Origin of the sequence: Nocardia macrotermitis (genome assembly GCF_009604405.1) — a bacterium.
GTDB lineage: Bacteria > Actinomycetota > Actinomycetes > Mycobacteriales > Mycobacteriaceae > Nocardia > Nocardia macrotermitis.
Window position 1 is genome coordinate 399,816 of the sequence record NZ_WEGK01000003.1, and the last position, 57,186, is coordinate 457,001.

Sequence of the window (57,186 nt, forward strand, 5' to 3'; positions counted from 1 at the left end):
CCTGTACACCCTGCAGCGTGATCCGCACCGCAGCGAGGGCAATGCCATCGGCAGCACCAAAGGTGATGCGATGCAGGAGAATCCGATCGAATTCCTGTACGAGAAGTTCTCCGCGTACATCGAGGACCGGCGGCGCGAACCGCGCGGGGACGTGCTGTCCAGCATGGCCGAGGCGCCCTTCGCCGACGGGTCGCAACCGCCGGTGCGCGATGTGGTCGCGGTCGCGGCGAATCTGTTCTCGGCGGGTCAGGAGACCACGGTCCGGCTGCTCAGCTCGGCGCTGCGGGTGATCGCCGAACAGCCCGAGGTGCAGCGGCTGCTGCGCGAGGATCATTCGCGGATCGGCAATTTCCTCGAGGAGGTGTTGCGCACCGAGAGCCCGGTGAAGGGCGATTTCCGGCTCTCCAAGGTGCCGGTCACCGTGGGCGGGGTGGATCTGCCCGCCGGGACCACGCTGATGGTCGTCAACGGTGGCGCGAATCGGGATCCGCGCAAGTTCGAGGATCCCTCGACCTTCGATCCGCAGCGATCCAATGCGCGCCAGCATATTTCGTTCGGGCGCGGCATCCACACCTGCCCGGGCGCGCCACTGGCTCGCGCGGAGTCGCGGGTGGCGATCGAGCGACTTCTCGACCGCACCAGCGATATTCGCATCGACGAGCGGGTGCACGGGCCCGCCGAGGCGCGCGTCTACAAGTATGTGCCGACGTTCGTGCTGCGCGGTCTGACCGAACTGCATCTGGAGTTCGATCCGGTGGAGAGTGAGGCGAAGTGAAGGTTTCGATCGATTCGGATCGTTGTCGTGGGCACGGAATCTGTCTGGGGATCTGCCCGGAGGTGTTCGAGCTGAGCGACGACGGGTACGCCGAGGCGGAGCCCGATGTGCCCGCGCAGTACGAGGGTGCGGTGCGTGAGGCCGCGTCGGCCTGTCCCGAGCAGGCAATTGTCGTGAGCTGAGCGGTGTTTCGGGCAGGCCGTCGTGGTGAGCCGGTCGCCGTCGTGCGCCGACTGTCGTTTCGATCGGAGGGAGCGCGCGATGCGTGAGACCGGTACATCGTCGGATTCCGGTGCGGCCGAGGGGGATCGGCCGCCCGGTGCGGCGCAGCTGACGCCCGGATGGCATGCCGAGCGGACGCCGGATCGGCCCGCGATCGTGCTGGCCACCAGTGGCGAGGTGGTGACGTACGCGCAGCTCGAGGAGCGGTCGGTGCGGTTCGCGCGGGCCTTGCGTGCCCGTGGGCTGAAGGTCGGCGACCACATCGCGATCCTGCTGGAGAACAATCGGGAGTTTCTCGAGATTGCTTGGGCCGCACAGCGTTCCGGGCTGTACTACACCGCGGTGAATCGGCATCTGACCGCCGGTGAGGTGCGGTACATCCTGGACGACTGCGGTGCGGTGGCCTTGGTGACGAGTGAGTCGCTGGCCGAGGTGGTCGCCGGGCTGGAGCTGGCGCGGGTGCCGATCCGGGTGTGTGCGGCCGGGCGGATCGAGGGATTCGAGGTTTACGCGGAGGTGCTGGCCGGGTCGTCGGCCGAGCCGCTGGGGGAGTGGGAGTGCGAGGGGCGGGAGATGCTCTACTCCTCGGGAACGACCGGGCGGCCCAAGGGAATTCGCAAACCGCTTCCGGCCACCCCGCTGGGTGATCCGTCCGCCGCGCCGGTGCAGATCGCGCGCGGGCTATTGGTGAGCGGCGCGCGGGAGGACGCGGTGTACCTCTCGCCCGCGCCGCTGTATCACGGTGCGCCGCTGGTGTTCTCGATGTCGTGGCAGCGGATGGGCGCGATCGTCATCGTGATGGAGCGCTTCGATCCGCGGCTGTATCTGGAACTGGTGCAACGGTATCGGGTCACCCACACCCAGGTGGTGCCGACGATGTTCGTGCGGATGCTGCGGCTGCCGCGCGAGGAACGCGAGCGCTACGACATCTCCAGCCTCGTCGACGTGGTGCATTCGGCCGCGCCCTGCCCGGTGCCGGTCAAACGGCAGATGCTGGACTGGTGGGGGCCGATCATCAGCGAATACTATTCGGGCACAGAGGATGTGGGGAACACCTACATCTCCGCGCGGGAGTGGCTGACGCATCCCGGTTCGGTGGGCAGGCCCGCGCAGGAGTGTCACATCGTCGGCGAGGACGGTGTGGAGCTGCCCATCGGACAGGTCGGCGTGGTCTACTTCGCCGGTGGCCGCCAGTTCGAATACCACCACGATGCGGCCAAGACGGCGTCGGTCACGCACGAGAAGGGGTGGCGCACGCTCGGCGATATGGGTTACCTCGACGAGGACGGCTACCTGTACCTGACCGATCGCCAAGCGCACATGATCATCTCCGGCGGGGTCAATATCTACCCGCAAGAGGCCGAGAACATCCTCGCCTCCCACCCCGCCATCGCGGATGTCGCTGTGATCGGCGTTCCCGACGAGGAAATGGGCGAATCCGTGAAAGCCGTTGTGCAACTGGTCGACACGACCGCTGCCACCGCCGAACTGGCCGTCGACTTGATTGCCTACTGCCGTGCCGAACTGGCCGCGTACAAATGCCCCCGCACGATCGATTTCGTCACCGACCTACCCCGCGACCCCAGTGGGAAACTGTACAAACGCCAACTGCGCCAGCGTTATTGGGAAGGCCACGACAACCTCGTGCGCTGAGTCCGGCCGCTGCCTGGTGTGCTCGGGCCGTCCACGGTCCGGTTCCCTGCCCGACGAGTCTCGAGTGGTGGTTGCCTGTTCACGCTCGGAGCCGAGACCGATCGTCGGGAACGATTGCGGCGAGCGTGATCCAGGGCCCGTCGACAATCCGGATACGCTCTTCGGCCGCCCGCGAGTGGACGTCCGATCGCGGCATCGTGGTCAGTGCATCGTCGTATCAGGTTCGGCCGCAGCAGAATCGGCATGCACCTGGCTGCGACCGCGTTCGATGACAGCTGCGCGCCGGGCGGCGATATCGCTGGTCCCCGGACGCCACGTCTCGGCGAGGATTCCTTCCAGCAGATGCGCCTCGGTGAGAGTGGCGGTGTCGGCGAGACGCTTGTAATGGGCAAGCAGAGTTCGTACCGCGAGAGGATCGTTACCCGCGATATCGCGCGCGAGACCGTGTGCGACGGTCAGCAGATCATCATGCGGCACAACATGATTCACCAGTCCGAGCCGCAACGCTTCCGGGGCGGTGAGGAAGTTGCCGGTCAACGACAGCTCGATGGCCTTGCGTGTGCCGACCGTGGCGGCGAGCAGCACCGTGATCCCGCCGCCGGGCATGACGCCGACGCGGGCATGGGTGTCGGCGAAGCGGGCGCGGTCCGAGGCGATCAGGAAGGTGCATTGCAGGGCCAGTTCCAGACCCCCGGTGACGGCCGCGCCGTTGATCGCGCCGATGACGGGTTTGGCGATCGCGGGCAGGAATCGGAACAGGCCGTTGGCATCCCGTCCGGGCCCCTCGCCGGGCGGACGCAGCGGCGGCATGGCTCCGCTGGCGGCCTCGGTGAGGTCGACACCCGCGCAGAAGGCGGGATCCGTGCCGGTCAGCACGATGACGTCGATTCCGGGATCCTCGTCGGCGGCGGTGACCGCGTCCCACAGCGCGTCCATCAGGGCGCGGCTCAACGCATTACGCGCGTCGGGTCGATTCAGTGTGAGTGTCGCGACGCGATCCGACGTCTCGACGCGGACCAGAGCCTCGGTCATAGGACACCTCCGAACCGTCGGGGCGACTGTCGCCCACCTGCCGATCGATCGCAATGCTGGTCGATTGCGACACCGACATGAATATATCGTTCTTATAATAAGAGAATATAGTTTCCAGCAGTGATCGGGCCGGTCGATAGTTCCGGACAACCCCGATCAGCCCGAGCGCCAGGACATTTCGCGATGAAGGTAGACGCCACCATAGCCGGACTCGACGTAGCCTCCACCCGGGCACGCGACCTCGAGGCCGACGGCTTCGACGGACTCTGGGCCGGAGAACTGAACCAGGACCCCTTCCTGGCCCTCGCCGTCGCCGCCGAAGCCACCGAACGCATCAACCTCGGCACCTCGATAGCGGTGGCCTTCGCCCGCTCGCCCATGACCCTCGCCTACACCGCCGACGACCTGCAACGCCACTCCCGCGGCCGCCTCACCCTCGGCCTCGGCTCGCAGGTCCGCGCCCACATCGAGCGCCGATTCGCCATGCCGTGGGCCCGCCCCGCCCCGCAACTGCGCGAATACGTCCTGGCCCTGCGCGCGATCTGGTCCCGCTGGCACCAGGGCACCCCACTGGCCTTCGAGGGCGAGTTCTACCGCCACACCCTCATGCCACCGGATTTCGTTCCCCCACAACACGATTACGGCCCACCCCCGATCCTGCTGGCCGGTGTGGGCGAGGCGATGACCCGCGTGGCCGGTGAGGTCGCCGACGGCTTCCTGTGCCACGGCTTCACCACCACCCGCTGGCTCCGCGAACGCACCCTCCCCGCCCTCCGCGAGGGCCGCGCCCGCGCCGGTGTCACGATGGACGGATTCGACCTGGTAGCAACACCTTTCGTCGTCACCGGCACACAAGCACAGATCGACACCGCGATCCCCACCCTGCGCCAACGCATCGCCTTCTACGCTTCCACCCCCGCCTACCGAGGCATCTTCGAACTCCACGACTGGTCCGACACCCGCGAACAACTCACCGCCCTGTCCAAAGCGAACCGCTGGCCCGAGATGCCCGCCCTGATCACCGACGACATGCTCGAAGCCTTCGCGATCATCGCCCCACCCGACACCCTCCCCACCCACATCGCAAACCGCTTCGGCGGCATACTCACCCGCCTCTCCCTGACCCTCCCCCCGACCCTCGACAGAGACGAGGCAGCCGACCTCGCCCGCCGAATCCGCGACCACTGCCAGACCCGCGAAGCGATTTCCACAAACCCCCGAACCTGAATTCCCCGGCGTTTCGAATTGGGCCGGTCGGTATCGTTCCCGTGAATTCCTGATTCGACAGCAAGCTGGCACAAGTCGTCACGGACCAACTACTGCGCGAGGACTGCAATGGCGACCTGTTGAGTGGTGCTGGCGTTGCTCGCCAACAATTTTCGGGACGGTTGGACCGGTCTTTCCGCGCGGCGACCTCGAGCCCCTGATGCATGCGCACGGTGAAGATCTGATGTTCGGATGGTCCGCGACGTGCCCAGATGACCCGGCCATCCCACAGCTCGATTTCTCCGGCGATTTCCTCCGGCAGCTTCTCCAGCTCTTCCCAGGTCATGTATTCCGGGAGGGCGGGGCGAATGGACATGGTCCCATGATACTGAGAACGCGCAGTCCGTTCGCTCAGTGTTCGGGGGGAGTGCCGAGGTCAGGGAGTCGGGGGTAGGAGCCGGGGTCGGTGCGGCGGCCCTGGCGGGTGCCGTTGTCGATGGTGTTCATGAGGTCTCGGGCCTGTTCGGCGGTGCGGGTCGGGCGGGCGGGGGGTGTGTCGGGTTGCGGGGTGTCGGAGAGTTCGGGGGCGAGGCTGGCCTGGCGGCGGCGTTTGGGTAGGGAGGGTTTGGTGGGGGTCTGCCGTGCGGGGGTGGGTGATGGGCCGGTCATGCGGGGGGTGGCGGCGACGGGGATCGCGTTCGGGGCCGGCGGGGGTGCGATGCGGTGGGGTGCGTTCTCGTCGGTGATGGGTTCGATGCTGACGCAGGAGTTCGGGACCAGTACGATGGCGCGGATGCCGCCGTAATCGGATTCGGCGAGGCGGACGGTGATGCCGTGGCGGGCGCCGAGCAGTGCGACCACGAACAGGCCGAGGCGGGAGTCCGCCGACAGCGTGGCGACCGCGAAATCCGGTGGGCGGGTGAGCATGTCGTTGGCGCGCTGCAACTCCTCCGCGCCCATGCCCATACCCTGATCGGTGACCTCGACGGCCACGCCGCGCCCGACCACCGCGCCGGTGAGATCCACGCGGGATTCCGGCGGTGAGAACGAGGTGGCGTTGTCGACCAGTTCGGCCAGCAGGTGGATCAGATCGCCGACCACGTTGCCCAGGATGTACGCCTGCGGCATGCGCCCGTTGTGCACCCGGGCGTAGTCCTGGGTCTCGCCGACGGCGCTGCGGACGAGTTCCATGAGCGGCACCGGTTTACGCCACTGCCGACCGGGCCGCCCGCCGCCCAGGATGAGCAGGTTCTCGGCGTTGCGGCGTTCGCGGGTGGCGAGGTGATCGAGCCGGAAATACACGTCCAGGATGGCCGGATTCTCCTCGCCGCGTTCGGCCTCGTCGAGGATCTCCAACTGCCGGTGCACCACGAGCTGACTGCGGTGCGCGATATTGAGGAAGACCGCCCGCACGCCCTCGCGGGTGCGTGACTCGGTCACCGCGGCATCCACCGCGGCGGTGTGCGCCTGATTGAAAGCCTGTGCCACAGCGCCGATCTCGTCACGCCCGAAGTCCAGCCGGGCGGCGCGCTCCGCGGCCGGGACGTCCTCACCCGCACCGAGCCGGCGCATCGTTTCCGGCAGCGCGACCTGCGCCAGGGCCAGGGTTTCGGTGCGCAGCCGCTGCAATCGGCCGATGATCCGGTTGGCCAGCAGCAGCGAGAGCAGGAAGCCCAGCACCGCCAAACCTGCCGTGCCGATGCCGACGACCAGCGAGTTGTGCGCGCGGCGGGTGCCCGAATCGGCGGATTGCCGCTGCGCGGTCGCATTGTGATCCACCCACAGCTGCAACATCTGGTTCTCGACGGTGCCGGCGGTGCGCCGCCAATCGGCCAGATTCATCGGCAGCGCAGTGGAATTGCCGTTGCGTCCGGTCGCCGCCGGATGCAGGATGGCGTCCTCCATCTCGCTGAGCTGCCGCCAGTCCGGGGCGGCGACCAGGTCGGCGATCCGCTTCTCGGTCGCCGGATCGGTCTCCACGTATCCGGCCTGCACCTTGGCCAATTGTGTGTGGTACCAACCGACTTGGTTGCGGTACTCGGTCAGCAGCGTCGGCGGCATCCCCGAGGCGGTCCCGGCCAGCGCGGTCAGCGAGATGGACCGGGCCATGGCCTCCACCACGCCGAGCAGATCCGCGGCGTGGGTGAGCTGGATGGCCGAGGCGATATCGGGCGCGGACTGCTCGATCGTGTAGGTGCCCTGATCGACGCCGTCGAGCAGGCGGCTGTAGAAGGTGTAGACGTCCGCGATCGGCGCGGTGCCGGTGTCGATTCCCTTGCGCAACAAGGGAAGTTGTTTGCGGAGGGTGTCGAATCCCTGGAGCGTCCCGCTCACCGAGGTGCCCTGGGTCTCGGCGAACTGCACCTCCACCGGGATGATGCCCTCGAGCGCGCTGTCGAAGGCGGCGCGGGCCTCGGGCAGGGCCTCGGGTTCGATCCGCTGCCCGGCCAGCTTCCACAGCGACAGCAGCCGCTCCTGTTCGGCGGCGACGACGAGGTTGCGGGCCGGAATTTCGTTGGTGCGCAGGTCTTCCGCGAAGTTCTGGGCCTGGTTCCCGGTGATCACCAGGTAGACCGCACCGGTGATGCCGATGGCGAGCAGAACGAGACTGGGGACGAGTGCGACGGCGAGGATCTTGCTGCGGATCCCCGCGAATCTGGCGGGTAGCACGGAGCCAATATAACGGAAAGGCATAGAAATTAATCAGCTCTCATGCAGAGAATTCGCAGCTAACCGCCGGAATTGCCATCGACCCCGGCGTCGATGGCCGCGGCGAGCGGCCCCAGATCCGCATTCAGCTCCGCGGCCAGCTGCCGGGCCACCGACACATCCTTGCGGAGGAATTCGCCGACCGATTCGGCGAACGCTGCCACCGAGCCCTTACCCGCGACGCTGTTCAGCGCTCGCCCGGAGCTGCTGGCATGCGGCAGGGCCGACAGCAGCGCGGCTTCGGTGACGCCGAGTTGTGTTGCCAGCCGGACGGATTCGGCCACCAGGCCGATCTGCGCGGCGAACAGCACGTTGTTGACGAGTTTGACCCGCTGCCCCGAACCGAGCGGGCCCAGGTGCAGGATCGGATCACCGTAGGCGGCCAGCGCGGGCCGGACCCGCTCCAGTGCCGCGGCGTCCCCGCCGCCGAACAGCGTCAACTGCCCGGCGGCGATATCGTGCGGACCGCCGCTGACCGGCACGTCCAGCACCTCGATCTCACGCGAATTCGCCACCGCGGCAATGGCTTCCACGGTCGCCGGACTGCCGGTGGTGTGCACGACCAGCACCGAGCCGGGTGGCATGGTCTCCAGCAGCGGCGTGTCCAGACAGACCGCCCGCACCTGCTCGTCGGTGAACACGCAGACGAGCACCGCCTCGGCGTCGGTCCCGGTGGCCGCGGCGAAGGGCACCGCCCGCACACCCGATTCGCCCAGGGCCTTACGGGTTTCGGCATTGCGACCCAGCGCGCTGACCTGATGTCCGGCCGATACCAGCCGCTGGATCATGGGTAGTCCCATCCGGCCCGCACCGACGAATCCGATTCGCATCGCGTCTTTCCTGTCGCGTATTTCCCTGTCCGGCCGTCGAATTCAGCGCGGCTTGCGCATCATCGCGAGCGTCGCGTCGGCCGCGGTGAGCACGATGCCGGGCTCGGCGGCGGCGGTCGAGGCGAGTTCCGCGATCAGGCTCACATCCTTGTGTAGCAAACCGGCCGCGTGCACCGCGAGCTGCTCGAGGGTGTGACCGCCGGTGACCCGGCTCAGCGCGAAACTGTTCGCGGTGCCGTGCGTGATCACCTCACCGAGGCGAGCCGCGTCGACCCCGAGCGCGTTGCCGAGTTCCAGGGCGCTCTGGGAGGTGGCCAGATTGGCGGTGAACAGCAGGTTGTTCAGCAGTTTGGTGGTCTGCCCGGAGCCGACGTCGCCCAGGTGCACGATCGGGTCGCCGTAGCTGGCGAAGACCGGGCGGGCCCGCTCGACCGCCTCGGCCGCACCGCCGACCATTACCAGCAGCCGCCGCGCCTCCGCGGCCATGCCGCCGCCGCTGACCGGCGCGTCGATGAGCGAGATACCCTGCGCGGCAGCCTTTTCCGCCAACTCGCGGCAGGTGTCGGGGTGGATGGTGCTGTGGATGGCGATGATACCGCCGGGCCGCATCCCCGCCAGCACGCCCTGCTCGCTCTCGAGCACCTGCCGCACGTCGTCGTCGCCGACGACACACAGGCACACCAGATCACTGGCCGCGGCCAGTTCCGCCGGGGTGGCCGCGGTCTTCGCGGCGGTGTCCGCGTACGGCTCGAGCGACGCCGGACGACGTGCCCACAGCGTCGTGGCGAAACCCTCCTCGGCGATCCGGCGGGCCATCGGTCCGCCCTGACTGCCCAGTCCGATGAATCCGACCCGCATACCTGCCTCCATATCGAAAGATGTTCCCGCGCACCGTATTCGGCGGCACGCGGTGCTGCTGTCCAGGTCTACGGCGCGGGTGCGGGCTGCGGCCGGTAGAACGTGGCCAGCAGTCCACCGGTCGCGACGACACCGAGGATCAGCGCGATACCGCCGCCCGTCCAACCGGTGACGGTGATACCGGCCGCGTGATCCACCGACAACCAGCCGGGTCCGAGGATACCCAATGCGAGGGCCACCACACCCAGCACCAGAACGTATTCATAGCCCTCTTTGAAGACGAAGAACCCGTTGTTGCGATGCGCCAGCAGCCCGGCGACGAGCATCACCGAGATCACCGCGGCGGCCGCGAAGGAGGTGAGCAGCCCGAGAATCAGCAGCGCTCCGGCGGCGATCTCGGTCAGCACACTGAGCCAGGCTTGCAGTACAGGCTGCCGCAGCCCGAGGCCGCCGAACCATCCGGCGGTTCCGGCGATCTTCCCGCCACCGATCCAGTGGTTGACGCCGTGCGCGATCATGGTGCCGCCCAATACGACTCGCACCAGCAGTAACGCGACATCGGTCACGTGCATGAAAACTCCTCGGAAACAATCGGCCGATCAGGTGTCGCTACGCAACAGCAACGCCCCACCGGGGGTGAGGCCGCCACTGGAGACGACCGCGACGTGGGCGTCGGTGACCTGCCGGGCACCGCCCTCGCCGCGCAACTGCACGATAGCCTCGTGTAGCAGTCCCATGCCATGGGTACGGCCGTGCGACAGTTGACCGCCGTGGGTATTGAGTGGCAGTAATCCGTCCCGGGCGATGTTCTTACCACCGTCCAGGAAGTCCTTGGCCTCACCGATTCCGCAGAAGCCGAGCGACTCGAGCCAGGACAGACAGTTGAAGCTGAACCCGTCGTAGAGTTCGGCCACATCGACGTCGGTGGGACGCAACTCGGTGCGGGTCCACAGATGCGCGGCGGGGCCCAGTGACTGCGGTTCGTGGGTCAGCGTGCTCTGATCCCAGTCGATGCGCTCGATGATCTGCGTGCCGACCGCCTCCACGAACACCGGGGTGACGGGCAGATCCCGCGCGGCGTCGACGGCCGAGACGACGACCGCGACCGCACCGTCGCACGGCACGTCGCAGTCGTACAGGCCGAACGGTGTGGTGATGGTCCGCGCGCCGAGGTAGTCCTCCATCGTCATCGGATCCCGGTACACCGCACTGGGATTCAGCTCGGCGTTGGCCCGCTGATTCAGCGCGATCCAGCCGAGCGTCTCGCGCGTGGTGCCGTACCGGTGGAAGTGCCGCTGCGCGTTCTGCGCGAGCGTGTGCGCCGCCGACGACGCGCCGAACGGCAGCTGCCAACTCGTGGTGCGCCCGCCGCCGGAAGAAGGCACCTTGCCCGTGCGCATCCGCTCGTTGAACGTCGCCTCCCACACGGTCCGGAAACACAGCACGTGCCGGGCCAGCCCGCTCGCGACCGCCAGCATCGCCGCGATCACCGAACCGCCGGGCCCGAACGTCTCCATACCGCCGTTGTGCCAGGTCGGCCGCAGTCCCAGCGCCGCTTCCAGGGCGGTGACCCCGCCCTCGGCGAACCCGCCGAGATTGCCGCCGCCGGGATAGGTTGACAGTCCGTCGATATCGGCCATGGTCAGGCCCGCGTCGGCGACGGCCTGCTCACAGGCATCGATGGTCAGTTCGAGCGGTGGCCGCATGAGCCGCCGCCCGATCTGCGACATGCCGATTCCGGTGAGCGCGACCTTGTCCTCGAACTTCTCGGTGCGCACCATGGGCCGCACGTATTCGCCGAAACGTGCCGGATCGATCTCGTCCGGCGGCAGCGGGGCGGGCTCGGGCTGCTGCGTGACGGGCCGGAACACCGGCAGCCACACATTGCCGTCGGCGAGGAAGGTGACCTGCACCCGCATGCCCAGCACCAGCGACGCGGGATCGGCGTCGATGATGTTGGTGGTCAAGCGAACTCGCGGGTCGTCCTCGAGCGCCACCTGCGCGATGACGTACGGCGCGGCCATCCCCGGCACGCTGAATCGCTCGTTGATCGTGAAGCCCGCGAGCGTCCCGAAGCCGGACACCACCCGCACGCCCAGCTCCCGACTCCGGCAGTAGCGGCAGACCGGTTGCGGCGGATGGATCAGTGCCGCACAGGATTCGCACTCCTGTATCCGCAGGTTGCCGTCTTCCCCGGAGGTCCAGAAGAATTCGTTCTCCAGGGTGAGCAACGGTAGCGGTCGTCCCGATTCCTCGGCCATCTCGCCTCCTTACGTGTGTCGTGCTGCCTTGCCGCGGTGGTGGTTTCGCTATTTGCGCGCCGTGACCGGTGCGGCGAGCCGCTGGTCGTCGCAGATCCGTTGCAGCGCTTGCAGAGTCTCGTCCAGACCCGCGCCCAGGCGCGGTCCCGGGGTGAAGGTCGCGGGCAGATGCCGCATGCCCTGGATGACGCCGATGGTGTCGTAGTGCACGGTGCCCTCGGGATCGCACCGGAAGTCCGGCATCCGGTCCAGCACCGCGAGCAGCATCCGCTTGAACACCATGCGCGCCACGTTCGATCCGATGCAGCGGTGCACGCCGAGCCCGAAACTGTAGTGGCGGTTACCTCTTCGCTCGAGGTCGACCTCGTTCGGATTCTCGAACACCCGCGGATCGCGGTTGGCCATGGCCCAGGACAACCACAGCCGCTCGCCCTCGGCGAACCGCCGGCCCGCGATCTCGCAGTCCTCGGCGATGGTGCGGCCGTCCCCGGGGGCCGGGGTGAAGTAGCGCAGGAATTCCTCGGTCGCCGAGTCGAGCATGAGATCCCGTTCGCGACTGAGCAATTCGCGCTGCTCGGGGTGCTCCGACAACCACTCCAGCGCGTGGGCGGTGAGCGCGGTGGTGGTGTCGAAGCCGCCGCCGATGATCAGCGCGAGCATGCCGATGGCGTCCATATCGGAGATCGGCTCGCCCAGCAGGGTGGAGCGGGCCACCGCGTCGATCAGGCCGGGACGCGGATGCTGTTTGATCTCCAGGTAATTGGTGAACAGATCCATGCCCATGGCCTGGTTCATCTCGCCGACCCGCTTGTTGTCCGGGGAGTCGGGCGGAGTGTAGACCGAGGCGTGCGCGGGCTCGTTGTAGATGGTCCAGTTGTCCAGCGGGATGCCCATCATCGCCAGGGTGAGCACCGCGGGCACGATATTGGCCAGCTCGTCGACGAAATCGATCCGGCCCGATTCGATCCGCTCGTCGATGCTGGCGCGAATCACCTCGTCCGCCAACGGAATCCAGCGTTGCACGGCGGCGGGGGACAGGTAGGGGTTGAGCGCGGCGCGCAGTTCCTTCTGCTCGGGCGGGTCCATCTCGAGGATGCCCGAGCGCCGCCGATCCTCGCCGCGATCGGGCGTCGGGATGGTGATCCCCTGGTACCCGCGGCGCACCCCTTCGGGGTCGTGATCGTTGGAAGTGTAAGGGCAGCGGGCCAATTCGAAGACCTCGCGGTTACCGGCGGCGACCCAGTGCCCGCCGTAGGTCTCGGTCCAGGCGACCGGGCAGGACTCCTGCATCTGCGCGGTGATCGCGGTGAACTGTTCGCGGTACTGCGGGGTGTGCCGGTCGAAATGGAATACCGGCCGTCTGCGCTCGGCGGCGTCGTCCACGCTCATGGCGGGTTCCTACTCGGTGATCGCGATCGCGCGTTCGGGGCAGGAGCGCACGGCTTCGCGCACATTCTCCTCCTGATCGGCCGGCACGTCCTCGCTCACCGGCGAGGAGTGACCGTCGATCTCGCTGAGCTCGAACATCTTCGGCGCGATCATCGAGCAGAGTGTGTGCCCCTGGCAGCGATCGGAGTCGACTTGAACCTTCACGATATTTCTTCCCTTCGAATTTGCTGGTCGGACGACTCGGGACGGCTACCGGTGCGCACGCTCAGGTGTTGCGTCCGCCGTTGACGCCGAGGATCTGACCGGTGATGTAACCGGCGTCCTCGGAGATCAGGAACGAGCAGGCCGCGGCGATGTCGGCGGGGGTGCCGACGCGGCGCACGGGGGTGCGCTGGATGTGTTCCTCGACGGTGCCGCCGAGCAGGCCCTTGCCCTCGGAGCGGCGCAGCATGGGGGTGTCGATGAAGCCGGGCGGCACGGCGTTGACCGTGATGCCGTGCGGACCCAGTTCCAGCGCAAGGGATTTGGTGAGTCCGTTGAGGCCGGACTTGGCCGCGACGTAGGCGGACATGAACGGCTGGCCGGAGTGGGTGCTCGAGGAGGAGATGTTGACCACGCGCCCCCACTCGGCGGACATCATGTCCGGCAGCACGGCCTGCACCATGTGGAACACACCGTGCAGGTTGACGTCGATGATCTGCTTCCACTCCTCGAAGCTGAGGTTCTGGAACCGCCGGTACTTCTCCATACCCGCCGCGTTCACCAGCACCGTCACCGGGCCGAGCTTGGCGCGGACGTCGGTCAGGGCGGCGGCGATCTGTTCGGGATCGCTGACGTCGGCCCGATAGGCGAAGTCGTCGTCGGCGGACGGGTTCAGGTCGAGGGTGGCGACGTGCAGGCCGTCGGCGCGCAGGCGCTCGGCGATACCGAGACCGATACCGGACGCGCCGCCGGTCACTACGGCGGTTTTCACGAAAGAATCTCCCTTCCGAATGTTGAGAACGGTACTCTCGCGCGGAACGGGTGCGCAAGGTTTCCGCAGCGGATGAGCCGGGCGGTGGCCGGGCGTTCCGGGCTGGAGTGTTTGCCGGGTCACTGATTGTTGCTACAGTCCGCTACGAAAGAATGTATCATTCTCCATTAAAGAGAATGCAATTTTCACGCGCAGTTGGGAGACGCGATGTCAGCGCAACTACAGGAGGCGGGCGTCACACGACGGCTGCTCATCGACGGGCAGTTGGTCGAGACCGAGCGCACGCTCGCCTCACTGAATCCCGCGACCGGGCAGGTGTACGGGTACGCGCCCGAGGCCGGTATCGCCGAGACCGATGCGGCCGTGGCCGCGGCCCGGCGCGCGTTCGACACCACCAGCTGGGCCACCGATCACGCGTTCCGGGCGCACTGCCTCGATCAGCTCTACACGGCGTTGCGGGACAACGTCGAAGAGCTGCGCGCGCTCACCATCGCCGAGGTCGGTGCGACGTACACGCTCACCCAGGGCAATCAGCTGGAGATCCCGTTCGAGATCGTCCGGTACTACGCGGATCTGCTGCCCAAGTACTCCTTCCGCGAGGATCTCGCCGACGTCGAGTTCCGCGGCCGCCCGCACCGGCGCTGGGTGGAGAAGGAGGCCGCGGGCGTGGTCTCGGCCATCGCGGCCTACAACTACCCGCATCAGCTCGCACTGGCCAAGCTCGCGCCCTCGCTGGCGGCCGGCTGCACGGTCGTGCTCAAGGGCGGTCCCGACACCCCGCTCGCGACGCTCGCGCTCGGCGAGATCATCGCCCAGCACACCGACATCCCCGCAGGTGTGGTGAATGTGCTTGCCTCCTCGGATGTTTCGGTGGGCGAGCGGATGACCACGCACCCGGACGTCGACGTGGTCACCTTCACCGGTTCCACGCCCGTCGGGCGCACGATCATGGCCGCCGCGGCCGGCACCCTCAAGCGGGTGTTCCTCGAACTCGGCGGGAAATCGGCGATGGTGTTGCTGGACGACGCGGACTACAACTCCAGCGCCATGTTCGCGGCGTTCAGCATCGTCAGCCACGCCGGTCAGGGCTGTGCGCTGACCTCGCGGCTGCTGGTGCAGCGCAAGGATCACGACGCGGTGGTGGAGCAGGTCGCGAACTTCCTGGGCATGGTCAAGTACGGCGACCCGGCCGACCCGAAAACCTATATGGGACCGCTGATCAGCGAACGTCAGCGCGAGAAGGTCGACGGTCTGGTGCAGCGTGCGGTGGCGGCCGGGGCCAAGCTGGTCACCGGCGGCGAGAAGGTCGATCCGGGCTACTTCTACAAGCCCACGCTGCTGGCCGGGGTCGATCCCGACAGCGAGATCGCGCAGGAGGAGGTCTTCGGGCCGGTCCTGGCGGTGATCCCGTACGAGGACGACGACGACGCGGTGCGCATCGCCAACAACTCGATCTACGGGCTGTCCGGCGGCGTGTTCAGCGCCTCGGAGGAGCGGGCGCTGGCGGTGGCGCGGCGTATCCGCACCGGAACCATGAGCATCAACGGCGGCAACTACTTCGCCGCGGACGCGCCGTTCGGCGGGTTCAAGCAGTCCGGCATCGGGCGTGAGATGGGAGTCGCCGGTATGGAGGAGTTTCTGGAGTCCAAGACGATCGCGGCCGCGTCGTGAGCGGGCCTCTCGAAGGGATTCGCGTTCTCGAGGTCGCGATGTACGGCTTCGTGCCCTCGGCGGGCGCGGTGCTGTCCGACTGGGGCGCGGATGTGATCAAGGTCGAGCACGCGGTGACCGGTGATCCGCAGCGCGGGCTGCGGCAGATCGGGCACTTCAAGGTCGAGGGCGACCCGAATCCCAATGTGGAGCATGCCAATCGGGGTAAGCGCAGCATCGGGGTGGACATGTCGGTGCCCGAGGGGCGCGAGGTGATCCACGAACTGGCCAAGACCGCCGATGTGTTCCTGACCAGCTTCCTGCCGCAGCACCGCCGCAAGTTCGGCATCGACGTGGAGGACATCCGCGCGGTGAATCCGAAGATCGTCTACGCGCGCGGCAGCGGCCTGGGTCCGCGCGGCGCCGAGGCGGACAAGGGCGGGTACGACATGACCGCCTACTGGTGCCGTGGCAGCGTCGCGGCCACCATCACCCCGCCCGATGTGGACGGGCTGATCGGCCCGCCCGGACCGGCGTTCGGGGACACCATCTCCGGGACGAATCTGGCCGGTGGGATCGCGGCGGCGCTGTTCAAGCGCGAGCGCACGGGGGAAACCTCGGTGGTGGACGTGTCGCTGCTCAGCAGTGGGCTGTGGTCGATGGGACACACCATCGCGCTTTCGGCGCACGTCGGTGAGCCGTTGCAGGCCGGGCCGACCGGGGCGCACGGATCGCCGTCGAATCCGCTCTCGGGGCTGTACGCCACCAAGGACGGGCGGTATCTGTCGCTGGTGATGTTGCAGCCGGGCAAGTTCTGGGCCGACGTGTGCCGCCACATCGACCGGCCGGAGCTGATCGAGGATCCGCGGTTCGCCGACGCGGCGTCGATCGCGGCGAATACCCCTGCGGCCGTGGAGATTCTGCGCGAGGTGATCGGCACGCGCACGCTCGCGGAGTGGACCGAGCGCTTCGGCACCCTCTCGGGCCCGTGGGCGCCGGTGCAGGACGCGTTGCAGGTGCTCGCCGATCCGCAGGTGCGGGCCAACGAGTACGTCCGCGAAGCCGGTGCGCTGCAACTGGTTTCGAGCCCGGTGCAGTTCGACCTGACCCCGCCGCAGTTGCGGCCCGGCCCGGAGTTCGCCGCGCAGACCGACGAGGTGTTGCAAGATCTGGGCCTGGACTGGGATCGCATCATCGAGCTGAAGTCCGCGGGCGCGGTCACGTAATCGCTGGAGTACCAATGCCGTTCATCGCATCGCTGGGGACGTACCTGCCGTGCTGGGGCGCGCCGCGCCACCGGGTGCCCGGCTCGGACGAGGACGCGGTCACCCTCGCCGTGGAGGCCGGGCGCGCGGCCCTGTACGACGCAGGTCCGGTGGAACGGGTCGTGGTGGTCAGCCGGGATCTGCCGCTCGTGGGCAGCAGCAACGCCGCGGTGTTGCTGGCGGGGCTCGGCCTGGATCCGGAACTGGAGGTGATCGAGCGGCTCGGCGGCGCGCCCGCCACGCTCGACGCCCTCAGTTCCGCGCGGTCGCGCACGCTGATCATCGGCGTGGATCTGGATCCGGCCGGTGCGGCGGCGGTATTGGTCTCCGATCACGGTTTGCAGATCCGCATCGCCGCCCGGGTGGCGCGAAGTCTGCCGGTGCGCACCCGCAATGCGATCGGCACGGTGCACGACTACGGCGATCCCCGGCTGCTGCACGAACGCGGCCTGGTGGCCTCGCTGGCCGCGGCCTGGCTGGACACCCCCGCAGCGGTGGCCGGGGTCGGTGACAAACAGGCCGCTGACCTGTGCCGGTCGATCCCGCCCTCGCTGCCCGCACTCGGGGCGAGTGCGAGCCTGTTCGCGTTGGCGGCCATGGTCGATTGGGGCACAACGGGTTTGCTGGTCGGGGTGGAGCAGGCCGGGTTGTCGGGGATCACGGTCGTCGGTGGTCACGCCGCGGTGCACCGCCGCGAACCCGCCGCCCGCGACCTGCCGCCGAGCGATCTGGTGCCCGGATCGGAGATCCCCATCTCGCTGGCCGCCTACGAGCGCGCGTTCGAGGCCAAGGTGCGCTGGGAGGCCGGGAAGCATTCCGGCAGTGAAGAATTGGACTTTCCGCCGCGTTATCGAGTGGGGGAGGACGGCTCGCTCTCGACCGAGTACACCCTCGTCCCGCTGCCGCGCACTGGCACGGTCTACACCGAATGCACTGTGGCCGTTCCGGTTCCGGGCCTGCCCACGCCCTACACGCTGGTCATCGTGGAACTCGACGACGTCGGCGTGCGAGCGTTGGCGAAGGTCACCGGCACCGATCCGGGGACTGTGGCAATCGGCGATCGCGGGCGAATGGTATTGCGGCGGGTGGCGGTTCGCTCCGGTGTGCCCGACTACGGCTACGCGTTCGACCCGCAAGATCCGACATGATCCGCTTGGATTGTCTTGTGCGGGGCGATGTTCCGTGTCACTCGGTCCAGGGGTGCTGGCCGGGGAGTCCGATTGTGTCGGATAGTTCTGCGGTGCACAGTAGTTCGGCCCGGTGTATCCGATTGCGGCCAGGTAGTCGATCGGTGAAGTGCGACGTGAGCCGCTTGGATTGTATTGTGCGGGGCGATGTTCCGTGTCACTCGGTCCAGGGGTGCTGGCCGTGGGGTCCGATTGTGTCGGATAGTTCTGCGGTGCACAGTAGTTCGGCCCGGTGTATCCGATTGCGGCCAGGTAGTCGATCGGTGAAGTGCGACGTGAGCCGCTTGGATTGCCTTGTGCGGGATGATGTTCCGTGTCAATCGGTCCTGAGGTGCCGCCGTGCGGCGCAGGAGCGGGCTGTGTTCGTGTCGGGCAGCAAGGTGTGCGGTGCGATAGGCATTGTGCGGGCATCGGCGGAGAGGAAGTAGATATGCGGCGCGTGGCTATCGTGGGCGCTGGGATGACGCCCTTCGCCGAGCATTTCGCTTTGGGGATAAAGGATCTCGTGCCGATGGCGTTCGCGGAGTGTCTGGCCGGGGTGGATCGGGGGATGGCCAAGACCGATGTGCAGGCTGCCTGGTTCGGTGCGATGGGTAATACCGATGGCTTTCCGGCCGGGATCGTCGCCGATGCGCTGGGGATGCCGGATCTGCCGGTGACCCGGGTCGAGAACTCCTGTGCCACCGGGAATGACGCCGTGCGCAACGCGCTGTTCGGGATCGCCTCGGGCGCATGCGATGTGGCGCTGGTGGTCGGAGCGGACAAGCTGCGGGAGACCGCGCAGAAGGACATGCTGTGGGAGTGGGAGGCGATGGCCCGCGACATGGCGTGGGACTATCCGCTGGGATTGATCGCGCCCGCCGGATTCGCGCTGCACGTCTCGCGGTATCTGCACGAATCTCCGGCCACCCGTGAGCATCTGGCCATGGTGGCGGTGAAGAATCATCGGCACGGCGCGCGTAATCCCAAGGCGCGCTTGCAATTCGAGATCACCCTCGAACAGGCGCTGACGGCCCCGGCGGTGGCCGGCCCGTTCGGGGTGTACGACTGCGCGCCGCAGAGCGACGGCGCCGCCGCGCTGCTGCTGGCCGCCGAGGACGTGGTGGACCGCTACACCTCGCGGCCGGTGTGGATCCGCGGCGTCGGGCTGGGGCTGGATTCGGTGATGCACCAGCACAAACGGGATATGACGACGTTCCCCGCGACGGTGCGCGCGGCCCGCGCGGCATTCGGCATGGCCGGGCTGTCCCCGCGCGACGTCGACGTCGCCGAGGTGCACGACTTCTTCACCGGCATCGAGCTGATCAGCTACGAGGATCTCGGCTTCGCCGAACGCTTCGAGGGCTACAAACTGCTGGAAACCGGCGCGACCAGCGTCGGCGGCGCACTCCCGGTGAACCCCAGCGGCGGCCTCAAGACCAAGGGCCACCCGCCCGGCGCGACCGGCGTCGCCCAGTGCGTCGAACTGTTCGAACAACTGCGCGGCGAGGCCGCCAACCAGGTCGAAGGCGCGCGAATCGGCTTGGCGCACAACCTCGGCGGGCCCACGGCTGTCTCGGCGGTGACCCTCCTGGAGGGCCCCGGAGCCTGACCCGCCCACCGGCCCCGGACCTGCGCTGGTCACGGCTGCTCTCGCGCTTCGATTTCCATTGCACCGCACGAACTCTTGCGCCGATCGGCTGCGGCAGCGTGGCAGTACATCGCCCCGGACGCGGCAGTACGTCGCCCGGTACGTGGCTGACTGTCGCCCCGAGTGCGGCTGGGCGTTGCCCCAGCTGCGGTTGAGCGTTGCCCTGGATGTGGCTGGGCGTCGCATGGTACGCGGCTGAGCGTGCCCCGAGTGCGGTTGAGCGTTGCTGCGGGTGCTGCTGAGTGTCGCTGCGGGTGCGGTTGAGCGTTGCTGCGGGTGCGGTTGAGTGTCGCTGCGGGTGCGGCTGAGTGTCGCCCCCGCACGCCGTCGGGTATGCCGGGCGCGACCCGATGTAAGCACAGACGGCCGACGCGTTTCATTATGCTGTGAACGCGGAATGACGTGCGAGCTGCGAGGAGGGCCGGATGGGCGAGGCGGGTGTGCCGGTGCGTCGGGGGGCCGGGCGGCCGACTCGTGAGCAGGCGGCGGCGCGGCACGAGGAGCTGCTGGAGACGGCGTTGGATCTGTTCCTGGAGAACGGGTTCGACGTGACGACCGTGGAGATGATCGCGTCGCGGGTGAACATGACCAAGCGGACCATCTACGCGCGGTATCCGGAGAAGTCCGCGCTGTTCCTGGCGGCGGTGCATCGCGCGGTGGACGGTCAGATCGTGCCGCCCGAGGTGCTCGAGCAGCTGGACACCGGCGATCTGAAGCAGACGCTGGAAGCGGTCGCGCGGCTGCGGATCGATCAGGTGATGACGCCCAATGGCCTACGGCTGCAACGGATCATCAACACCGAGGGCTACCGGTTCCCGGAGATCTTCGTGGCCAACTACGAGCGCAGCGCCGGACCGGTGATCGATTTCGTGGCCGGGGTGCTCGATCGCGCGATCGACGCCGGGACGATCGCGCCGATCGACACCGATCAGGCCGCGCGCGCGTTCATGAGCATGGTGGTGGGCGGGCAGGTGCGCAGTATCGTCGCGGGCCGCCCGCCCAGCGCCGCGCAGCTCGAGGAGCGGGTGGAATTCACCGTGCGCCTGCTGCTGGACGGGTTGCGCCCGCGCTGAACGTCGCGTTCGGAAACGCTGGGCTCAGATCGGCTCCCAGACCGTCATCGTGAGGTGTTCGGGATCGCCCAGGGTGCTGGCCGACATGCGGCCGTCCTTCAGCCGCGCCCCGATCTCCTTGCGCACGGTGTTGATATCGCCGTCGATCTCGTAGATGGCGAGGAATTCCACGGGCTGCCCCTCGCGGGCCACCAGCCGATGGCGCGTGCAGCCGCTCACGCCGTCGATGGCGAGCATCTCCGGGACGTGGACGGTGGAGTACCAGGTGTTGTACTCCTCGTCCTTACCCGCGATGGCGCGGGAGTTCACCAACATCTTCATCGAAGCCTCCGTTCGTGCGACCGTGCGGCGACGGTCTTGTCTCGGTGACGAAACATCATTATCGTATTTAGAGAATCACATTTCCACCAGTGTCGCCGGGCCGGCAGGTGCGGGGAAGGAGACGCGTCATGGCACGTCCGCACGGGAGGATGAACTCGGGGGAGCATCGGCGGGTGGCGCTGGTGACGGGCGCGGCGCGGGGCATCGGCGCGGCCACGGTGCTGGAACTGGCCGATCGCGGCTGGTCGGTGCTGGCAGTCGATATCGCGAGCGACGATCCGGCGCTGCCGTATCCGATGGGCAGCAAGAGCGAACTGGTCGCGGTGGCGACCGAGGCGAGCAGCCGGGTCAGCCGGGTGGGCGCGGTCCGGCCGTTCGTCGCCGATGTGCGCGATCCGGAGGCATTGCGCGCGGCGGTGGCCGAGGCGGTCGACACCTGGGGTGGATTGGACGCGGCGATCGCGGTCGCCGGCGTCATCGCGGGCGGAGATCCGTTGTGGGAGATGCCGATCGAGCGCGAACGCGCCGTCATGGACGTCTGCCTCGGCGGTGTGATGAACCTGGCCCGCGCCGCGATCCCCGCACTGCTGGCCCGCCCCGAACCCCGCACCGGCCGCTTCCTGGCCGTGGCCTCGGCCGCCGCCACCAAGGGCCTGCCCCTGCTGTCGGCGTACTGCGCCGCGAAAGCCGGTGTGACAGGGCTGATCCGGGCGCTGGGCGCGGAACTCGGCGGCACCGGCGTCAGCGCCAACGCCGTCAGCCCGGGATCCACCGACACCGAGGTCCTCGCCGAAACCGCCCGCATCTACCACCTCCCCGACGCAGTCCGCTTCGGCGGCCAGCAACCGATAGGCCGACTCCTCGCCCCCGCCGAAATCGCTTCCGTCCTAGCGTTTCTTGCCGGTCCCGACAGCAGTGCGATGACTGGTGCGGTCGTCCCGGTAGACGGTGGTCTGGCATTGTGAATCGATGTCGCGGTGAGGATTGGTGCTGACTTGTCCGGTAGGTGTCAATGCGTGTGCAGTGATCGGCGGTCCGGCGTTGTCGTTCGGTGCCGCGATGAGTGAGTGGCATCTGAATGCCGGCCGATCTCGGCAGCGGCGTGATGCGAGTTTCGTCGAATGTCATTCTGGTGCAGTGGATATCGTGATAATTACCAGCGGGGTGAGAACCGGCGCGGTGATCCGGTGTCGTGTGAGAGAAGTGGTGTCCTGATGGTCGAATGGTTCCTGTTCCTGCCGCAGATCCGTATGGGCACAACGGATATCGTCGAACGGGCTCAGGTCGCCGAGGCGGCCGGGTTCGACGGGATCGCGTTCATCGATCATCTGCTCGCGCCCGGGGCCGAACAGCAGCCGCTGTGGGAGGCGATGACGATCGCGACCTGGGTGGCGGCGCGGACCGAGCGGTTGAAGGTCGGGCATCTGGTGCTGTGCGATGCGTTCCGGCAGGCGGCGGTGCTGGCCAAGCAGGCGGTGACGTTGCAGGAGGCGTCGGGGGGTCGGTTCGAACTGGGGTTGGGGGCCGGATCGGTGCCGGGGGAGTTGACCGGGTTCGACATCACCCTGGACAAAGCGGCGGCGCGGCGCGAACGGCTCGGGCGCACACTCGAACTGCTGCACGGGTATTGGGGTGAGGCCGACGGAACGTTTCAGCCGCCGCGACCGAGTACGCCGATCCCGATCGTCATCGGCGGTTCCAGCGCTCCGGTGCTGAATCTGGTGCGGCGACACGCGACGTGGTGGAATCTGCCTGTCTCACACCTGGATCGGCTGGAATCGCTGAAATCCGAGGTCGGTGCGGCGCGAATCTCGGTGCAGCAGATGGTCGGATTCGTCGGCCGGGACGCCGATGCCGAGCAGGTGCGGGCGCAGAGTGAGCGCCGATTCGGTTATCTCGGTGCGGGTCTCGTCGTCGGCGACGCGGCACAGCTCACCGAGCACTTCACGGAACTGACCGAACGCGGAGTCGAACGGTTCTACGTATGGTTCGCCGATTTCGCCGCGCCACAGACACTTACCGAATTCGGCGAGACGGTCATCGCAACTGGTCCTTGACCACCTTGCCGGTGGCATTCATCGGCAACGACGTCCGGAACTCCACCGACCGCGGCACCTTGAACCCGGCCATCCGCTCCCGGCTCCAGCCCAGCAATTCCTCTTGCGTCACATCGCCTTTCGACACCACGAACGCCTTGCCGACCTGCCCCAGCCGCTCATCGGCCACCCCGATCACCGCGACCTGCGCCACGGCCGGATGCTCGAGCAGGAACCCCTCGATCTCGGCCGGATAGGCGTTGAACCCGCCGACGATGAACATGTCCTTCTTGCGCCCGACGATCCGCAGCCGCCCGTCCGCGTCGAGTTCGCCCAGATCCCCGGTGTGCAACCAGCCCTCGTCGTCGATCGCGGCGGCCGTGGCCTCGGGATCGTCGAGATAGCCCTGCATGACCGAATATCCGCGCACCAGCACCTCGCCGTCGTCACCGAGGCCCACCTCGATGCCGTCGCAGGCCGTGCCCGCGGTGGTGGCGATCTGCTCGAAGGTGTCACCCGGCCGCGAGGCGGTGGCGGTCCCGGCCTCGGTCAGCCCGTATCCGGTCATGATCGAACGGAACGGCAGCTCCTCCCGCATGCGCCGGATCAGCTCGACCGGAATATCGGCCGCCCCGGTCACCGCCGCGCGCAGCGAGGACAGATCGTGCCCGCTGCCCCGAGCCTCCAGCAGTGAGTGATAGAGCGTCGGCGGTCCGGGCAGCATCGTCACCCGTTCGCGCTCGATGAGATCCAGCACCGCGGGCATATCCAGCACCCGCACCGGCAGCATGGTCGCGCCGCGAATGAGCGAGGCGACCAGTCCGGCCTTGTAGCCGAAGGTGTGGAAGAACGGATTGACCAGCAGGTACCGGTCGCCCTCGCGAAGATCGGCCAGATCACACCATTCGGCGTACAGCCGCAGCGTCTGACGATGATTCATCATGACGCCCTTGGGTTTTCCGGTCGTGCCGGACGTGTAGATCACATCCGCCACATCGGTGCCCAGCATCTCGGCCGCGAAAGGTTCTCCGCTGGAAAGGAATTCCGAGGCCAGATCGATCACCGGCACGTCGGCGGTGTACTCCCGGCCCAGGAATCCCTGCTCCGCCAATACCATTCGCGCGCCGCTGCGGCGGATCACATCGTCGGCCTCGGCGGCGGTGAAGCGGGTGTTCACCGGCACCAGCACCGCGCCCGCGCTCAACACGCCGAAGGCCGCGACGATCCACTGTGCCGAATTGGGAGCCCAGATCGCGACGCGCTCACCCTTCGCGATCCCCGCCGCCGCGAACGCGCCCGCGGCACGGCGCACCCGATCGGCCAGCTCCGCGAAACTCCAGCGGATCGGCCCGTCCACGACCGCTTCGGCCGATCCGAAGCGGTCGCCCGCACTCGACACCAGTTGCGCAAGGGTGTCGTACTCAGCACTCACCACTCGATACTCTCCGCTGATCGGGCGCAGCAGCGTGCGCTCCGGGTTCACGCTCCGACGTGCCGGATCACGGTGCTACCAACGATGTTTCGTGGTCGCACCGCGTCCGCGGCAACTCATACACCCAGCAGTCGAGCCAGGTTGCCACCCATGATCTTGGCCTGATCCGCCTCGGGCAGGTGGCCGAGCATATCGGCGAAATGGGTCGGCTCGGCCAGGCCCTCGGGGTGCGGGTAGTCCGAACCGAACAGCACCCGGTCCACGCCGATCAGATCGATCAGGTCGGTGACGCCCTCCTCGTAGAAGGGGCTCACGTGGATGCTCTTCTTGATCGCGGCGACCGGATCCTGCATGCCGAAGCCCTCGGGGGCCTTCTTGTACACGTCGGCAAGGGTTTCCAGCAGCGGCTTGAGCCACGCCGAACCGTTCTCGATGACGGCGATCTTCAGATCGGGGTGCCGGAACAGCGCGCCGTGGCACACCCACGAGGCCACGGTGTCCTGCACCGGCCGCCACTCGTTGACCATCCGGAAGGTATTGGTCACGAACGGCAGCATCTCGGAGTTGTTGCCCTCCCATTCGGCGTCGTAGCGGGAGTAGCCACTGTCCGAGGAGTGCATCGCGACCAGGATGTCGTGCTCGACCACGCGCTTCCAGAACGGGTCGAACTCCGGCAGCGCGAACGAGCGCGGGCCCTCGAGGCCGGGCACTGGCGCGGGACGCACCAGAATCACCTTGGCGCCGTTGGCGACCACCCAGTCGAGTTCCTCGATGGCCTGGTCCACGAACGGCAGCGTGATCACCGGCGTGGTGAAGATGCGGTCCTCGTAGTTGAACTTCCAGACGTCCAGCAGCCACTCGTTGAGCGCGTGCACGACCGCGACGATCAGCTTCGGATCATCGCGCATCCGCTCCTCGACCAGGCTGGCCAGCGTCGGGAACATCAGCGACCGCTGCACCCCGAGCTCGTCCATCAGCGCCAGGCGCGCCGCGGGCTCCCGGAACGCCGGGATCGCCTTCATCGACTTGCCGAAGATCTCGCGGCGGCTCTTGCCCTCGGGGTTGCCGTTCTTGAAGTACTCCTCCATCGCGCCGGGCCGCGCGACCACCTCGAAGGTGGGGTTGGGAATGTACTCGCTGATCTGACCGCGTACGGCAATCTTGGTGCGCCCGTTGACATTCACGTACTGGATCGCGCTCTTGTACCGATCGGGCAGGTACTTGGTCAGCGAATCTTCGGTTTCGTAGAGATGGTTGTCCGCGTCGAACAGCGGGTACGGCAAGGTCCGCACTGGCATGAGATCCTCCTTCGCTTGTTAGGAGAATATTATTCTCATAAGCGATGCATGGCAATCGCTTGGTCGAGCCGGTGCGGTGTGAACTGGGGTTCAGTCGACCCCGACAGCCACTTCCTGCGCGGCGGGCGCCGGGGTCGCGGTGCGGGGTTTGCGTCCGGGAGCCCACGCGCCCAGCGCCACCGCGACCACCAGCGTCGCCGCGCCGAGAACGGTTGTGGCCTGGTGCAATCCGTGCACGAAGGCGGCCTCCGCGGCGTCGGCGAGCGGTTGCGCCTGCGGGCCGATCCGTGCGGTGACCTCGAGCGCGCCCGCGAGCGAGCCGGACACCGGGCCGCGCAACTGCTCCGGAATGAGCGGAATCACACTCGAGATCCGGTTGCTGTAGCCCGCGGCCAGAATGCTGCCCGCCAGCGCGATGCCGATCGCCGCGCCCACCTCGCGGGCCGCGTCGTTCACCGCCGCGGCCACGCCGTGCTTGTCCGGCGGCGCGTCGTTGACGATGGCCGCGGTCGCCGGCGCCGCCGACAGTCCGAGTCCGGTGCTCATGATCAGCAGCGGCCACAGCAGATCCACGAAGGTGCTGTGCTGATCCAGATGTCCGAGGGTGAGCAGCCCGACGCCGACGATCGCCAGGCCGCTGGCGGTCGGCAGTCGCAGCCCGAAACGTTCGGCGAGCCAAGGCGAGATCAGCGCCAGCCCCACCATCGGCACGATCATCGGGGCCATCGCCACGGCCGACATCAGCGGCTTGTACCCCAGGATCAGCTGCATGTACTGCACGATCAGCATGAACAATCCGAACGACACCATGAATTGCAGTGCGACCGAAGCGGTTCCGGTGCCGAACCCGCGCCGCGCCAGCAGCCGCACGTCCAGCAGCGGATGCGTGACGCGCAGCTCGATCACCGCGAATCCCGCGCCCACCACCAACGCGCCGATCGCCGCGCCGATCACCACCGGCGAGGCCCAACCACGTTGCGGCGCTTCCAGAGCCGCGACCACCGCCAGCGCCACCGCGCCCGCGCCGGTCAGCGCACCCCAGGGATCGAAGGACGGGCGGGAGGAGTCGCGCGACTCCGGGACGGTGCCGGTGGCGATCGTGAGCACGCCGCCGATGGCCGCCATCGCGATCATGATGGATTCCCAGGAGAACCGCGCCAGCAGCAGGCCCGAGCCGAGAATGCCGACGATCGCCCCGACGCCCACGGTGCCCGCCCAGATGCCGACCGCGACGTTGCGGCGCTCGCGGGGCAGGCCGGCGGTGAGGATCGACAGCGTCGAGGGCATCACGAACGCGGCCCCCGCCCCGGCGACCGCGCGCGCCGCGATCAGCCAGATCGGGCCGTGCACGATAAGCGGCACGATCGAGGCGGCGGTGAACACCGCGAGCCCGCCCAGCAGCATCAGGCGTCGGCCGAAGCGGTCGCCCAGGGCCCCGGCGGGCAGCACCAGACAGGCCAGTGCCAGGGTGTACCCGTCGATGATCCAGGTGAGTTGTCCTTGGGTGGCGCCGGTTTCGGTCGCGATGTGCGGCAGCGCGGTGTACAGCGCGGCCATCGCCGCGACGACCAGTGCCACGGACAGGCACGACAGCGTCACTACCCATCGCATTCTCGCGGACATCTGCGTTGCCGGGTGGTCCATGGTTGTCTCCCAAGAAACGAAACTGTGAGTATCGCTACGCAACTACCAGTATCATAGAGGGGTCACCGGCGACAGTCCCTCCCGCAGGAGCATTCTTCGTCCATGTCCACGAGCAGTGCCGATCCGCGACCCGGCAACGACGACGAGGTCGATCCGCGCAAGGTGCGTTCGCGCGCCCGGCTACTCGACGCCGCCACCGCACTACTGGAGTCCGGCGGGCTCGACGCGGTGACCATCGACGCCGTCACCCGGATGTCGCACGTCGCCCGCACCACCCTCTACCGCCATTTCGAGAACGTCGTCCAACTGCGCGCCGCCACCCTCGAACGCATGCTGCCGCCGGTGGTCCAGATCCCAGACGAGGGCACCCTGCGCGAACGCCTGATCGAACTGGTCACCCGCCAGGCCGACGTCATCAACGACGCCCCTATGCACCTGGCCACCCTCGCCTGGCTCGCCACCGCCGAACGCGACGACAACGCCGGAGCCCGCGTAGGTTCCCTCCGCCACCGCCTCATCGAGCAGTACCGCAAACCCTTCGACGACCTCTTCGCCACCCCCGAAGCCCGCCCCCTCCTCGCCAACCGCGACCCCACCACCATCCTCGCCCAACTCATCGGCCCCGTGATCTTCCCCCGCCTCACCGGCATCGGCTACGCCACCCGCGCCGACTGCACCCGTATAGTCGACGACTTCCTCACCGCCGCAAGGGTTTCCACCACCCACCCCGTCGCTACGGCCTGACCCGAAAGTGGCACGCCGCATGCGTGCGGCCTGAACCGAACGGACCGTGTTCGGTGCACTCCTGGTGGGCTATGGTCGCCCGGTGAACGATGCCGTGTCGATGGCCGTGGTGGCGCATCTCGCGAGGGAATTGAACGCCCATGTTCCCCCGCCGTTCAGCATCGATTCGACTGGTTCGAGTCTGGTGCTGCTCGAGGCCGATGGGCGAAAGGCTCGATTGGTCGCTTCGGTGCCGCTGGATGATGTGGTCGCGGACCTCGAAGTGGGCTGTGACCGGCTCGAAGACGGACTCGCGGACTTCCGTGACGACGTCGCCATGGCGTTGCGCGCCCGGTGGCCACTGGATGAGGGCGCGGGCGGCACGCCGATCTGTGCCCTCGAAACGGGAGTGCTCCGCATTCGCTTCCAAGGACCGTCGTCCGAGTTGCGGCTCGCCGATCTGAATCTCGACCCCGGCGAGCCTCGCACCGCAGGCTGATCCGGGACCTTCCTGGCATCCCAATTATTCAGGGCTTCAACACGTTCCGTTGACCGGATGCGTCCAGGCGAGCATCAGGCCGGGCCGCCGCGACCGGCGGTATGGATTCCTCGCGACGGATCGGGTGGTTCGGCCTGGGGCTCGGTGCCGAGTGTGAGTACTTGTTCCAAGGCGGCTCGGATGTCGTCGACCAGGGTGTGGGGGTTGTTGCCCAGGCGTTTGACGGTTTGGTAGCAGGCGATGGCGATGTGTGCGGCGAAGCGGGCGGTGGGCTCGTCGGATCCGCGGTTGACGAGTAGGTCGCCCAGTTTGTCGGCGATCTGTTGCACCTTCGCGGCGTCGCGGTCGCGTAGTTCCGGGTGCTGGGCGATGAGTTGGAAGTGGCGGGTGTATCCCTCGGGGTCGGCCGCGGCCCGGGTGCAGATCGTGAGCAGGATCGGGCGGAGTTGTTCGATGGCCTCGGTCACGTTTCGTGCGGCCGCGATGTCGTCTGCCCGGCTGGCCGCGGTGATCGTCTCGAGCAGTTCCTGCTCTTTCGCGAAGACGACCTCCTGTTTGTCGCCGAAGTGGCGGAAGAACGTGGTGCGGCCGACTTCGGCGCGTTCGGCGATGTCACCGACCGAGACGCCGTCGAAGCCCCGATCGCGGAACAACTCCTGAGCGGCCTCGATGATGCGCGCTCGCGCCTGGCGTTGCTTGCGTTCCACGAGCGGACGGGGCGAGGTCATGACCCCAGCTTACCGGTTGCAGTCCCAAGAGGCGCTCAGTACAGTGAGGTACTGAGTACCAAAACGAACGGAGAACCATCATGTTGCACGAGTTGCACGCGGAAGACCGCCAGGCAATCAGCGAAACCCTGTCCTTGCACGGGCACCTGTTCGACGGAGGCCACCTGGACCGGCTCGGGGAGATCTTCACGCCGGACGCCGTCTACGACATGAGCGCCCTGGAAGTGGGAACCTTCGAGGGGATCGAGGCGATCAGGAACGCCGCCCTGCGCATGGGCGCGGGCAACCCCATCGCCCATCACGTGACGAACATCGTCATCACCGGCGAGCCGGACGACCGAGCGACCGCACAGTCCAAGGGCCTGGTCATCCTGGCGGACGGAACCCTTGCCAGCGTGACGCACCTGGACAGCCTGCGGCGCCACGACGGCGGCTGGCGTATCAGCCGCCGGATCATCTCCCCGCAGCGCACTCCCTTGGGCGGAGCCCACCCCGCTGACGTGGGCAACCGGTGAGCTGGCCCGTCCGATGTCCATCGTCCGCGAAATGAACCCTGATCCCGACGCCTTCGTCGCAGCTGCCGACCGGGTCGCGGTCTTCGAGATCCACCTCGCCTCGCCGACGCGCTGAAACCACCCCCGGCCGATGCGACATTCGGGTGGTACCCCGATCGCCGAAAAGCCATGCACCCGTGGCGAAAAGTCGAGTCGGCTGATCCGGAACGTACATGGCACCCAACCGTCCAGGGCTCCAACACATTCCGCTTCGGTGCCCGACCATGGTCCGTTTGTGGGGCCGGTGCGGATTCGGCGGTGCTGCTGATCAATCGGCCACTTCGCGGCATCACCGATTGATCAGCGGTTTTCCCCGATGGTCGGTTCGATTATTTTGGCGATATCCAGGACGCCGTCGCACGGGTTGGGGTGATCCATGATGATACTGTGCCAAATTATTGCCACATCTCCCGCCTTCGTTGGAAGATAGATATAGCAGTCATAAGCAGGGTAGTGGGTCATCTCGAATCCAGCTCTTCCGTTCACGGTTATCGATTTGACGGGAAGATTCGGGTGCGGTGGATCGTTCCAGTATTTTCGATCTGCGTCTATATTCTCGTTCGACGAAGCCACCTCAAGTGTCGACTTCGGCTTTATGATTCCATGCAGGTCGTCTTCGAATTCGCATCCTAAGACAATTGTTGGCGGGTCGGCCGACCCCGCGTAGCGTTTACGTGTTGCAGGGTTGTATCCAGCTTTGGAAATAACAGCATCCGAAATCATGGTGCATGGGTCGTAAGAGACTTTGGGGTTGATATCCGGACCTTGCGTCGGTGGCTGCAAACTTGGCGCAGTCAGCGGGGTCGACGTAGAAGCTACTTGATGCTCAGCCTGCGGGCCGCAGCCGGCACACCCCAAAAAGGCCAGCACAATCAGCAGTCGAACAGTTCGCATCACTTCGCCCCAGGAGGCTTCTGATCGCCGCGCGGCGCTATTTCTGATTCGTTGATCGGAGTCGTATTTGAATTGTTTGGAGGGTTGAAAACAGTCTCCGGGAGTTGCAGATTCATATCATGCGAGAAGCGATTGTAATCATTTCTCCATGTGTTCAAACCATCCCCGGATGCTACATTGTTCCAGTTTTCCGTCAAGTTACTTCCGTCGGATTGTTCAAAATAACTTGCCGCTTCGGGATGTTTCTGCACGTATCCTTGAGTTTGCAGGTATTCGTCCCGGATGGTGTCGTTATTAGTTGATTTGAGTATTGATTGCAGTTCGGTCGACACCTTGTCGTCCGCCAAGGGATGTGCCGGGTCGGCCGGGTTGGGGATGACGTCGGCTTTGATGTAGGAGTCCACTGTCGCGGCGATGCCGTTGACGACGGGGACGGCGACTGCGCTTTCCGGTCCCGCGATGGTGGCTCCGGTTTGTACGACGCTGGTCACTCCGTCGGCGAACACGCCTTTGTTCGCGTAGTCCTGCGATGCCTGGTAGGCGCGTTCGGCCGCGTGTGCGTTGATGTCGGTGGTCAGTCCGTTGTTGAGGGCGGATTGCAGGTTGGCCGCGTTGGCTTGGAGGGACGCGGCGTGGTCGGTGTTGACGCCGGATGCGTATTCGAGCACGTCGTGCCATTGCATACCGGCGCTGTTGATGGTGCGTGCGGCCTGTGGATCGGAGTCGAGTACCGCGAGCATGCCGCCCAGTTCGCCCGAGTCGTGGAACGGGGATTGGAGTTGGTGTCCGGAGGAGTCGACCGGTGCGCTGTTGAGGATGCTCAATCCGGGCGCGTCTGTGACCCCGGCGAGGTTGCCCAGGTACGGCGACAGGGTGTTCGCGAGAGTCTGTGTGAGCGCTGGGTTTTTGGCTCCCAGAGGATTGTCCGGACTGTTCAGCAACGATTTGTTGTTCGAATCTCCGAGGATCGATGCCAGCCCGTACGCGGTCTGCCCGGCCTCGTTGTTGGCGAAGGTGCCCTTCGGGAGGGTCGCGTCGTCACCGATCCATTTGAACACGTTCTGCGCACCGTGCTGATCCGGCGACCACTGGTGTTGCAGGATATCGAGGACGTGCTGGTTTCCGTAATATTTTCCGCCGTTGGCGCAGGTGGCGCTCATCCGATCGGCAGCGGCGCGGGCGTCGGGGTCCGAGCTGTTGGGATTGGCGAGGATGGAATCGTGGATCGCGGAGTGATCGCCGGACGCGTCGTTCAACAGGGCGTTCGCCACGCCTGGGAGCGGGCCGTCCTTCAGTGCGGAGTGCGTGGCGGTGAGGGCAGCGATTTCGGCCCCCTGTTTCATCATTCCGCGATTGATGTCGCTGCCTTGGATCGTGGTGTCTCCCTTGGACATAACGGTTCCGAGGGAATTGAGGGTGTTGAACTCGGCCAGGTCACTCGGCTTGCTTTTCAACGCGTTCTGGATGGTGTCGGGCAGCTGGTTCATCCCGCCGGTCAGTGCACCGATCCCACCGTTGAGTCCGGCCGAGTGGACCTGGGTGTCGGATACCAGCCGGAAATCGTTGGCGATGGCGGCTTGCACCTGGTCCTTGCCATTTCCGGGCAGCTTGCTGCCCAGGTTGGCGATGTCCGTGCCGTTCATGCCGTTCATGCTCTTGGACAGCCCTTGCAGGTATTCGAACTGAGGCAGGTTGACGCCCTTGCCGTTCGCCAACGCGTCCTTCTCGTCGGCCGCCAGAGTGGTCGCTGCCTTCAACCGTGCCAGTGTTGCGGCGTCGGCCGTGCCGTTGCGGACCGCTTGCAGGTCGGTCTGTGCCTGCTGTGCGGTGAACTGGTCGTCGGGATTGACGGTGTGTTTCTCGGCTGTGCTGGGAGCGAGTTGGCCGAGTTCGGCCACGGCCTCGGAAATCTTCGGCGCCCACTTGTCGATGGCGTGCCCGAGCGTCTCCGCCAGGCTCTGGAGGCTGGCTGTGTCGTTGGCCGCCTGATTCACATCCGAAGCACTGGCCCCCTTCGGCGCGGTGACGGTGAAATTGTCCGAGACCGTCCAGGTGGTGGGGAGACCGGCAAGGTTCTGTTTGATTCTGTCGATCACCCACCCGGTGTCACCCTCGGCCCCGGACAGGGCGGTGGCCAGGCTGTCGTACGCAGTGGCCACGGCTCGCTGTTGGTGGCGTTCGCGGTCGGCGCGACCGGTGGCCGCAGTGTTGGCCGCACCCGACCAATCCAACCCGTGAATCGTGCGCTGCAATGTGTCGGCCCGAGTATCGATGGCATCACGTATGGTGCCCGCGGTTACCGACACCGCCTGCAATTCTCCCGACTTCCATTTCGCGACTTCGGTTTTCGTGGGCGTCCCCATGATCAGACCCCCGTCGAATTCAGGTCGCCGAACTGCGCCAGCTTGTCCGCGAGTTCCTGATCCTGATCTTTGAACTGCGCGGCGGTCGTATACAACAACTCGGCAACCGCAGCGTGCCGTGAGGAGATCACCTTCTGTGCGACTTGGCTCGCGCCGTCGACATCCCCTATCGCCCCGGCGATTGCGGAACCGCTCAGAGCGAGGATCCCGCGTTCGGCCTTCAGGTCCGGGAAGACCTGTTTGTCCTCGATCTCCTCACCGAGCTTGCCGATGGCCAAAGCCGCTTCCACCAAGGATTCCGGAGTAATTTTCATCAAAGCCCCCTTATCGATCGAACACCGATCCGGCCAGTATAGACACCATCGGTGAAAGCCGATGCTCGCCAGGAACTTCCGTCAGCCGCGCACCTCGAGGCGGACCATGATCGGAATCATCGCGGCGCGATCCGGTTACCGGACCGGCGCAGGGCGCTACCAGCGTTCGTATTCGTCCTCGCGTTGGCGTTGTACGGCAGTCTCGAACCAGGCGTTGAAGCGGGCGGACAGGTCCTTGGCGGTGGCGGGGCGGATGGTGATGTGTTCGCCGAGGGCTCGCAGATAGCGGCCGTCGGTGAAATCGCACCACGAAACCTCTTGTGCAGATGGTGGATTCGTGTGGATCGGGCCGAGCGGGAGTGTGGCGGTGCCGTTTCCCTCGACACGAACCGACAGCAGGCGGCGGTATCGTTCGGCCGGTGTTTTGCCGGTGGCGGATTGATGGTTGTCGCGAAGATCGTTGGGGTGCACGATGATCGGTTGCGCTGTGCCCGGTTCCCGGCCCCGGATCGCCGTGACCAGGCCGGCGTCGAGTTGCCTGGGGCGGTACGAGTGGACGCGGATCCGGCCGTCGATCTCGCCCTCGGTGAGTTGGTACAGCACCGTGGCGTGGTGCGGATTCCGGGCACCGATGATCCGGTAGGCCTTTGCTGCCTTTGTATTTCGTAGCTCATCAGAATCCCATGTGGGCGATGTCGGCGGGGATGAGGCGTCCGGCTTTGATCAAGCGGTGTTTGGCTTGTGCCTTGACGGGGCAGGTCGTGGTGGGACATTCCAGGTGTTTCCGCATGATGAAGTGGGCGCAATCGGCGGTCATGATCGGTAAACGGTGATGGTCGATTACTGGAATATCGAGCATGGAATACTCCGAATTGGTATGGGTGCAGTGGATTACCCGGCGGACCAGATCAATTGGATTGTGTTGCAAACACTTTGGTATGTAGAATCTTGTGGCCGCCGGGGCGGAACAAGTAGTACGCTGCCGGACAAGAGCGTGGAAGCTCTCGGTGGGCGAATCCCGGAAAATACTGTGCCGCTTCCGTAATGCCGCTCCACACCCATTCCAAAATTCCGAGTCGAAGGACAGCGAGGTCATGCGATGACCGGTTCGGCCGTGCCCCGACGCATGTTGGGTCGAGAACTGAAAAAACTGCGCGAGCAGTGCGGTATGGCGGTGGTGGTCGCTGCCGAGGCGATCGAGGCGTCACCGCAGACCCTGTGGCGGATCGAGTCCGGGCAGCAGGGGCCGAAGCTGAAAGAGTTGTACGTCCGGGTGTTGTGTGAGATGTACGGTGCGCCAGCGGATCTCACCGAGGCGTTGGTCGGGCTCGTGGCCGAGACGAAGAAGCCGGGGTGGTGGCACAGCAACTTCGCCGATCTCATCCCGGCCCACTTCGATCTCTTCATCGGATTCGAAGAGATTGCGACACGAATCACGAGCTTCCAGCTGACGATGGTCCCGGGCCTCCTGCAAACGCCCGCCTATCGACGCGCTGTCGCCTGGATGGAGTTCCCCAATCATCCGTCCAGCGCGCTGGAACCGATGCTCGAGCTGCACAGACATCGAGTGACCCGGCTCGAGAATGCCGTGGATCCGGTCGAGTTTCGAGTGTTTCTGAGCGAATCGGTCCTGGATCACCAGGTCGGCGGAGCTGGTGTGATGCGGGAGCAACTCGAGCATCTGGCGAATGTCGGTTGGGCACCGAATGTTTCGATTCGGATAGTTCCTCATCGGGTGGGCAGCCACCTGGGCTTGCTCGCCGGTTCCTTTGTGCTGATGGAGTTTCCATCTCACAAGACCTCGCGACTGACCGAACCCCCGGTGGTCTACGTACAGGGCTACACCGGTGCGCTCTACCTGGATCAAGAGTTCGAAATCAACCGCTATCGCTACGCGCTGACGCAGATCGACCGCGTAGCATTGGACGAAGACAAGAGCAGGGATCTGCTTCTGAAGGCAGCAAGGGAGTATCTGCCGTGACCGTAAAACCCAGTGGCGCAGCATGGTTCAAGAGCAGCAGGTCCGCCAGCCAGGACACGTGCGTCGAGGTAGCCCACCTCGCCAACAGCATGGTCGGCGTCCGCGACTCCACCAACCCCACCGGCCCGGCCCTGGTCTTCCCGCCCACAGCCTGGGACGCCTTCACCGACGCCCTCCACTCCGGCCACTACGACCTCCCCTGACGAAGCAGCGGCCCTGGAACTCAATCTCGTAGAACCCCAACGGATTCCGTTCCGGTTGCCCCGACCGTGCTCAGGCAACCGGAACACCCCTCGAATCCGGCGCCGCCGAATTTCTCGCGCGCAAAGTGGTTGACCGACAAGGCTTCCGGTGCAGTCCGACGGTGCCAGGATTACGCCGAAGCAGGCAAACGGCGTATCCATCCGGGTCGGCCCACACGCAACCCCGCCACAGGATCTTCCCGGCATCGGCCTGGAAGTCATCCGGCTGCTTCGCTTGCAGCCCCTCCGGATCCATGACACCGCCGGCACTCGAACATCGTGGGGGCCGGACCGGCACTCCGGAACCTCCATGACAACCCCATTCCGGCTCACATCGACTCGCGCTGGTCAGCGGGCGTCAGTGCGCAGGGTGGGAACTTTGGTAGTCTCCAGCGAGAATATTTGGTAGTCTGCGAGCGGAATATTTGGTAGTTTCACTGCGTGAAGAGGCTTTCCGCAGGTGACTATCGAGCCAGAGTGATCGACCGGGAACTGAACGACACCTTGCGTTGGTCGGGGGCGGTGCTGATCGAAGGTCCCAAGGCGTGCGGTAAAACGCAGTCCGCCGCGCAGCGCGCGCAGACGGTCTGGGAGTTGGACAACGACCGGAACGGGCGTGTTCAGGCCATTTGGGAGACCGATGCGGGCAGGTTGCTCGACGGTGCTACGCCCGTGCTGCTGGATGAGTGGCAGACGTACCCCGGGTTGTGGAACATGGTGCGTCACGAGGTGGATGACCGGCGTGCGAAAGGTCAGTTCGTGCTGACCGGTTCGGCCACGCCGGACGATGATGCCCGTCGCCACTCGGGTGCAGGGCGTTTCGCGGTGTTGTCGATGCGCCCGATGAGTCTGTACGAGTCCGGGCACTCGACCGGGAGGGTCTCGCTGTCCCGCTTGTTCGAGGGGGAGACGCCCGGACGGTGGGTCGATCCGGACTGGGATGCGCGGGCGGCCCTGACCGGTATCGCCGAGCGGGTTGCGGTGGGCGGGTGGCCCGGCAATCTGGACCTGGACACAGTGGACGCAGTACGGATGAACCAGGAGTATGTCCAGCTCATCCAGCACAATGACATTCCACGGATCGACGGGGTACGCCGCTCTCCCGACGTCGCTGCCAAGGTCATGCGGTCTTTCTCCCGGGGCATTGCCACCCGCATGAGTGAACGCACGATCGCCTGCGATCTGCGTTGTGGTGAACTCGCCGATGGCGCCGAAGGTGATGACGCGACCAGCCGGAATGCGGTCAACACTCATTTGTCCGCGCTTCGCCGTCTGAAAATTGTCGAAGACCAGGACGCCTGGCAGCCCAGCCTGCGTTCGGCGCGTCAGTTGCAGACGACCCCCAAACGGCATTTCGTCGATCCGTCCATCGCGGTCGCGTGCCTCGGAGCATCACCCCGTACGCTTGCCGACGATCCACTGACCTTGGGTCACCTCTTCGAATCCCTCGTTCTGCGTGATCTCCGGGTGTATTCCCAACCCCTGCGCGGGCGGGCTTTCTTCTACCGTGACTCCAAACAGTTGGAAGTGGATACGATCCTGGTTCTGCCCGACGGCCGTTGGGCCGCAATCGAAGTCAAGCTCTCCGATTCCGCGGACGCCATCGGTTCCGCCGTCAGAACCCTGGACGCCATGACCGAGCAGGTCGCCGACAGCCGGTGCGCTTTCAAGGCCGTCATCACCAACGGCGGCGCCATCCGCACCCGAGGCGATATCCACATCATCCCCATAACCCACCTCGCACCCTGAATCGGTGGAGCGAGCGGATGCGTGGGGGTCGGAGCTGTTGACGTGGTAGGTGCGGTCGGTGATCGATCGGTCAGTTGATCGTGCAGCCGGAGATGGGCTTCCCGTTCAACCGGTCGACCAGATAACTGATCGCGTTGTTGGTGCCGTAACCATCGATCAATTCGGGGCCGAAATGGTTCGGCAGGGTTGCGCCGGGGAGGATCGGGGGGAGGTTGTTGGTGCGGAAGGTGACCGTGGCCCCCTGGGCGCACCAGTCGGTGGCGAGTTGGCGGGCCTGGCCGTAGGGGACGGTGTCGTCGTTGCGGCCGCTGGTGATCAGGACCGGGGAACTCGGGCGCAGGGTGCCGATGCGTTGTTCGTTCAGGACCTCGACTGCGCCGGGGATGGTGTTGAGGTGCTCCAGCATCGAGCGGTGGTCCACGGTGAGGTCGCTGGTGTGCATGAAGGGCTGCTTCACGATGACGTCGCCGATGCATTCGGTGGACAGCGTATGCAGCATCGCCTTGCCCTGCGGGGTCGCCGCGGCGTCCAGCGCGCCCTGCAACTGCGGGTTCCGGGCCAGGAAGCCGTTGATGGCGAATCCGATGACGCCGCTGATCAACGTCCCGTCGACCTGCGCGAGCACCTTCGCCAGATCCGCCGGGGGCGCACCGGCCCAGGTGCCCTTCAGATTCAACTCGGGCGCGTAGCTCGGCTGCAATTCCGCGGCCGCGGCGGTCGCACCGCCGCCCTGGGAGTAGCCCCACAGGACCAGGGGAGTGCTCTCGGAAACGCCGCCGAGCCGATTCGCCGCCCGCGCGCCGTCGAGTGCCGCGTGCGCCTCCTCGGCCCGGTTCACGTAGGTGTGCAACCCGGGCGTCCCCAGCCCGATGTAGTCGGTGACCAGCACCCGAGCGCCCATCGAACTCCACGCCGCCGCCGCGATCACCTCCTGATTCGGCGACATCGACAGCGGATCGGTGCTGACGACGAAACCGGTGGAGAACGCGATCGACGGCGCGCACTGGGTGCCCTGCCCGACCGTGCCCGGCGCGATCACCACCGTCGGACGCGGGCCGTTCCCCTCCCACGCCCGCGTCGGCTCGATGTAGGTGCCGCTGACCGCGACCGGCGCGCTGTCCTGGGTGCGCGAGGTGTACATCACGCGCTGCGCGGCCACCGGCCACTGCCCGCCGCCGCCCGGCAACGTCGCGTAGATCGGCATCGGCTCGGACTTCACGACCGCACCCGACTGCGCGGGCAGCTGTGCGGGCGGGGTGTAGAACGCGCTGACGGGTGCGGCCTCGACCGCGCCGGTGCCCGCGACGCAGGATCCGGCGGCCACCGCCACGGCGGCGGCGGTGCACACGGCGAACCGGCGTAGTCGCGAATCATGTTCTCGCACTGGTGTTTCCCCTCTGTTGAAGCCTGGGCTCGCCGAAGTACGGACCGGTCGCGGTCCGGGCGGTCGAGCGTGAATTCGGTCGAATCTCAGATGATGCTGCCCACGTCCTGCGGTACGAGATGGTCCATGGCGCGTTCGGCCACGGCCGCGATGGTCATCGACGGGTTGCACGCCCCGCAGTTGCCGGGGATCAGCGCGCCGTCGAGCACGTAGAGTCCGCGCTGTCCGTGCACGCGGCCGTTCGCGTCGCAGACCGGGCCCATGTTCGCCCCGCCCAGCGGATGCCAGGTGGACGGGAAGGCCAGGTTGGTGTCGGTCAGAACGCCGCCGGGGCCCGCGATCTTGTTGGCCAGCGGCCCGATCCGGCCGTTCTGGATGACCGCGTCACCCTCGTGCGGCCAGCGCAGTACGGCGTTGTCGTCGGCGGCGGTGTACTCGAAATGTCCGCGCGCCTTGCTCACGCCGTAGCCGACCATCATCGTGCTGTGCATGTCCGTGCCCATCGGGGGGATGGACGCCTGGATGACGGTGGCCGCGGTCGCCGGATCACTCCAGTTCAGGCTGCCGTAGACGACCGGTCCGCCCTGCGGGTAACCGAACGACTCGTTCGGCTGGGACCACAGGTAGATGCGGTCGGCGTTGGTGCCCCAGTTGCCGCCCAGACCGTCGGGCATGTCCGGGATGTGCCCCTTGGCCGACGCGCGCACCAGCAGTTTGGTCGTGTTCAGGCTGCCCGCGGCCATGATCAGCGCCGGGGTGGTGAGGATGAGGTTCTCCAGGACCTTGCCGGAGGTGTCGAGCCGGTTCACCGTGACCGTCCAGCGGCCGTTGGCGGCGCGCTGGATGTCGGTGACCTCGTGCAGCGTGCGAACCTCGACCTTGCCGGTGGCCTCGCCCGCGGCGATGTAGGTGACGTCGACCGAATGCTTACCGCCGTTGTTGACGCCCAGCGCGCCCGCGCCGTTGGTGTACGACGGGGTCATCTTGCCGTGCAGCTCGTCCAGCGCGTAGTTCCAGTCGATCGGCATCGGGATCTTCGACACCGGGAGTCCGGCCTTGCGGGCGTGTTCGGCGAAGACGCGCGCGGCCTTGTAGTTCGGACTCTGGATCAGGGCGTCGGGCGCGGTCTCGAGTTGCAGCATCCGCGACACGCGCGGGTAGTGCACCCGGTTCATCGTCTTCCAGTCCAGGTCCACCGGGAACATGGACGCGAACACGGCCTCGGTCGGCTCGAGCGACATGCCTTGGTAGACAAGCGATCCGCCGCCGACGCCCGCCGCGCACAGGGCGGTCATGTTGTCCCCGGACACGGCCTCGAGCAGGCCGGTGTAGGGCTCGAAGATCAGCGGGGCGCCGAACAGGTTCGGGTTCGAGCGGTACCACAGGATGCGTTTGTCGGGCTTGGTGGCCAGCGGGAACGTGTCGGCGTTCGGCCCGGTCTGCCAGCGTCGGCCGCGCTCGAGCACCAGCACCGGAACCCCCGCCTGCGCCAGTCGCAGCGATGCCACGCCGCCGCCGAAGCCCGAGCCGATCACGATGACGCGATGCTCCTCGCGGGTCACCCGGACGCGTGCGGACGGACCCGAATCGGCGCGGGCGATTCCCGTGCTCGCCAGCGCGACGCCGGTGGCAGCGGTCGCGCCCAGGAAGGAGCGACGCGAGAGTGCGGGCATGTATGACCTCCAGAACGCCGACGGACATCTCCGCAGACGGCGAGGCCGAGAATCCCGACCACCCGCTGCTCTGCGGAAGTTTGCCCGGATCGGCGTGTCCGGGCTCGCTCAAACTAGACAGTAACTTACTGGAGTGTCAAGAATTACACTGTAAGACTGAGGTCAGCGGGGTGTGAGCGACAACGCAGGCACCACCCACCGCGCTATCAGGCGGCGCAGATCCTCGTCGGACTCGATGTCCGGATCGTCGAACAGCACCACCGACAACCCCAGCCGGATCCCGATCTGCGCGATATCGTCCAGGTGCGGCGCGATCGTCGGATCCAGCTTGATGAGCGGCCGAAGCAACTCGTGGGCAATGGGTTTCGCGCGCGCGAGCATATCGGCGTCGAAGATCGGGTTACCGGGTTCGATCCGTACCAGCCGCGCCAGAATCGGGTCGTTCCGCACCACCGCCCGCCCCACGACGAACAGTTCGACCACGTATTCGGCAACGTCATCGATCTCCGCGAGCCGGCTCCGCAACCCGTTCGTCGCCCGCAGCAACAGATCAGCCATCGCCTGTGACACCAGATCCTCACGCGACCCGAAATTCGAATACACCGTCTGCCGGGTAACCCCCGCCGCCTGCGCCGCCGCCGCAATATTCACCCCACCGAACCCCTCACTCGCAATCAACCCGAGTGTGGCATCCAAAATCTTCCGCTGCGACCGCATCCCCCCAGTATCTGCCATGGTCGGCGGGGGTGTGTCGAGAGTCGCCACAGTCCTGCGAAGCGAATCGTCCCGACCTGCGCGGTCAGCCCGCGTCGGAGTGGCGGGGGGTGTCGCGTTCCTCGGGGGGTGAGCCTGCGGCGACCTCCATGCCGCGGTTGAACGCCGCGATGACGGTGGGGTCGAGGCGGAAGGGTTGTTCGGGGTCGGCGATGGTAGGGCGGTCGCGGGCGCGGCGGGCGGCCGGTTCGTTGTTGGCGGTCAGGCGGCGCATCACGCGTTCGAGGATGGGGAGGATCTCGGTGATCTGGAGGGTTTTGTCGGCGACGCGGCCCATCAGGGCGTAGGCCATGTTGGCCAGGACCAGGCCGACGTCCTCGATGTATTCGGGGTCCGCGCCGCCGAAGATCTGACCGGCCACCGGGAGTACCGCGTCCAGGCCCTGGGTGTCGAGGCGGGTGCCGCCGGGGCCGGAGCGGGCGCGGTGGAACGCCTCGAGCATCTTCGGGTTGCTCTCCCACGGCTGGAAGACATGGTGCAGTACGCGCATCAGGCCGTCGTAGAGGGATTCCTCCGGCGCGGGCGGGGTCAGGTCGGGGTAGGCGTGATCGGCCATCCAGCGTTCGATCGCGGTGACGATCAACTCGTCGCGGGTGCGGAACAGTTTGTAGACCGTGGCCAGCGAGACGCGGGCGCGACGCGCCACCTCGCGCAGCTGCACCGCGTCGTAGCCTTCGGTTTGCAGCAATGTGAGCACCACGTCGATGATCTGCTCCGACGCGTCGCGTCCTGGCGCCCTGCTCACCGGATTACTGTAACACGGTTACTGGGAGTGGCGTGACCCACTCGACCAGGCGCGGAACTTTTGCGGCGCAACACTATTGGGAACGCAGCGTACATCCTCACACCGCTCATTCGCGAATCATGCTCTGCCGCACGCGGTACTTCTGGATCTTGCCGCTGGGTGTGCGCGGAAAATCGTCCACCACGTGGATCTCCTCCGGCCACTTCTGTTTGGCCAGACCCACCTCCGCGAAATGCGCGCGCAGATCCTCCAGCGAGGGCGCGGGGGAGTCGGGGGCCAGGCGCACCACCGCCGCGACGTGCTCGCCGAGCCGGGCATCGGGTGCGGCCACCGCGACCGCCTCGACGACGTGCGGCATGCTCAGCAGCACCTCCTCGACTTCGAGCGCGCTGATGTTCTCCCCGCCGCGGATGATCAGGTCGGTGGTGCGGTCGGTGATGGTCAGATAGCCGTCCGCGTCCAGGACGCCGATATCGCCGGTGTGGTACCAGCCCTGCGCGTCGAACGCCTTCGCGGTGAGGGCGTCGTCGGTGTAGCCCAGGCACAGATCCGGTCCGCGACTGAGGATTTCGCCGTCCTCGGTGAGCATGATCTCGACGCCGGGCTGCGGATCGCCGTCGGTGTAGAGGCGTTTGGGGCGCGGGTCGGTGGCGTCCGAGGCGGTGATCGAGGGATGTTCGGTACTGCCGTAGGAGCGGTAGACCGTCAGGCCCAGATCGGTGAGGCGTTCGGTGACCGAGGCCGGGACCGACGCGCCGCCCATCCCGGCGTACTTCATCCGCGCCAGATGGTTCGGGCCGAAGGTGGGATGTTCGATGAGGCTGGTCAGGTAGTACGGCACGCCGCCGCCGAAGGTGACGTCGTAGGTGGTCATCAGGTTCAGGATCAGTTCCGGATTCCAGGTGTCCACCAGATCGACCGGGATGCCGTCGCGGATCGGGATCAGGAACGCGTTGAGCATGCCGATGAAATGCCCGACCGGGGCGGCGGTGATCTGCGGGCCCAGGTCGTCGGGGTAGTGCTCGGCGAGCTGGCGGGTTTCGCAGCCGAGGGTCTGGTGGCTGTGCACCACGCCCTTGGGTGCGCGGGTGGTGCCGGAGGTGAACGCGATCAGTGCGGGGCCGGACGGATCGACGGTCGTCACGCCCTCGAACGGTTCGTCCGCGAGCAGTTCCTCGAAGGTGCTGCCGACGACGCCGGTGATCGGCACCTGCTCGTAGACCGCCGGGTCGTATGTGATCGAGCCGAAACGGTCGGTGGTCACGAATGCCTTGGGGCGCACCGCATCCAGGATGTATCGGACCTCGCGGGGGCCGTAGATGTGCACGATCGGGACCACGATCGCCCCGAGGAACGTGGTGGCCCAGAAGGTCGCGGCGGCTTCCATCCAGTTGGGCAGCTGGCAGGCGACCGCGTCACCGGGGCCCATGCCGCGCTCGTGCAACCCCTGGGCCAGGCGACGGGCGACCAGTTCGACCTCCGCGAACGTGCCGGTGTACGGCCGGACCGCGGAGTGCACGCGCAACGTCGAGTCGGGCGCCGAGGCCAGGCCGCGCGCCAGTAGATCACCGAGGGTGTCGCGGGTCCACCACCCTTCGTCCTCGTAGCGTCGGGCCAGTTCGGCGGGGATCGTGCGCATGTGGCCTCCAAGTCCGGATGTGCGGGCGTGACGGCCACACTCGCGGGCTGCCGGGTGGTTGCAGGGTTCATCGAAACGGGGGCTGCCCGTGGTGGATATACTATTCTCCGAATACAAGAATTCCAATATCTGGATTGGAGAACCGGTCGTGGTGGACCTCGAGTTGGACGATGGCCTGGCAGTGCTCACCATCGACCGCCCCCAGGCGCGCAACGCCATCGCGCCCGAGACGATGGATCAGCTCGACGAGGCGCTGGATGCCGCCAAAGGCGCTCGCGCCCTGGTCATCCGGGGCGCCGGGGACAAGGCGTTCGTCTCCGGCGGCGACCTCAAACAGCTCGCCGCGATCCGCACCCTCGAGGGCGCCGCCGAGATGGCCTGGCGGATGCGTGGCATCTGCGACCGTCTCGCGGACTTCCCCGCCCCCGTGATCGCCGCCCTCAACGGCCACGCCTTCGGCGGTGGCGCGGAGGTAGCCGTGGCCGCCGACATCCGCATCGCCGCCGCCGACATCCGCATCGGCTTCAACCAGGTAGCCCTCGGCATCATGCCCGCCTGGGGCGGCGCCGAACGCCTCTCCGCCCTGGTCGGCCGCAGCCGCGCCCTCCTCCTCGCAGGTTCCGGCACCATCCTCGAAGCCCCCGAAGCCGAACGCCTCGGCCTCATCGACCGAGTCCTCCCCCGAGACTCCTTCGAAGAGGGTTGGCGCACCCTGGCCCGCTCCCTGGCCAACGCCCCTGCCGCCCGCATCAAACACGTCCTCTCCGGCGTAACCCCCACCGAAGCCGTAGACGCCTTCGCCCACCTGTGGATCTCCGACGAACACTGGGCCGCCGCCGACCGCGCCCTGAAGAAGAAGTAGCGCACCCCGCCCCACTCTTCCTCGCCACCCCGGACCTCCTCCGCACTAACCTGAACCCGTGCCGACCCTCCTGCTCATCCACCACACCCCGTCCCCGTTCATGCAGGCGATGTTCGAGGCCGTGGTGTCCGGCGCAACCGACCCGGAAATCGAAGGCGTAGCGGTAATCCGCCGCCCCGCCCTGACAGTCTCCCCAACCGACGTCCTCGAATCCGACGGCTACCTCCTGGGCACCCCAGCCAACCTCGGCTACATGAGCGGCGCCCTCAAACACGCCTTCGACACCATCTACTACCCCTGCCTCGACTCGACCCGCACCCGCCCCTTCGGCCTCTACATCCACGGCAACGAGGGCACCGAGGGCGCAGAACGCGCCGTCACATCGATCACGACCGGATTGGGTTGGGCGAAAGCCGCCGAATACGTGACGGTCTCGGGCAAACCATCCAAGGACGCCCTGCAAGCCTGTTGGGAACTCGGCGCGACGGTCGCGGCCCAGCTCATGCAATAGCGGCTTACACCTCTCCCCATGAAATCAATGGCTCACGTCGGGGCGGTTGCCCCGGCATACTCGAAGCCGATGCGTTCCGGAATCGGTCGGTGGTCGGCTGGTTGGTGGGGCGAGGTGGTGTTCTTGGGACACGGGATCTGGGAAGAGGTGAGAGCGCTGTGGAGCCGACGTATCAGGGGGCGGTTCGGTCGCGACGGATCGGGCTGGTCGAGGATCACGAGTCCGTGGCGCTCGGGCTGGCCAGCATGCTGGCGCCCGAGCCGGATCTGGAGTTGATCATCACCGCGGGGACCGTGGCCGAACTGCTTTCCGCCGCACCGGAATTGGATCTGGTGGTGTTGGATCTGCGGTTGGCCGACGGATCCGCGCCCGAGGACAACGTGCGCACCCTGCGCGACAGCGGACACGAGGTGCTGGTGTTCACCGGTGCGGACAATCCGTTCCTGGTGCGCGCGGCGGCCCGAGCGGGGGTGCTCGGGGTGGTCCGCAAATCTGAGGACGTGCAGACCGTGGTGTCGGCGGTGCGCGCGGCCGCGTCGGGCGAACAGGTCGTCACCACCGACTGGGCCGCGGCCATCGACGGCGATCCGCAACTGCGCGACGTCGGGCTCAGCCCGCGGCAGCAGGAGGTGCTCACCCTCTACGCCTCGGGGGAGAAGGCGTCGCGGGTGGCGCGGATGACGGGCCTGTCCGAACAGACCGTCAACGACTACCTCGGCCGGATCCGGCAGAAATACGCCGACGCCGGACGCCCGGCACCCACCAAGACGGACCTGTACAAACGAGCGGTGGAGGACGGGTGGCTGCCGGTGCCCGAGCGCAATCCACGCGCCTAGCGGTATCGGCCGTGCCGAGCGGCCCGCGCGCCGGTTCCGGGGCGCGGACCTCGGCGGGTATCCGCCGGAGGGGGAGATACGTTGTGTCGCAGCATGTCTCGCCGACCGCGTCGGAGGGGATCATGCGGCGGCTGGGCATGTCGATGGGCCTGGGCGGGGTGATCATGGGCCTGGTCACCATCCCGGAAATCATCGAACAGGGGCACGGCGCGCCGGGCTGGTGGAGTCCGGTGGCCGCGCTGCTCACCTTCGGCGGCTTTCCGATCCTGGCCGCGGTGTCGGCGCGCGCCCGGCCCGCGGTGATTCGCGCGGTCTCGGGGCTGACGGCGGTGAGTTTCCTTGTCGCGCTGGCGATCACACCGCTCGCGGTGCAGCCGCACACCCTGGACGCGTCGTCGGTGTGGCTGTACCGGATGCTGCCGCTGGGCATGCTCGCCGCGGCGCTGGCCTGGCGGCTGCTGTGGTCGGTGGTGTACCTGCTGGTGGGGTCGACCGCGGTGGCGTGTGTCAACGTCTATCTCGTCGAGCAGTTCAGCGCGATGTCGGCGCTGAGTGGCCTGCTGCGCGCGTCCGGTCTGGCCAGCCTGTTCCTGTGGTGCGTGACCTGCGCGCGGGGCGCGGGCGCGCGGGTCGACCGAGAATCGGCCATCGCCGGTCGACGCGCCGCGGCCACCGCCGCCTCCACCGCCCGCGATCACGAACGCGCCCGCTTCGCTGCACTCATCCACGACGCCGTGCTGTCCACGCTGCTGGACGCCTCCCGTGGAGCCGAGGACACACCCGCCGGCCCGCCGCCGGTCGGCGGACCCAAACCGTGTCCGGGCAAGGCGGCCGGTGAGATCTCGGTCCTGCGGCGACAAGCCCAGTCGACCCTCGACCAACTCGACGAAATCCGCGTCGACGTGCGTGAACCCGATGTGCTCGACGCGCGTTCGGCGGTCATCTTCCTGCGTTCCGCGGTGCACGAGATCAATCCGGGCATCCGCTTCGCCACCCGCACCTGGCCCGGCTTCGACGATCTGCGCATGCCCGTCGCGGTCGCCGGAACATTGGCCGCGGCGCTGGGCGAGGCGGTTCGCAACAGCCTGCGGCACGCCGCGATCCCCGGTCGGCCGGTGCACCGGACGGTCACCTGCACCATCAGCGCGGGCAGCATCCGGCTCGTCTTCAACGACGACGGCGCGGGTTTCGATGTGGAGCAGGTGTCCGCGGACCGGCTCGGCATCTCGGTGAGCATTCTGGGCCGCATGCGCCAACTGGCCGGAGGCGCGGGTTTCGTCGAATCACAACCGGGGGAAGGCACCACCGTGACGTTGGTATGGGGTGGCGATGGCTCAGCGTGACATGACCGGTGACCTCGATCCCCGCTTCGGGCTCCGGGACCTGCTGGGCCTGCGCGGCGGGATGGCATGGCTGTTCATGCTGATCCTGGAACTGATCATCGTGCTGTACATGATCGGCAACCTGCAGGCCGCATCCCTGATGCAGACGCTGGTCGCGTTGGTCGTGATGGCCGCGGCCGGGGCGGTGGTGCTGCTGGCGCCGGAGGATCCGCTGCCGTGGACCTCGACCGCGTTCGTCACCGCCGCCGGTCCGGTCGCGACCGCGCTGACGGCGGTGGATCTGGGGTCCGCGCCCGCACATCACGTCGTGTGGACGGCATACGCCTGCTCCTACGTGCTCGCCGCGCTGGTGTTGCGCGGCCGGATCGCGGCGGCGTGGCTGAGCGTGGCCGCGTCGGCGACCGTGCTGGTGACCGCCGGACTGCGCATCGATGTCCGGTTCGACGCGATCGTCTCGGCATCGATCGTCCCGATCGGCACCGTCGCGGCCATCTCGGCGTTCGCGGTGATCATCCGCCCGACCCAGCGTTCGCTGCGGATGCTGCGCGAGGAGGCCACGGTGCGCGCGGCGGCCGAGGCGACGATGGTGGCCGCCGACGGTGAGCGGATCCGGCAGCTGGCCCGGCTGGACCGGGTGGCCCGCCCGATCCTGGAGCGGATCGCCGACGGCGCGGTGCTGACCGCGGCCGAACGGGAACAGTGCCGGTTGCTCGAGGCCGAACTCCGCGACGGCCTGCGCGCGCCGCAACTGGTGACCGAGGAGTTGAGCGGCGCGGCGCGGGGTGCGCGGGCGCGCGGGGTCGAGGTGGTGCTGCTCGACGACGGCGGTTTCGAGGGCGTGCCGCAGTGGGTGCGGCAGCGCGTGATCGATTCCGCGGTAAGGGAATTGGACGCCGCGAACGCCGGTTCGGTGACGGTGCGGGTGTTGCCGCTCGGGCGTCGTGTGCTGGCCACGGTGCTGGCGCACGCCGCCGAGGATGATCGGCGCACGGAGATCGATACCGATGGGAACGTTGCGGTGACTACCTGAGTGGTGCCGGGAACTTCGCGGTGACTACCTGAGTGGTGCCGAAAACGTCGCGGTGAGCACTCGAGTGGTGCTTGCGGTGCGCGGCAGCCGACTAGATCACTCGCAGGTCACGCAGAGCGGCACTGTGATGTCAGGGTGACGTCACCCGTGCCGACACTCCGGAACACCTTGCGCGCGAACAGCTTTCACTCGTCGCGCCGACCACCCCCACCCCAGCGCGTCTGATCCCGCAACGCGTCCTGCACCGTCGTGGACAACCACGAGTTCAGCGACATACCGCTCTGCTCGGCGGCCTGCTGGGCGCGGGTCTTGATCTGGTCGACCATGCGCAGGGTGACCCGGCTGATATCGCCGGTGATGTCCTCGAAACTCGGCGTCTCCTCGTCCGACGCCTGCGTGTTCTTGCGCACGTCGACCTTCGCGGTCGTGCCCTCCAGTGCGATGTGCACGGTGCGGTCGCCCAGTTCCGCGCTGACCTCGGCCGCCAGATCCGACAGGGCCGCCAGCAGCGTCAGCCGTGCGGCGTTCTCGGTGGCGGTGGCCAGCGCCGCGGCGGTGGCCTGCGTCTTCTCGTCGCCCAGTGCGGCGGCGGCAACCAGATCCTCGCGCAACCGCGCGGTGTACTCACTGATATCCATGACGCCATTGTGACGTCATATCTGACATCATTCAATGTTTTTCTCGATCCGTTCGCCCACGAATGAACGGCCGGGGCAAGCCGGACCCGACAGACCCAGTAGCCTTTCTGACCATGACGAACGGTGAATCGACGGGGAGCGGGCTGCGCGCGTCCGGCACGGTCGGTGTCGCGATGGTGACTCCCTTTACCGGCGACGGCAAGCTCGATGTCGACGCCGGTGTCGCGCTGGCCAACCATCTGGTCGACCAGGGAGTCGATCTGCTGGCCATCTCCGGAACCACCGGAGAGTCCCCGACCACCACCGAATCGGAGAAGTTCGATCTGTTGCGCGCGGTCGTCGACGGCGTCGGCGACCGCGCCACCGTCATCGCCGGTGCGGGCACCTACGACACCGCGCACAGCGTCGAGCTGGCGCGCAATGCCGCTCGTGCGGGTGCGCACGGGTTGCTGGTGGTCACCCCGTACTACTCCCGTCCTTCGCAGGAGGGGTTGATCGCGCATTTCACCGCGGTCGCCGATGCCACCGATCTGCCCGTGACGCTGTACGACATTCCGCCGCGTTCGGTGGTGCCGATCGCCTCGGAGACGATTCTGCGGTTGTCGGAGCATCCGCGGATCGTCGCGGTGAAGGATGCCAAGGGCGATCTGGCCGGTGGCGCGCAGCTGATCAGCGAGACCGGTCTGGCCTACTACTCCGGCGACGACATTCTCAATCTGCCGTGGCTGTCGGTCGGTGCGGTCGGATTCATCAGCGTTATCGGGCATCTGGTGCCCGAACGGCTGCGTGCGCTGCGCGAGGCATTCCTCGCCGGTGACGTGGCGAAAGCACGTGAGTTGCACGTGAGTATGTTGCCGCTGTGCCGGGCGATGGCCCGGGTCGGCGGTGTGTCGATGACCAAGGCGGCGTTGCGGCTGCTCGGGGTGGACACCGGTGAGCCGCGCCTGCCCCAGCTGATGCCCGATGCCGAACAACTGGAAGCGGTGGCCGCTGATCTGCGGGCCGCGGGGGTTTTGAAATGAGTGAAGAGAATACGGGCACGCCCGTAACCCGTCGTCCGCGCCGTGGCGCGAGTCGTTCCGCCGGTGCACCCGCGCCCGCGCCGCCGCCGGAACCGGTTGTGGCGCAGGTGGTTTCGCCGGAGCCGACGAGTGCTCCGGACACCGCGAGTGCTGCGGAGTCGGCGAGTGCCGCCGAGCCCGCGAGTGCCGCCGAGCCGCGCAAGCGTGCCGGGCGGGCCAAGTCGGCCAAGGAGGAGACCCGCGCGGCCAAGACGCGGGCGCAGGATGCGCAGCCGGAGAAGGCCGTTCGCGGCCCTCGCGGTGATGCCGGACAGGATCGGTCCGCGCAGGACAGATCCGATCGAGGTGGCTCCGCGCGCCGTTCGAGCCGTGGGAACCAGCCCGCGAGACGTTCGGAAACCGCTGCGCCGCAACCGGCTTCGGTCGGCGCGCAGCCCTCGGGTCTGCCTCCGGCATTGCCGCGCAACGGATTGCGCGTCTTCGCGCTCGGCGGTATCGGCGAAATCGGCCGCAACATGACCGTTTTCGAGTTCGGCGGCAAACTGCTGATCGTCGACTGCGGTGTGTTGTTCCCGGAGGATCAGCAGCCCGGCGTGGATCTGATCCTGCCCGATTTCCGGCCGATCGAGGACCGGATGGACGATGTGGTCGCCGTCGTGCTCACGCACGGCCACGAGGACCACATCGGCGCGGTGCCGTTCCTGCTACGCCAGCGCAGGGACATTCCGGTGATCGGTTCGAAGTTCACCCTCGCCCTGGTCGCGGCCAAGTGCCGCGAACACCGCTTGCAGCCGAAGCTGATCGAGGTCACCGAGGGGGAGAAGACCACCCACGGACCGTTCGAGTGCGAGTACTTCGCGGTCAACCACTCGATCCCGGACGCCATCGCGGTCGCCATCCGCACGCCCGCGGGGCTGGTGCTGCACACCGGCGACATCAAGCTCGATCAGCTGCCGCTGGACGGCCGCCTGACCGACCTGGCCGGATTCTCCCGGCTCGGCGACGAGGGCGTGGATCTGTTCCTGGTCGACTCGACCAATGCCGAGGTGCCCGGATTCGTCACGCCCGAACGCGAGATCGGGCCGGTGCTGGACAGCGTCATCGGCAAGGCCAAGGGCCGGGTCATCGTGGCGTCGTTCGCGAGCCACGTGCACCGCATCCAGCAGGTCGTCGAGGTGGCGCAGCGGTACGACCGGCGGGTCTGCTTCGTCGGCCGGTCGATGGTGCGCAATATGCAGATCGCGCAGGATCTCGGCTATCTGGACATCCCCGACAGCGTGGTGGTGGATCTGGATCAGGCCGCCAACCTGCCGGTGCACAAGCTGGTGCTGATCTCCACCGGGTCGCAGGGTGAGCCGCTCTCGGCGCTGTCGCGGATGGCGCGCGGGGATCACCGGCAAATCAACATTCGCGCCGACGACCTGGTCGTGCTGGCCTCCTCGCTGATCCCCGGCAACGAGAACGCGGTGTTCGGCGTCGTCAACGGCCTGGCCCGCCTCGGCGCGACCGTGGTCACCCAGCAGAGCGCCAAGGTGCATGTCTCCGGGCACGCGTCGGCCGGTGAACTGCTGTACCTGTACAACGCGGTGCGGCCCACCAATGCGATGCCGGTGCACGGTGAGTGGCGGCATCTGCGCGCCAACGGGGCACTGGCCGCGGCGACCGGCGTCCCCGCCGATCGGGTCATCCTCGCCGAGGACGGCGTCGTGGTCGACCTGGTCGACGGCATCGCCTCGATCGTGGGCCGGGTACCGGTCGGTCAGGTCTACGTCGACGGCCTCTCGGTCGGCGACGTCGGCGAATCGACCCTGTCCGATCGCCTCGTGCTCGGCGAGGGCGGCTTCATCTCCATCACCGTCGCCGTCGACGCCACCACCGGCAAGGCGATCAGCACCCCCGAGGTCACCGGCCGCGGCTTCTCCGACGACCCCGACGCCCTGAGCGCGGCCCACGGCCTCGTCGAAGCCGAACTGGTCCGCCTGGCAGGCGAAGGCATCACCGACACCCACCGCATCGCCCAGAGCGTCCGCCGAGTCGTCGGCCGCTGGGTCGCCGAAACCTACCGCCGCCGCCCCATGATCGTGCCGACAGTCCTAGGGGTCTGAGGCTGTATTTTCGGCCTCCGCTTCGCTCCGGCGGGTTTTCGGCGCCCGAAGGCTCGCCGCTGCCCGCTCGAGACTCGGCCTTCGGCCATGCGCTTCGAGCGGGCATCGGCGAGCCGCGCCGAAAACTTTGGGGTTGGCCTTGCGAGCCTGACGGTTTCCGGCGTACGGAGACGTTTCGCAGGGGTGATTGTCGGTGGGACTCAGCCCCAGCCGCTTCGGGGCTGAACTGCTCCGAGTGCACGCGGGTGCCGGTGATGAGACGTCCGTGGGCTGCGGCGGCGGTTGCGGGGTCGCTCTGTGCTGAGCGAGTGGTTAGGGTTGGGCTATGAGTATGGCTCAGGATGAGCGGCGGGCGTTGGTTGTGGCGATGACCGCCGCTGGGCCGGATGCGCCTACGTTGTGTGGGGCGTGGACGGTGCGGGATCTGGCGGCGCATCTGGTCGTGCGGGAGCGGCGGCCGGATGCCGCGCCCGGGATCATGATCAAATCCTTTGCCGGATACCTGGATTCGGTGCAGGCCAAGGCGGCGCAGCGGTCGTTCGAGGAACTGCTGGAGCAGGTGCGGACCGGGCCGCCGTGGTGGTCGCCGCTGCGGCCGGTCGACGCGGTGGCCAACCTCAGCGAGATGTTCGTGCATCACGAGGACGTGCGTCGCGCCGAACCGGGTTGGGAACCCAGGGAATTGACCGCCGCCGAGGAGGCGACGCTCTGGAAGACCTTGCGCCGCATGGCCAAGATGGCGTACCGCAAGGCCCCGGTGACCGTCGTGCTGGCCACCCCCGACGGCGAGCGGGTCACCGCGCACAGCGTCGAAGGCCCCGAGGTGGTGCTCACCGGCCCGCCCTCGGAGCTGCTGCTGCACGCCTTCGGCCGCAAAGAGGTTCGGCTCACCGCCACCGGTGCCGACGATGATGTTCGCGCGGTACACGACTGCGACCGCAGCATCTGAGCGACTCGGGACGGATGTCCGCTGACACCTCGTAGGGCGTGTCGATCGGCGGTCGGCGCGGTGTGCGGATATCCTGTGACGCAGCTCTCGGCGCGGTGTTCTGCTACATCGGTTCGCCGGACGGTCGCCCAGATTTCCCCCGCTGATGTGTCTGGGGTGGGTGTTGCGGATGGTCTGGATGGGGCTGTTGCGGCTAGCCTGGGGGTATGGCAGGCAAGTCCCGCAGCACCACGGCGTCTCGTTCGCGGGCGGGATCGGCGCGGGGGCGGGCTCCGGCACGGTCCCGTTCGGCCGGTTCACGCTCCGGAACGTCCTCGGCCAACCCTCGGAAGAATCCCGCGCCACGCGCGCGCAAGGCTCCGGCCCGTCGCCCGGCACCGCGATCCAACACCGCACCCCTCGCGGTCGTGCGGCGCGGCGTCGGCAGCGGCTGGACCATGCTCGCGCGGGGTATGGGAGCAACCACCCGCACGCTGAGCCGGGCCGGTGAGATCGAGCACGGGCATCGCCGCGACGGAATCGCGTTGGCGCTGGTCGCATTCAGCGTGATCATCGCGGCGGCGGTGTGGTTGTCGGCGGGTGGTCCGGTCGGGCACGCGATCGATACGGCCGTGCGGTTGTTCACCGGATCCGCCTCGGCCGCACTGCCTTTCGTGGCCTGCGCGATCGCGGTGATCCTGATGCGCACCGAACCGCGCCCGGAGATCCGTCCCCGGCTGGTGCTGGGCGGACTGCTGGTCGCCCTTCCGGCTCTGGGCGTCTGGCACATCGCGGCGGGCTCACCCGCCGACGCGCACGGTCGCGCGCACGCCGCGGGTTTCGTCGGTTACGTGATGGGCGGCCCGCTGCGCGACGGCCTCACCTCGTGGCTGGCCACACCACTGTTGTTGCTGGCCATCGCATTCGGCATCCTGCTGCTCACCGGGACGACGGTGCGTGAGATCCCCGATCGCCTGCGCTGGCTGTTCGGCACCGAGGCCCGCGACGAATACGACTCGTACGACGACAGATACGGTCGTTACGACTCGGATGACCTTGACGCGGACGGCCTTCCGGCGCACGAGCCGCGTCCGCGCCGCAAGCGTGGCCGCACCCCCGCGGAGAACTACCCGGCCGACGAATTCGGCGGATCCGATTCGGCTACCGAGATTCTCGGCGAACCGCCGCTCCAGGATGCCAAGCCCATCGCCGCGGAGCAGTCGGAGCAGGCCGAGAAGCCCGCCCCCGAGCCGAAGCCGAAACGCAAGGCTCCCAAGGTCATCGATCAGACCCCGCCGCCTCCGGAACCGCAGCAGCTGGAGTTCGTCACCGAACGTCAGGTCGACGGCGACTACCACCTGCCGCCGCTGTCCCTGCTGACCGACGGCGAACCGCCCAAGAAGCGCAGCGCCGCCAACGAGTCGATGATCGAGGCCATCACCGAGGTGCTGGTGCAGTTCAAGATCGACGCGGCGGTCACCGGATTCGTGCGCGGCCCGACGGTCACCCGGTACGAGGTGGAACTCGGCCCGGGTGTGAAGGTCGAGAAGATCACCGCGCTGGCGCGCAACATCGCCTACGCCGTGGCCACCGAGAACGTCCGGCTGCTCGCCCCGATCCCGGGTAAATCGGCCGTCGGCATCGAGGTGCCCAACGCCGATCGTGAACTCGTGCGCCTGGCCGACGTGCTCAAGGCCCCCTCGACTCGCAACGATCACCACCCACTGCTGATCGGCCTCGGCAAGAACATCGAGGGCGAATACCTCTCGGCGAACCTGGCCAAGATGCCGCATCTGCTGGTCGCCGGTTCCACCGGTTCGGGTAAGTCGAGCTTCGTGAACTCGATGCTGATCTCGCTGCTGCACCGCGCCACCCCCGAGGAGGTGCGGATGATCCTGATCGACCCGAAGATGGTGGAACTCACACCGTACGAGGGCATTCCGCATCTGATCACGCCCATCATCACCCAGCCGAAGAAGGCCGCCGCCGCGCTGGCCTGGCTGGTGGAGGAGATGGAACAGCGCTATCAGGACATGCAGGCCAGCAAGGTCCGGCACATCGACGACTTCAACAAGAAGGTCAAGTCGGGGCAGATCACCACGCCGCTGGGCAGCGAGCGCGTCTACCGGCCGTACCCGTACATTCTGGCCATCGTCGACGAGCTCGCGGATCTGATGATGACCGCGCCGCGCGACGTCGAGGACGCTATCGTGCGCATCACCCAGAAGGCGCGTGCGGCCGGTATTCACCTGGTGCTGGCGACGCAGCGGCCCTCGGTGGACGTGGTCACCGGCCTGATCAAGACCAACGTCCCCTCGCGGCTGGCGTTCGCCACCTCCTCGCTGACCGACTCGCGCGTCATCCTGGATCAGCCCGGTGCGGAGAAGCTGATCGGCATGGGTGACGGGCTGTTCCTGCCGATGGGCGCGTCCAAGCCGACACGTCTGCAGGGGGCGTTCATCTCCGACGAGGAGATCCAGGGCGTCGTCGATTTCGCGAAGAACCAGGCCGAACCCGACTACACCGAGGGCGTCACCGCGGCCAAGGCGGGCGAGAAGAAGGACGTCGATCCCGATATCGGCGACGATCTGGACCTGTTCGTGCAGGCGGTGGAACTGGTCGTCACCTCGCAGTTCGGCTCGACCTCGATGCTGCAGCGCAAGTTGCGGGTCGGATTCGCCAAGGCCGGCCGGCTGATGGATCTGATGGAAACCCGCGGCGTCGTGGGACCGAGCGAGGGATCCAAGGCGCGCGACGTGCTGATCAAGCCCGACGAGCTGGACGGCCTGCTCTACACGATCCGCGGCGGCGACCCGGCCGACCTGTCCGATGACGCCGCCCCCGAAAGTGCGGAGTAGACGAGAAATCCGCGTGCGACGGCAGCCGCCGGGCTTCGGGCCGGTACGACGACAGTCTCGGGCACTACTACGTGCGTGATTGATCAGCCGCTGTAGGCCCAGCCCGAGACGGTGTACACGGTGATTCGAATTACCGGGCCCTGTGGTGGATTCTCCTGGTACTGCGGGTATTTCGCGGTGAGCCAGGTGACCGGCTCGGTGCGGTCCGGTGGTTCGGACAGGATGCGGGCCGTGCCGTCGAGGCGGACCCACCACAGGTGGGTCCAGTCCTCGGAGTATTCGTCGGCCAGGAGTGAAATTCGTTCCGTGGCAGCGATATTGCGCAGGCGTCGCAGGTTCGTGGTGGTCTTCGGCTTGTGATCGATGGCGAAAACCGCTGTCGGGGTGGGGGTTTCCAGGTTCAGGGCGAAGGTCACCGGGACGACGTGCGGTTGCCCGTCCTCGCTCACCGTCGCGAGGCGGGCTACCCGCGCGTCACGGAATCGTTCCAGCGCGTCCTGCTCGGTCAATCGCACCTGATCAGGGTATCCGGCGAGCGGATTCCGCCTCAGGCTCCGGCGGTTTCGCGCTGGACCTGCTCGGTCGCCTCGCGCTGGATCTGTTCGAACTGCGCACCCATCGCCTCGGCCAGCGCGGTGGCGGCAGAGAGCGGGCGGACCATGACGGTCAGCTCGTCGACCTTGCCCTGCTCGTTCAGATGGACGAAATCGCAACCGTTGACCCGTTTTCCGTCGACGGTCGCCTCGAAGACCAGCGCCGCGTCCCGGCCGTCGGCATCGATGATCTCCCGCACGTAGCGGAAGTCCTCGAACACCCGCAGCACCCCGCGCAGAATCGCCGCCGTGATCGCCTTCCCCGGATACGGCTTGAACGCCACCGGGCTGGTGAACACCACGTCATCGGCCAATGTCGCCTCGATCGTCGCCGCGTCGTGCGTCTCGACCGCCTGCCGGAATGTATGCATCTCCACCTCACCTATGCAACTGGTTGTATAGGTGAACTGTACCGAATCACACCCCGCTCGGGTCACGCCGGATGGCCGGGTGTCTCGGGGAGGAGCTGACGCGCCAGGGCTCGAACCTGGATTTGCGGAACCAAAATCCGCCGTGCTGCCATTGCACCACGCGTCATCGACCTTTCGGTGTCCCCTCGCTGACGCGCCAGGATTCGAACCTGGACCTGCGAAGTCAGAGTCCGCCGTACTGCCGGTTGCACTACGCGTCATCGAAACACACTGTGTCCCTTGATTTTCGGGGTGTGCAGCGCGCTCGGGAAGATTCGAACTCCCAACCTCCTGGGCCGTAACCAGGCACTCTGTCCCTTGAGCTACGAGCGCTTTCACCCACG

General features: G+C 67.1%; 52 protein-coding genes, 3 tRNA genes and 1 pseudogene (1 of these 56 cut by a window edge). 26 read left to right on the plus strand and 30 right to left on the minus strand.

Features of this window, described 5'->3' with window-relative positions; translation table 11 throughout:
• The 3 genes from NRB20_RS09040 to NRB20_RS09050 form a co-directional block, all read left to right on the plus strand.
• Nucleotides 1–775: the 3' portion of a cytochrome P450 gene (locus tag NRB20_RS09040; protein WP_153409412.1), read on the plus strand. The gene continues 566 nt to the left of window position 1, outside the view; 775 of the gene's 1,341 nt are visible here — the last part of the coding sequence; its start codon lies off the left edge, out of view; it ends in the stop codon at nt 773–775.
• On the plus strand, nt 772–957 hold the full coding sequence (locus NRB20_RS09045) for a ferredoxin (RefSeq protein WP_319944652.1): 186 nt from the start codon (nt 772–774) through the stop codon (nt 955–957). The genes NRB20_RS09040 and NRB20_RS09045 overlap by 4 nt, the downstream gene beginning before the upstream one ends.
• Before the next feature lie 79 nt (nt 958–1,036).
• On the plus strand, nt 1,037–2,650 hold the full coding sequence (locus tag NRB20_RS09050) for an acyl-CoA synthetase (RefSeq protein ID WP_153409413.1): 1,614 nt from the start codon (nt 1,037–1,039) through the stop codon (nt 2,648–2,650).
• Nucleotides 2,651–2,851: 201 nt separating this feature from the next.
• On the opposite strand, the gene NRB20_RS09055 is transcribed toward NRB20_RS09050, so the two are convergent.
• Entirely contained in the window at nt 2,852–3,682 is an 831-nt protein-coding gene (locus tag NRB20_RS09055; protein WP_153409415.1) for an enoyl-CoA hydratase, read from the minus strand.
• A 183-nt stretch (nt 3,683–3,865) separates the two neighbouring features.
• On the opposite strand from NRB20_RS09055, the gene NRB20_RS09060 reads away from it, so the two are divergent.
• Nucleotides 3,866–4,909 (plus strand): TIGR03617 family F420-dependent LLM class oxidoreductase, encoded by a 1,044-nt coding sequence (locus NRB20_RS09060; protein WP_153409417.1) that lies wholly within the window; start codon nt 3,866–3,868, stop codon nt 4,907–4,909.
• 390 nt (nt 4,910–5,299) lie between these two features.
• Here NRB20_RS09060 and NRB20_RS09065 read toward each other — a convergent pair whose 3' ends face one another.
• The 8 genes from NRB20_RS09065 to NRB20_RS09100 form a co-directional block, all read right to left on the minus strand.
• Entirely contained in the window at nt 5,300–7,558 is a 2,259-nt protein-coding gene (locus tag NRB20_RS09065; protein WP_319944653.1) for a sensor histidine kinase, read from the minus strand.
• Nucleotides 7,559–7,617: 59 nt separating this feature from the next.
• On the minus strand, nt 7,618–8,427 hold the full coding sequence (locus NRB20_RS09070; RefSeq protein ID WP_153409421.1) for an NAD(P)-dependent oxidoreductase: 810 nt from the start codon (nt 8,425–8,427) through the stop codon (nt 7,618–7,620).
• Nucleotides 8,428–8,469: 42 nt separating this feature from the next.
• A complete protein-coding gene (locus NRB20_RS09075) occupies nt 8,470–9,285 on the minus strand; it encodes an NAD(P)-dependent oxidoreductase (RefSeq protein WP_153409423.1) in 816 nt (271 codons plus the stop codon).
• 68 nt (nt 9,286–9,353) lie between these two features.
• Entirely contained in the window at nt 9,354–9,857 is a 504-nt protein-coding gene (locus tag NRB20_RS09080) for a DoxX family protein (RefSeq protein ID WP_153409425.1), read from the minus strand.
• Nucleotides 9,858–9,884: 27 nt separating this feature from the next.
• Nucleotides 9,885–11,546: a thiolase C-terminal domain-containing protein gene (locus NRB20_RS09085; RefSeq protein ID WP_153409427.1), complete on the minus strand. Its 1,662-nt coding sequence runs from the start codon at nt 11,544–11,546 to the stop codon at nt 9,885–9,887.
• A 48-nt stretch (nt 11,547–11,594) separates the two neighbouring features.
• Nucleotides 11,595–12,935 carry a cytochrome P450 gene (locus tag NRB20_RS09090; RefSeq protein WP_153409429.1) on the minus strand — a complete coding sequence of 447 codons (1,341 nt, stop codon included), beginning with the start codon at nt 12,933–12,935 and terminating at the stop codon, nt 11,595–11,597.
• 9 nt (nt 12,936–12,944) lie between these two features.
• Nucleotides 12,945–13,139 (minus strand): ferredoxin, encoded by a 195-nt coding sequence (locus NRB20_RS09095; protein WP_319944654.1) that lies wholly within the window; start codon nt 13,137–13,139, stop codon nt 12,945–12,947.
• Nucleotides 13,140–13,200: 61 nt separating this feature from the next.
• The gene (locus NRB20_RS09100) at nt 13,201–13,908 is read right to left on the minus strand and encodes an SDR family NAD(P)-dependent oxidoreductase (RefSeq protein WP_319944655.1); all 708 of its coding nucleotides are present in this window, start codon (nt 13,906–13,908) and stop codon (nt 13,201–13,203) included.
• A gap of 207 nt (nt 13,909–14,115) precedes the next feature.
• Between NRB20_RS09100 and NRB20_RS09105 the strand changes: the two genes are divergently transcribed.
• The 5 genes from NRB20_RS09105 to NRB20_RS09125 all read left to right on the plus strand — a co-directional run bounded on the left by NRB20_RS09105 (nt 14,116) and on the right by NRB20_RS09125 (nt 20,713).
• The gene (locus NRB20_RS09105; protein WP_153409433.1) at nt 14,116–15,579 is read left to right on the plus strand and encodes an aldehyde dehydrogenase family protein; all 1,464 of its coding nucleotides are present in this window, start codon (nt 14,116–14,118) and stop codon (nt 15,577–15,579) included.
• Nucleotides 15,576–16,784 carry a CaiB/BaiF CoA transferase family protein gene (locus NRB20_RS09110; RefSeq protein ID WP_319944656.1) on the plus strand — a complete coding sequence of 403 codons (1,209 nt, stop codon included), beginning with the start codon at nt 15,576–15,578 and terminating at the stop codon, nt 16,782–16,784. Before NRB20_RS09105 ends, NRB20_RS09110 begins: the two co-directional genes overlap by 4 nt.
• A 14-nt stretch (nt 16,785–16,798) precedes the next feature.
• Nucleotides 16,799–17,971 carry an OB-fold domain-containing protein gene (locus tag NRB20_RS09115; RefSeq protein WP_153409435.1) on the plus strand — a complete coding sequence of 391 codons (1,173 nt, stop codon included), beginning with the start codon at nt 16,799–16,801 and terminating at the stop codon, nt 17,969–17,971.
• Between the two features lie 469 nt (nt 17,972–18,440).
• Nucleotides 18,441–19,601: a thiolase C-terminal domain-containing protein gene (locus tag NRB20_RS09120; RefSeq protein WP_153409437.1), complete on the plus strand. Its 1,161-nt coding sequence runs from the start codon at nt 18,441–18,443 to the stop codon at nt 19,599–19,601.
• A gap of 464 nt (nt 19,602–20,065) precedes the next feature.
• Entirely contained in the window at nt 20,066–20,713 is a 648-nt protein-coding gene (locus NRB20_RS09125) for a TetR/AcrR family transcriptional regulator (protein ID WP_153409439.1), read from the plus strand.
• A gap of 24 nt (nt 20,714–20,737) precedes the next feature.
• Here the strand turns inward: NRB20_RS09125 and NRB20_RS09130 are convergent, their stop codons facing one another.
• Nucleotides 20,738–21,034: a DUF4286 family protein gene (locus NRB20_RS09130; RefSeq protein ID WP_153409441.1), complete on the minus strand. Its 297-nt coding sequence runs from the start codon at nt 21,032–21,034 to the stop codon at nt 20,738–20,740.
• 128 nt (nt 21,035–21,162) lie between these two features.
• Between NRB20_RS09130 and NRB20_RS09135 the strand changes: the two genes are divergently transcribed.
• Nucleotides 21,163–21,999, plus strand: coding sequence for a mycofactocin-coupled SDR family oxidoreductase (locus tag NRB20_RS09135; RefSeq protein ID WP_227833337.1), 837 nt, complete (start codon nt 21,163–21,165; stop codon nt 21,997–21,999).
• A 249-nt stretch (nt 22,000–22,248) separates the two neighbouring features.
• The gene (locus NRB20_RS09140) at nt 22,249–23,091 is read left to right on the plus strand and encodes an LLM class flavin-dependent oxidoreductase (protein ID WP_153409443.1); all 843 of its coding nucleotides are present in this window, start codon (nt 22,249–22,251) and stop codon (nt 23,089–23,091) included.
• Here NRB20_RS09140 and NRB20_RS09145 read toward each other — a convergent pair.
• From NRB20_RS09145 to NRB20_RS09155, 3 genes are all read right to left on the minus strand, one after another.
• Entirely contained in the window at nt 23,072–24,502 is a 1,431-nt protein-coding gene (locus NRB20_RS09145) for a FadD3 family acyl-CoA ligase (protein WP_319944657.1), read from the minus strand. The genes NRB20_RS09140 and NRB20_RS09145 overlap by 20 nt on opposite strands.
• Before the next feature lie 116 nt (nt 24,503–24,618).
• The gene (locus tag NRB20_RS09150; protein WP_153409445.1) at nt 24,619–25,800 is read right to left on the minus strand and encodes an amidohydrolase family protein; all 1,182 of its coding nucleotides are present in this window, start codon (nt 25,798–25,800) and stop codon (nt 24,619–24,621) included.
• A gap of 90 nt (nt 25,801–25,890) precedes the next feature.
• On the minus strand, nt 25,891–27,444 hold the full coding sequence (locus NRB20_RS09155; RefSeq protein WP_153409447.1) for an MFS transporter: 1,554 nt from the start codon (nt 27,442–27,444) through the stop codon (nt 25,891–25,893).
• A gap of 102 nt (nt 27,445–27,546) precedes the next feature.
• Between NRB20_RS09155 and NRB20_RS09160 the strand changes: the two genes are divergently transcribed.
• Nucleotides 27,547–28,188 carry a TetR/AcrR family transcriptional regulator gene (locus NRB20_RS09160; RefSeq protein ID WP_153409449.1) on the plus strand — a complete coding sequence of 214 codons (642 nt, stop codon included), beginning with the start codon at nt 27,547–27,549 and terminating at the stop codon, nt 28,186–28,188.
• Nucleotides 28,189–28,270: 82 nt separating this feature from the next.
• Complete coding sequence (locus NRB20_RS09165; RefSeq protein ID WP_153409451.1) at nt 28,271–28,666, plus strand: hypothetical protein; 396 nt, start codon at nt 28,271–28,273, stop codon at nt 28,664–28,666.
• A 74-nt stretch (nt 28,667–28,740) separates the two neighbouring features.
• On the opposite strand, the gene NRB20_RS09170 is transcribed toward NRB20_RS09165, so the two are convergent.
• Entirely contained in the window at nt 28,741–29,394 is a 654-nt protein-coding gene (locus tag NRB20_RS09170) for a TetR/AcrR family transcriptional regulator (protein ID WP_153409453.1), read from the minus strand.
• Between the two features lie 80 nt (nt 29,395–29,474).
• On the opposite strand from NRB20_RS09170, the gene NRB20_RS09175 reads away from it, so the two are divergent.
• The gene (locus tag NRB20_RS09175) at nt 29,475–29,909 is read left to right on the plus strand and encodes a nuclear transport factor 2 family protein (protein WP_153409455.1); all 435 of its coding nucleotides are present in this window, start codon (nt 29,475–29,477) and stop codon (nt 29,907–29,909) included.
• A 339-nt stretch (nt 29,910–30,248) separates the two neighbouring features.
• Here the strand turns inward: NRB20_RS09175 and NRB20_RS09180 are convergent, their stop codons facing one another.
• The 5 genes and pseudogenes from NRB20_RS09180 to NRB20_RS09200 form a co-directional block, all read right to left on the minus strand.
• Complete coding sequence (locus tag NRB20_RS09180) at nt 30,249–30,842, minus strand: DUF3558 domain-containing protein (RefSeq protein ID WP_153409457.1); 594 nt, start codon at nt 30,840–30,842, stop codon at nt 30,249–30,251.
• Entirely contained in the window at nt 30,842–32,938 is a 2,097-nt protein-coding gene (locus tag NRB20_RS09185) for a TPR repeat region-containing protein (RefSeq protein WP_153409459.1), read from the minus strand. The genes NRB20_RS09180 and NRB20_RS09185 overlap by 1 nt, the downstream gene beginning before the upstream one ends.
• Before the next feature lie 269 nt (nt 32,939–33,207).
• The gene (locus tag NRB20_RS09190; RefSeq protein ID WP_153409461.1) at nt 33,208–33,519 is read right to left on the minus strand and encodes a hypothetical protein; all 312 of its coding nucleotides are present in this window, start codon (nt 33,517–33,519) and stop codon (nt 33,208–33,210) included.
• A gap of 156 nt (nt 33,520–33,675) precedes the next feature.
• Nucleotides 33,676–34,161: pseudogene (locus tag NRB20_RS09195) on the minus strand (ESX secretion-associated protein EspG); the annotation flags it as partial.
• A gap of 31 nt (nt 34,162–34,192) precedes the next feature.
• Entirely contained in the window at nt 34,193–34,378 is a 186-nt protein-coding gene (locus NRB20_RS09200) for a hypothetical protein (protein WP_153409466.1), read from the minus strand.
• A gap of 240 nt (nt 34,379–34,618) precedes the next feature.
• Between NRB20_RS09200 and NRB20_RS09205 the strand changes: the two genes are divergently transcribed.
• The 3 genes from NRB20_RS09205 (at nt 34,619) to NRB20_RS09215 (ending at nt 37,491) form a co-directional block, all read left to right on the plus strand.
• Nucleotides 34,619–35,500, plus strand: a complete 882-nt coding sequence (locus tag NRB20_RS09205; RefSeq protein WP_227833338.1) for a helix-turn-helix domain-containing protein — start codon at nt 34,619–34,621, stop codon at nt 35,498–35,500.
• Complete coding sequence (locus tag NRB20_RS09210) at nt 35,497–35,703, plus strand: DUF397 domain-containing protein (RefSeq protein ID WP_319944658.1); 207 nt, start codon at nt 35,497–35,499, stop codon at nt 35,701–35,703. The genes NRB20_RS09205 and NRB20_RS09210 overlap by 4 nt, the downstream gene beginning before the upstream one ends.
• Before the next feature lie 516 nt (nt 35,704–36,219).
• Nucleotides 36,220–37,491: an ATP-binding protein gene (locus NRB20_RS09215; RefSeq protein ID WP_153409468.1), complete on the plus strand. Its 1,272-nt coding sequence runs from the start codon at nt 36,220–36,222 to the stop codon at nt 37,489–37,491.
• A 70-nt stretch (nt 37,492–37,561) separates the two neighbouring features.
• Here NRB20_RS09215 and NRB20_RS09220 read toward each other — a convergent pair whose 3' ends face one another.
• The 5 genes from NRB20_RS09220 to NRB20_RS09240 all read right to left on the minus strand — a co-directional run bounded on the left by NRB20_RS09220 (nt 37,562) and on the right by NRB20_RS09240 (nt 43,706).
• Nucleotides 37,562–38,875 (minus strand): lipase family protein, encoded by a 1,314-nt coding sequence (locus NRB20_RS09220; RefSeq protein ID WP_319944659.1) that lies wholly within the window; start codon nt 38,873–38,875, stop codon nt 37,562–37,564.
• A gap of 86 nt (nt 38,876–38,961) precedes the next feature.
• Nucleotides 38,962–40,548 (minus strand): GMC oxidoreductase, encoded by a 1,587-nt coding sequence (locus NRB20_RS09225; protein ID WP_153409470.1) that lies wholly within the window; start codon nt 40,546–40,548, stop codon nt 38,962–38,964.
• 162 nt (nt 40,549–40,710) lie between these two features.
• Entirely contained in the window at nt 40,711–41,265 is a 555-nt protein-coding gene (locus NRB20_RS09230) for a TetR/AcrR family transcriptional regulator (protein ID WP_153409472.1), read from the minus strand.
• A gap of 82 nt (nt 41,266–41,347) precedes the next feature.
• Nucleotides 41,348–42,067 (minus strand): TetR family transcriptional regulator, encoded by a 720-nt coding sequence (locus NRB20_RS09235; RefSeq protein ID WP_319944660.1) that lies wholly within the window; start codon nt 42,065–42,067, stop codon nt 41,348–41,350.
• Between the two features lie 106 nt (nt 42,068–42,173).
• Nucleotides 42,174–43,706: an AMP-binding protein gene (locus tag NRB20_RS09240; protein WP_153409474.1), complete on the minus strand. Its 1,533-nt coding sequence runs from the start codon at nt 43,704–43,706 to the stop codon at nt 42,174–42,176.
• A gap of 148 nt (nt 43,707–43,854) precedes the next feature.
• Here NRB20_RS09240 and NRB20_RS09245 point away from each other — a divergent pair, with 148 nt between their 5' ends.
• From NRB20_RS09245 to NRB20_RS09265, 5 genes are all read left to right on the plus strand, one after another.
• Nucleotides 43,855–44,568 carry an enoyl-CoA hydratase/isomerase family protein gene (locus NRB20_RS09245; protein WP_319944707.1) on the plus strand — a complete coding sequence of 238 codons (714 nt, stop codon included), beginning with the start codon at nt 43,855–43,857 and terminating at the stop codon, nt 44,566–44,568.
• Between the two features lie 100 nt (nt 44,569–44,668).
• On the plus strand, nt 44,669–45,079 hold the full coding sequence (locus NRB20_RS09250; protein WP_153409846.1) for a flavodoxin family protein: 411 nt from the start codon (nt 44,669–44,671) through the stop codon (nt 45,077–45,079).
• A gap of 158 nt (nt 45,080–45,237) precedes the next feature.
• Nucleotides 45,238–45,915 (plus strand): response regulator transcription factor, encoded by a 678-nt coding sequence (locus NRB20_RS09255; RefSeq protein WP_319944662.1) that lies wholly within the window; start codon nt 45,238–45,240, stop codon nt 45,913–45,915.
• A gap of 83 nt (nt 45,916–45,998) precedes the next feature.
• Nucleotides 45,999–47,258, plus strand: a complete 1,260-nt coding sequence (locus NRB20_RS09260) for a sensor histidine kinase (RefSeq protein WP_194289772.1) — start codon at nt 45,999–46,001, stop codon at nt 47,256–47,258.
• Complete coding sequence (locus NRB20_RS09265; protein ID WP_153409476.1) at nt 47,245–48,288, plus strand: hypothetical protein; 1,044 nt, start codon at nt 47,245–47,247, stop codon at nt 48,286–48,288. The genes NRB20_RS09260 and NRB20_RS09265 overlap by 14 nt, the downstream gene beginning before the upstream one ends.
• Nucleotides 48,289–48,473: 185 nt before the next feature.
• Here the strand turns inward: NRB20_RS09265 and NRB20_RS09270 are convergent, their stop codons facing one another.
• A complete protein-coding gene (locus NRB20_RS09270; protein ID WP_153409478.1) occupies nt 48,474–48,926 on the minus strand; it encodes a hypothetical protein in 453 nt (150 codons plus the stop codon).
• A 113-nt stretch (nt 48,927–49,039) separates the two neighbouring features.
• On the opposite strand from NRB20_RS09270, the gene dapA reads away from it, so the two are divergent.
• From dapA to NRB20_RS09290, 4 genes are all read left to right on the plus strand, one after another.
• Nucleotides 49,040–49,948 carry a 4-hydroxy-tetrahydrodipicolinate synthase gene (gene dapA / locus NRB20_RS09275; protein WP_153409480.1) on the plus strand — a complete coding sequence of 303 codons (909 nt, stop codon included), beginning with the start codon at nt 49,040–49,042 and terminating at the stop codon, nt 49,946–49,948.
• Nucleotides 49,945–52,053, plus strand: coding sequence for a ribonuclease J (locus tag NRB20_RS09280; RefSeq protein ID WP_153409482.1), 2,109 nt, complete (start codon nt 49,945–49,947; stop codon nt 52,051–52,053). The genes dapA and NRB20_RS09280 overlap by 4 nt, the downstream gene beginning before the upstream one ends.
• A 325-nt stretch (nt 52,054–52,378) precedes the next feature.
• Nucleotides 52,379–53,002, plus strand: a complete 624-nt coding sequence (locus tag NRB20_RS09285) for a TIGR03085 family metal-binding protein (RefSeq protein WP_153409483.1) — start codon at nt 52,379–52,381, stop codon at nt 53,000–53,002.
• A 206-nt stretch (nt 53,003–53,208) separates the two neighbouring features.
• Nucleotides 53,209–55,839 carry an FtsK/SpoIIIE family DNA translocase gene (locus NRB20_RS09290; protein ID WP_153409485.1) on the plus strand — a complete coding sequence of 877 codons (2,631 nt, stop codon included), beginning with the start codon at nt 53,209–53,211 and terminating at the stop codon, nt 55,837–55,839.
• An 83-nt stretch (nt 55,840–55,922) separates the two neighbouring features.
• On the opposite strand, the gene NRB20_RS09295 is transcribed toward NRB20_RS09290, so the two are convergent.
• The 5 genes from NRB20_RS09295 to NRB20_RS09315 all read right to left on the minus strand — a co-directional run bounded on the left by NRB20_RS09295 (nt 55,923) and on the right by NRB20_RS09315 (nt 57,175).
• Nucleotides 55,923–56,354, minus strand: coding sequence for a TIGR03668 family PPOX class F420-dependent oxidoreductase (locus NRB20_RS09295; protein ID WP_319944663.1), 432 nt, complete (start codon nt 56,352–56,354; stop codon nt 55,923–55,925).
• Between the two features lie 32 nt (nt 56,355–56,386).
• Nucleotides 56,387–56,803 carry a nuclear transport factor 2 family protein gene (locus NRB20_RS09300; RefSeq protein ID WP_153409487.1) on the minus strand — a complete coding sequence of 139 codons (417 nt, stop codon included), beginning with the start codon at nt 56,801–56,803 and terminating at the stop codon, nt 56,387–56,389.
• Between the two features lie 95 nt (nt 56,804–56,898).
• Nucleotides 56,899–56,969, minus strand: a tRNA-Gln gene (locus NRB20_RS09305).
• Nucleotides 56,970–56,991: 22 nt separating this feature from the next.
• A tRNA-Gln gene (locus NRB20_RS09310) sits at nt 56,992–57,063 on the minus strand.
• Between the two features lie 39 nt (nt 57,064–57,102).
• A tRNA-Arg gene (locus tag NRB20_RS09315) sits at nt 57,103–57,175 on the minus strand.
• Nucleotides 57,176–57,186: the final 11 nt, after the last annotated feature.

Bases quoted from the DNA above. Each gene is read 5' to 3' on its own strand.
- NRB20_RS09050 (WP_153409413.1), top strand. From the start codon at position 1,037: ATGCGTGAGACCGGTACATCGTCGGATTCCGGTGCGGCCGAGGGGGAT.
- NRB20_RS09055 (WP_153409415.1), bottom strand. From the start codon at position 3,682: ATGACCGAGGCTCTGGTCCGCGTCGAGACGTCGGATCGCGTCGCGACA.
- NRB20_RS09060 (WP_153409417.1), top strand. From the start codon at position 3,866: ATGAAGGTAGACGCCACCATAGCCGGACTCGACGTAGCCTCCACCCGG.
- NRB20_RS09070 (WP_153409421.1), bottom strand. From the start codon at position 8,427: ATGCGAATCGGATTCGTCGGTGCGGGCCGGATGGGACTACCCATGATC.
- NRB20_RS09075 (WP_153409423.1), bottom strand. From the start codon at position 9,285: ATGCGGGTCGGATTCATCGGACTGGGCAGTCAGGGCGGACCGATGGCC.
- NRB20_RS09080 (WP_153409425.1), bottom strand. From the start codon at position 9,857: ATGCACGTGACCGATGTCGCGTTACTGCTGGTGCGAGTCGTATTGGGC.
- NRB20_RS09085 (WP_153409427.1), bottom strand. From the start codon at position 11,546: ATGGCCGAGGAATCGGGACGACCGCTACCGTTGCTCACCCTGGAGAAC.
- NRB20_RS09090 (WP_153409429.1), bottom strand. From the start codon at position 12,935: ATGAGCGTGGACGACGCCGCCGAGCGCAGACGGCCGGTATTCCATTTC.
- NRB20_RS09105 (WP_153409433.1), top strand. From the start codon at position 14,116: ATGTCAGCGCAACTACAGGAGGCGGGCGTCACACGACGGCTGCTCATC.
- NRB20_RS09115 (WP_153409435.1), top strand. From the start codon at position 16,799: ATGCCGTTCATCGCATCGCTGGGGACGTACCTGCCGTGCTGGGGCGCG.
- NRB20_RS09120 (WP_153409437.1), top strand. From the start codon at position 18,441: ATGCGGCGCGTGGCTATCGTGGGCGCTGGGATGACGCCCTTCGCCGAG.
- NRB20_RS09125 (WP_153409439.1), top strand. From the start codon at position 20,066: ATGGGCGAGGCGGGTGTGCCGGTGCGTCGGGGGGCCGGGCGGCCGACT.
- NRB20_RS09130 (WP_153409441.1), bottom strand. From the start codon at position 21,034: ATGAAGATGTTGGTGAACTCCCGCGCCATCGCGGGTAAGGACGAGGAG.
- NRB20_RS09135 (WP_227833337.1), top strand. From the start codon at position 21,163: ATGGCACGTCCGCACGGGAGGATGAACTCGGGGGAGCATCGGCGGGTG.
- NRB20_RS09140 (WP_153409443.1), top strand. From the start codon at position 22,249: ATGGTCGAATGGTTCCTGTTCCTGCCGCAGATCCGTATGGGCACAACG.
- NRB20_RS09150 (WP_153409445.1), bottom strand. From the start codon at position 25,800: ATGCCAGTGCGGACCTTGCCGTACCCGCTGTTCGACGCGGACAACCAT.
- NRB20_RS09155 (WP_153409447.1), bottom strand. From the start codon at position 27,444: ATGGACCACCCGGCAACGCAGATGTCCGCGAGAATGCGATGGGTAGTG.
- NRB20_RS09160 (WP_153409449.1), top strand. From the start codon at position 27,547: ATGTCCACGAGCAGTGCCGATCCGCGACCCGGCAACGACGACGAGGTC.
- NRB20_RS09170 (WP_153409453.1), bottom strand. From the start codon at position 29,394: ATGACCTCGCCCCGTCCGCTCGTGGAACGCAAGCAACGCCAGGCGCGA.
- NRB20_RS09175 (WP_153409455.1), top strand. From the start codon at position 29,475: ATGTTGCACGAGTTGCACGCGGAAGACCGCCAGGCAATCAGCGAAACC.
- NRB20_RS09180 (WP_153409457.1), bottom strand. From the start codon at position 30,842: ATGCGAACTGTTCGACTGCTGATTGTGCTGGCCTTTTTGGGGTGTGCC.
- NRB20_RS09190 (WP_153409461.1), bottom strand. From the start codon at position 33,519: ATGAAAATTACTCCGGAATCCTTGGTGGAAGCGGCTTTGGCCATCGGC.
- NRB20_RS09200 (WP_153409466.1), bottom strand. From the start codon at position 34,378: ATGCTCGATATTCCAGTAATCGACCATCACCGTTTACCGATCATGACC.
- NRB20_RS09205 (WP_227833338.1), top strand. From the start codon at position 34,619: ATGACCGGTTCGGCCGTGCCCCGACGCATGTTGGGTCGAGAACTGAAA.
- NRB20_RS09225 (WP_153409470.1), bottom strand. From the start codon at position 40,548: ATGCCCGCACTCTCGCGTCGCTCCTTCCTGGGCGCGACCGCTGCCACC.
- NRB20_RS09230 (WP_153409472.1), bottom strand. From the start codon at position 41,265: ATGCGGTCGCAGCGGAAGATTTTGGATGCCACACTCGGGTTGATTGCG.
- NRB20_RS09240 (WP_153409474.1), bottom strand. From the start codon at position 43,706: ATGCGCACGATCCCCGCCGAACTGGCCCGACGCTACGAGGACGAAGGG.
- NRB20_RS09250 (WP_153409846.1), top strand. From the start codon at position 44,669: ATGCAGGCGATGTTCGAGGCCGTGGTGTCCGGCGCAACCGACCCGGAA.
- NRB20_RS09265 (WP_153409476.1), top strand. From the start codon at position 47,245: ATGGCTCAGCGTGACATGACCGGTGACCTCGATCCCCGCTTCGGGCTC.
- NRB20_RS09270 (WP_153409478.1), bottom strand. From the start codon at position 48,926: ATGGATATCAGTGAGTACACCGCGCGGTTGCGCGAGGATCTGGTTGCC.
- dapA (WP_153409480.1), top strand. From the start codon at position 49,040: ATGACGAACGGTGAATCGACGGGGAGCGGGCTGCGCGCGTCCGGCACG.
- NRB20_RS09280 (WP_153409482.1), top strand. From the start codon at position 49,945: ATGAGTGAAGAGAATACGGGCACGCCCGTAACCCGTCGTCCGCGCCGT.
- NRB20_RS09285 (WP_153409483.1), top strand. From the start codon at position 52,379: ATGAGTATGGCTCAGGATGAGCGGCGGGCGTTGGTTGTGGCGATGACC.
- NRB20_RS09290 (WP_153409485.1), top strand. From the start codon at position 53,209: ATGGCAGGCAAGTCCCGCAGCACCACGGCGTCTCGTTCGCGGGCGGGA.
- NRB20_RS09300 (WP_153409487.1), bottom strand. From the start codon at position 56,803: ATGCATACATTCCGGCAGGCGGTCGAGACGCACGACGCGGCGACGATC.